Origin of the sequence: Ensifer sp. LC163 (genome assembly GCF_001695855.1) — a bacterium.
Taxonomy (GTDB): Bacteria; Pseudomonadota; Alphaproteobacteria; order Rhizobiales; family Rhizobiaceae; genus Ensifer.
In genome coordinates this window covers 225,555-281,978 of the sequence record NZ_MBSS01000045.1, presented here as the reverse complement: position 1 = coordinate 281,978, position 56,424 = coordinate 225,555, and the positions used below count along the sequence as shown (strand labels likewise).

58 protein-coding genes and 1 pseudogene (1 of these 59 cut by a window edge) are annotated in these 56,424 nt (G+C 61.6%); 44 read left to right on the top strand and 15 right to left on the bottom strand.

Annotation, left to right across the window (positions count from 1 at the left end; all coding sequences use genetic code 11):
- The first annotated feature begins 280 nt into the window (after positions 1–280).
- The 6 genes from BC360_RS26135 to BC360_RS26110 all read left to right on the top strand — a co-directional run bounded on the left by BC360_RS26135 (position 281) and on the right by BC360_RS26110 (position 5,317).
- Entirely contained in the window at positions 281–724 is a 444-nt protein-coding gene (locus BC360_RS26135) for an iron-sulfur cluster assembly scaffold protein (protein WP_065781315.1), read from the top strand.
- A 3-nt stretch (positions 725–727) separates the two neighbouring features.
- Positions 728–1,102, top strand: coding sequence for a membrane protein insertion efficiency factor YidD (yidD, locus tag BC360_RS26130; RefSeq protein ID WP_065781281.1), 375 nt, complete (start codon positions 728–730; stop codon positions 1,100–1,102).
- Entirely contained in the window at positions 1,099–1,527 is a 429-nt protein-coding gene (locus tag BC360_RS26125; protein ID WP_244512917.1) for a DUF2267 domain-containing protein, read from the top strand. Before yidD ends, BC360_RS26125 begins: the two co-directional genes overlap by 4 nt.
- Positions 1,528–1,542: 15 nt before the next feature.
- Positions 1,543–2,097 carry a DUF1697 domain-containing protein gene (locus BC360_RS26120; protein ID WP_065797400.1) on the top strand — a complete coding sequence of 185 codons (555 nt, stop codon included), beginning with the start codon at positions 1,543–1,545 and terminating at the stop codon, positions 2,095–2,097.
- Between the two features lie 215 nt (positions 2,098–2,312).
- Positions 2,313–4,295, top strand: a complete 1,983-nt coding sequence (gene thrS, locus BC360_RS26115) for a threonine--tRNA ligase (RefSeq protein ID WP_065797399.1) — start codon at positions 2,313–2,315, stop codon at positions 4,293–4,295.
- Positions 4,296–4,477: 182 nt separating this feature from the next.
- Entirely contained in the window at positions 4,478–5,317 is an 840-nt protein-coding gene (locus BC360_RS26110; protein ID WP_065797398.1) for a lysophospholipid acyltransferase family protein, read from the top strand.
- Between the two features lie 148 nt (positions 5,318–5,465).
- Here the strand turns inward: BC360_RS26110 and BC360_RS26105 are convergent, their stop codons facing one another.
- The gene (locus tag BC360_RS26105; RefSeq protein ID WP_065797397.1) at positions 5,466–6,470 is read right to left on the bottom strand and encodes a hypothetical protein; all 1,005 of its coding nucleotides are present in this window, start codon (positions 6,468–6,470) and stop codon (positions 5,466–5,468) included.
- 99 nt (positions 6,471–6,569) lie between these two features.
- On the opposite strand from BC360_RS26105, the gene BC360_RS26100 reads away from it, so the two are divergent.
- Positions 6,570–7,154, top strand: a complete 585-nt coding sequence (locus BC360_RS26100; RefSeq protein WP_065781278.1) for a nitroreductase — start codon at positions 6,570–6,572, stop codon at positions 7,152–7,154.
- Positions 7,154–7,756 (top strand): flavin reductase family protein, encoded by a 603-nt coding sequence (locus BC360_RS26095; protein ID WP_065781277.1) that lies wholly within the window; start codon positions 7,154–7,156, stop codon positions 7,754–7,756. Before BC360_RS26100 ends, BC360_RS26095 begins: the two co-directional genes overlap by 1 nt.
- Before the next feature lie 40 nt (positions 7,757–7,796).
- Here the strand turns inward: BC360_RS26095 and BC360_RS32885 are convergent, their stop codons facing one another.
- A complete protein-coding gene (locus BC360_RS32885; RefSeq protein WP_244512908.1) occupies positions 7,797–8,159 on the bottom strand; it encodes a hypothetical protein in 363 nt (120 codons plus the stop codon).
- Between the two features lie 3 nt (positions 8,160–8,162).
- Here BC360_RS32885 and BC360_RS32880 point away from each other — a divergent pair, with 3 nt between their 5' ends.
- Both BC360_RS32880 and BC360_RS26085 read left to right on the top strand, forming a co-directional pair.
- On the top strand, positions 8,163–8,564 hold the full coding sequence (locus tag BC360_RS32880; protein WP_244512906.1) for a hypothetical protein: 402 nt from the start codon (positions 8,163–8,165) through the stop codon (positions 8,562–8,564).
- Positions 8,565–8,574: 10 nt separating this feature from the next.
- A complete protein-coding gene (locus tag BC360_RS26085; protein WP_065797396.1) occupies positions 8,575–9,714 on the top strand; it encodes a DUF2336 domain-containing protein in 1,140 nt (379 codons plus the stop codon).
- A gap of 134 nt (positions 9,715–9,848) precedes the next feature.
- Here BC360_RS26085 and BC360_RS26080 read toward each other — a convergent pair whose 3' ends face one another.
- Positions 9,849–10,427, bottom strand: coding sequence for a TetR/AcrR family transcriptional regulator (locus BC360_RS26080; protein ID WP_161491396.1), 579 nt, complete (start codon positions 10,425–10,427; stop codon positions 9,849–9,851).
- Between the two features lie 103 nt (positions 10,428–10,530).
- On the opposite strand from BC360_RS26080, the gene BC360_RS26075 reads away from it, so the two are divergent.
- Complete coding sequence (locus BC360_RS26075; RefSeq protein WP_244512904.1) at positions 10,531–11,226, top strand: NAD-dependent epimerase/dehydratase family protein; 696 nt, start codon at positions 10,531–10,533, stop codon at positions 11,224–11,226.
- Positions 11,223–11,537 carry a hypothetical protein gene (locus BC360_RS32875; RefSeq protein WP_244512902.1) on the top strand — a complete coding sequence of 105 codons (315 nt, stop codon included), beginning with the start codon at positions 11,223–11,225 and terminating at the stop codon, positions 11,535–11,537. Before BC360_RS26075 ends, BC360_RS32875 begins: the two co-directional genes overlap by 4 nt.
- A gap of 5 nt (positions 11,538–11,542) precedes the next feature.
- Here the strand turns inward: BC360_RS32875 and BC360_RS26070 are convergent, their stop codons facing one another.
- Positions 11,543–11,959, bottom strand: coding sequence for a hypothetical protein (locus BC360_RS26070; protein ID WP_065781272.1), 417 nt, complete (start codon positions 11,957–11,959; stop codon positions 11,543–11,545).
- A 242-nt stretch (positions 11,960–12,201) separates the two neighbouring features.
- Between BC360_RS26070 and BC360_RS26065 the strand changes: the two genes are divergently transcribed.
- Positions 12,202–12,684, top strand: coding sequence for a GNAT family N-acetyltransferase (locus tag BC360_RS26065; RefSeq protein ID WP_065797394.1), 483 nt, complete (start codon positions 12,202–12,204; stop codon positions 12,682–12,684).
- 209 nt (positions 12,685–12,893) lie between these two features.
- Here the strand turns inward: BC360_RS26065 and parE are convergent, their stop codons facing one another.
- Positions 12,894–14,957 carry a DNA topoisomerase IV subunit B gene (parE, locus tag BC360_RS26060; protein ID WP_065797393.1) on the bottom strand — a complete coding sequence of 688 codons (2,064 nt, stop codon included), beginning with the start codon at positions 14,955–14,957 and terminating at the stop codon, positions 12,894–12,896.
- Between the two features lie 210 nt (positions 14,958–15,167).
- On the opposite strand from parE, the gene BC360_RS26055 reads away from it, so the two are divergent.
- From BC360_RS26055 to BC360_RS26030, 6 genes are all read left to right on the top strand, one after another.
- Positions 15,168–16,100: an alpha/beta hydrolase gene (locus BC360_RS26055; protein WP_065781269.1), complete on the top strand. Its 933-nt coding sequence runs from the start codon at positions 15,168–15,170 to the stop codon at positions 16,098–16,100.
- 129 nt (positions 16,101–16,229) lie between these two features.
- On the top strand, positions 16,230–17,672 hold the full coding sequence (locus tag BC360_RS26050; protein ID WP_065797392.1) for a UbiA family prenyltransferase: 1,443 nt from the start codon (positions 16,230–16,232) through the stop codon (positions 17,670–17,672).
- Positions 17,669–18,991: an FAD-binding oxidoreductase gene (locus BC360_RS26045; protein WP_065797391.1), complete on the top strand. Its 1,323-nt coding sequence runs from the start codon at positions 17,669–17,671 to the stop codon at positions 18,989–18,991. Before BC360_RS26050 ends, BC360_RS26045 begins: the two co-directional genes overlap by 4 nt.
- A 93-nt stretch (positions 18,992–19,084) precedes the next feature.
- Positions 19,085–19,525, top strand: a complete 441-nt coding sequence (locus BC360_RS26040) for an EamA family transporter (protein ID WP_065781266.1) — start codon at positions 19,085–19,087, stop codon at positions 19,523–19,525.
- Positions 19,522–20,532, top strand: coding sequence for an NAD-dependent epimerase/dehydratase family protein (locus BC360_RS26035; RefSeq protein WP_065797390.1), 1,011 nt, complete (start codon positions 19,522–19,524; stop codon positions 20,530–20,532). The genes BC360_RS26040 and BC360_RS26035 overlap by 4 nt, the downstream gene beginning before the upstream one ends.
- 11 nt (positions 20,533–20,543) lie before the next feature.
- Positions 20,544–21,998, top strand: coding sequence for an aspartate aminotransferase family protein (locus tag BC360_RS26030; RefSeq protein ID WP_413813774.1), 1,455 nt, complete (start codon positions 20,544–20,546; stop codon positions 21,996–21,998).
- A gap of 35 nt (positions 21,999–22,033) precedes the next feature.
- Here the strand turns inward: BC360_RS26030 and BC360_RS26025 are convergent, their stop codons facing one another.
- On the bottom strand, positions 22,034–22,585 hold the full coding sequence (locus BC360_RS26025; protein ID WP_244512913.1) for a YceI family protein: 552 nt from the start codon (positions 22,583–22,585) through the stop codon (positions 22,034–22,036).
- Positions 22,586–22,639: 54 nt separating this feature from the next.
- The gene (locus BC360_RS26020; RefSeq protein ID WP_065781263.1) at positions 22,640–23,254 is read right to left on the bottom strand and encodes a cytochrome b; all 615 of its coding nucleotides are present in this window, start codon (positions 23,252–23,254) and stop codon (positions 22,640–22,642) included.
- A 210-nt stretch (positions 23,255–23,464) separates the two neighbouring features.
- On the opposite strand from BC360_RS26020, the gene BC360_RS26015 reads away from it, so the two are divergent.
- From BC360_RS26015 to BC360_RS25995, 5 genes are all read left to right on the top strand, one after another.
- Positions 23,465–24,007, top strand: a complete 543-nt coding sequence (locus BC360_RS26015; protein WP_065797388.1) for a GNAT family N-acetyltransferase — start codon at positions 23,465–23,467, stop codon at positions 24,005–24,007.
- A 59-nt stretch (positions 24,008–24,066) separates the two neighbouring features.
- Entirely contained in the window at positions 24,067–25,386 is a 1,320-nt protein-coding gene (locus BC360_RS33075; protein WP_065797386.1) for a bifunctional class I SAM-dependent methyltransferase/GNAT family N-acetyltransferase, read from the top strand.
- 130 nt (positions 25,387–25,516) lie between these two features.
- On the top strand, positions 25,517–26,287 hold the full coding sequence (gene tpiA / locus BC360_RS26005; protein ID WP_065781260.1) for a triose-phosphate isomerase: 771 nt from the start codon (positions 25,517–25,519) through the stop codon (positions 26,285–26,287).
- 134 nt (positions 26,288–26,421) lie between these two features.
- Positions 26,422–26,892: a preprotein translocase subunit SecG gene (gene secG, locus BC360_RS26000; protein ID WP_065781313.1), complete on the top strand. Its 471-nt coding sequence runs from the start codon at positions 26,422–26,424 to the stop codon at positions 26,890–26,892.
- Between the two features lie 140 nt (positions 26,893–27,032).
- Positions 27,033–28,670, top strand: coding sequence for a CTP synthase (locus BC360_RS25995; RefSeq protein WP_083222735.1), 1,638 nt, complete (start codon positions 27,033–27,035; stop codon positions 28,668–28,670).
- A gap of 78 nt (positions 28,671–28,748) precedes the next feature.
- Here BC360_RS25995 and BC360_RS25990 read toward each other — a convergent pair whose 3' ends face one another.
- The 6 genes from BC360_RS25990 to BC360_RS25965 form a co-directional block, all read right to left on the bottom strand.
- A complete protein-coding gene (locus BC360_RS25990; protein ID WP_065797385.1) occupies positions 28,749–29,408 on the bottom strand; it encodes an SdpI family protein in 660 nt (219 codons plus the stop codon).
- Complete coding sequence (locus BC360_RS25985) at positions 29,405–29,674, bottom strand: metalloregulator ArsR/SmtB family transcription factor (RefSeq protein ID WP_202618545.1); 270 nt, start codon at positions 29,672–29,674, stop codon at positions 29,405–29,407. The genes BC360_RS25990 and BC360_RS25985 overlap by 4 nt, the downstream gene beginning before the upstream one ends.
- A 144-nt stretch (positions 29,675–29,818) precedes the next feature.
- The gene (locus BC360_RS25980; protein ID WP_065797383.1) at positions 29,819–30,472 is read right to left on the bottom strand and encodes a CDP-alcohol phosphatidyltransferase family protein; all 654 of its coding nucleotides are present in this window, start codon (positions 30,470–30,472) and stop codon (positions 29,819–29,821) included.
- 3 nt (positions 30,473–30,475) lie between these two features.
- Positions 30,476–30,862, bottom strand: a complete 387-nt coding sequence (locus tag BC360_RS25975) for a hypothetical protein (protein WP_065781256.1) — start codon at positions 30,860–30,862, stop codon at positions 30,476–30,478.
- Positions 30,859–31,809, bottom strand: coding sequence for a phosphatidate cytidylyltransferase (locus tag BC360_RS25970; protein WP_065797382.1), 951 nt, complete (start codon positions 31,807–31,809; stop codon positions 30,859–30,861). Before BC360_RS25970 ends, BC360_RS25975 begins: the two co-directional genes overlap by 4 nt.
- Positions 31,806–32,453 (bottom strand): lysophospholipid acyltransferase family protein, encoded by a 648-nt coding sequence (locus BC360_RS25965; RefSeq protein ID WP_413813773.1) that lies wholly within the window; start codon positions 32,451–32,453, stop codon positions 31,806–31,808. The genes BC360_RS25970 and BC360_RS25965 overlap by 4 nt, the downstream gene beginning before the upstream one ends.
- 539 nt (positions 32,454–32,992) lie before the next feature.
- Between BC360_RS25965 and BC360_RS25960 the strand changes: the two genes are divergently transcribed.
- The 15 genes and pseudogenes from BC360_RS25960 (at position 32,993) to BC360_RS25890 (ending at position 47,463) form a co-directional block, all read left to right on the top strand.
- Entirely contained in the window at positions 32,993–33,802 is an 810-nt protein-coding gene (locus BC360_RS25960) for a class I SAM-dependent methyltransferase (protein ID WP_139110202.1), read from the top strand.
- 549 nt (positions 33,803–34,351) lie between these two features.
- The gene (locus BC360_RS25955; RefSeq protein WP_065797380.1) at positions 34,352–35,242 is read left to right on the top strand and encodes a VOC family protein; all 891 of its coding nucleotides are present in this window, start codon (positions 34,352–34,354) and stop codon (positions 35,240–35,242) included.
- Complete coding sequence (kdsA, locus tag BC360_RS25950; RefSeq protein WP_065797378.1) at positions 35,242–36,084, top strand: 3-deoxy-8-phosphooctulonate synthase; 843 nt, start codon at positions 35,242–35,244, stop codon at positions 36,082–36,084. Before BC360_RS25955 ends, kdsA begins: the two co-directional genes overlap by 1 nt.
- A gap of 128 nt (positions 36,085–36,212) precedes the next feature.
- Entirely contained in the window at positions 36,213–37,487 is a 1,275-nt protein-coding gene (gene eno, locus BC360_RS25945) for a phosphopyruvate hydratase (RefSeq protein ID WP_065797376.1), read from the top strand.
- A 143-nt stretch (positions 37,488–37,630) separates the two neighbouring features.
- Positions 37,631–37,951 (top strand): FtsB family cell division protein, encoded by a 321-nt coding sequence (locus BC360_RS25940; protein WP_065781251.1) that lies wholly within the window; start codon positions 37,631–37,633, stop codon positions 37,949–37,951.
- 136 nt (positions 37,952–38,087) lie between these two features.
- Entirely contained in the window at positions 38,088–39,134 is a 1,047-nt protein-coding gene (gene pdhA, locus BC360_RS25935; RefSeq protein ID WP_065781250.1) for a pyruvate dehydrogenase (acetyl-transferring) E1 component subunit alpha, read from the top strand.
- Positions 39,135–39,151: 17 nt separating this feature from the next.
- Positions 39,152–40,531 carry a pyruvate dehydrogenase complex E1 component subunit beta gene (locus BC360_RS25930; protein WP_065797374.1) on the top strand — a complete coding sequence of 460 codons (1,380 nt, stop codon included), beginning with the start codon at positions 39,152–39,154 and terminating at the stop codon, positions 40,529–40,531.
- A 15-nt stretch (positions 40,532–40,546) separates the two neighbouring features.
- A complete protein-coding gene (locus BC360_RS25925; protein WP_065797372.1) occupies positions 40,547–41,893 on the top strand; it encodes a pyruvate dehydrogenase complex dihydrolipoamide acetyltransferase in 1,347 nt (448 codons plus the stop codon).
- A 67-nt stretch (positions 41,894–41,960) separates the two neighbouring features.
- Entirely contained in the window at positions 41,961–42,602 is a 642-nt protein-coding gene (locus tag BC360_RS25920; RefSeq protein WP_065797370.1) for an SGNH/GDSL hydrolase family protein, read from the top strand.
- A gap of 1 nt (position 42,603) precedes the next feature.
- Positions 42,604–43,185, top strand: a complete 582-nt coding sequence (locus tag BC360_RS25915; protein ID WP_065797368.1) for a GNAT family N-acetyltransferase — start codon at positions 42,604–42,606, stop codon at positions 43,183–43,185.
- A gap of 18 nt (positions 43,186–43,203) precedes the next feature.
- Positions 43,204–44,649: a dihydrolipoyl dehydrogenase gene (lpdA, locus tag BC360_RS25910; RefSeq protein WP_065797366.1), complete on the top strand. Its 1,446-nt coding sequence runs from the start codon at positions 43,204–43,206 to the stop codon at positions 44,647–44,649.
- 79 nt (positions 44,650–44,728) lie between these two features.
- The gene (locus BC360_RS25905; RefSeq protein WP_065797364.1) at positions 44,729–44,980 is read left to right on the top strand and encodes a GlsB/YeaQ/YmgE family stress response membrane protein; all 252 of its coding nucleotides are present in this window, start codon (positions 44,729–44,731) and stop codon (positions 44,978–44,980) included.
- Between the two features lie 237 nt (positions 44,981–45,217).
- The gene (gene lipA / locus BC360_RS25900; RefSeq protein WP_065781243.1) at positions 45,218–46,189 is read left to right on the top strand and encodes a lipoyl synthase; all 972 of its coding nucleotides are present in this window, start codon (positions 45,218–45,220) and stop codon (positions 46,187–46,189) included.
- Positions 46,190–46,413: 224 nt separating this feature from the next.
- A pseudogene (locus tag BC360_RS25895) lies at positions 46,414–47,004 on the top strand (AAA family ATPase).
- Positions 47,005–47,013: 9 nt separating this feature from the next.
- Positions 47,014–47,463: a type II toxin-antitoxin system RatA family toxin gene (locus tag BC360_RS25890; protein WP_065781241.1), complete on the top strand. Its 450-nt coding sequence runs from the start codon at positions 47,014–47,016 to the stop codon at positions 47,461–47,463.
- Here BC360_RS25890 and BC360_RS25885 read toward each other — a convergent pair.
- Together BC360_RS25885 and BC360_RS25880 are read right to left on the bottom strand one after the other, a co-directional pair.
- On the bottom strand, positions 47,451–47,948 hold the full coding sequence (locus BC360_RS25885; RefSeq protein ID WP_065797362.1) for a CinA family protein: 498 nt from the start codon (positions 47,946–47,948) through the stop codon (positions 47,451–47,453). The two genes, BC360_RS25890 and BC360_RS25885, sit on opposite strands and share 13 nt — an antisense overlap.
- On the bottom strand, positions 47,935–49,158 hold the full coding sequence (locus tag BC360_RS25880; RefSeq protein ID WP_139110200.1) for a bifunctional 2-C-methyl-D-erythritol 4-phosphate cytidylyltransferase/2-C-methyl-D-erythritol 2,4-cyclodiphosphate synthase: 1,224 nt from the start codon (positions 49,156–49,158) through the stop codon (positions 47,935–47,937). The genes BC360_RS25885 and BC360_RS25880 overlap by 14 nt, the downstream gene beginning before the upstream one ends.
- Before the next feature lie 149 nt (positions 49,159–49,307).
- Between BC360_RS25880 and dusB the strand changes: the two genes are divergently transcribed.
- The 5 genes from dusB to ntrX all read left to right on the top strand — a co-directional run.
- Positions 49,308–50,336, top strand: coding sequence for a tRNA dihydrouridine synthase DusB (gene dusB, locus BC360_RS25875; protein WP_065781239.1), 1,029 nt, complete (start codon positions 49,308–49,310; stop codon positions 50,334–50,336).
- On the top strand, positions 50,333–51,490 hold the full coding sequence (locus BC360_RS25870) for a two-component system sensor histidine kinase NtrB (RefSeq protein WP_065781238.1): 1,158 nt from the start codon (positions 50,333–50,335) through the stop codon (positions 51,488–51,490). Before dusB ends, BC360_RS25870 begins: the two co-directional genes overlap by 4 nt.
- The gene (gene ntrC, locus BC360_RS25865) at positions 51,487–52,941 is read left to right on the top strand and encodes a nitrogen regulation protein NR(I) (RefSeq protein WP_053247260.1); all 1,455 of its coding nucleotides are present in this window, start codon (positions 51,487–51,489) and stop codon (positions 52,939–52,941) included. Before BC360_RS25870 ends, ntrC begins: the two co-directional genes overlap by 4 nt.
- Before the next feature lie 212 nt (positions 52,942–53,153).
- The gene (locus BC360_RS25860; protein ID WP_065781237.1) at positions 53,154–55,424 is read left to right on the top strand and encodes a sensor histidine kinase NtrY-like; all 2,271 of its coding nucleotides are present in this window, start codon (positions 53,154–53,156) and stop codon (positions 55,422–55,424) included.
- Positions 55,414–56,424: the 5' portion of a two-component system response regulator NtrX gene (gene ntrX / locus BC360_RS25855; protein ID WP_025426781.1), read on the top strand. Its footprint extends 354 nt past the window's final position; the window shows 1,011 of its 1,365 coding nt (coding positions 1–1,011); the start codon lies at positions 55,414–55,416; its stop codon lies beyond the right edge, outside the window. Before BC360_RS25860 ends, ntrX begins: the two co-directional genes overlap by 11 nt.

Genomic DNA, 56,424 nt, shown 5'->3' with positions numbered 1-56,424 from the left:
CATTCGCCTAACCCTGCAGGCTTGGGTTCCGTCGGCGGGCTCCGGGGCTTTCTGGTCCTTGCTTAGCAGTGCGGTGGACCATCCGGCACGGTTTCCCAAACAACAGGCGACATTTGATCCTCTTGCGGAACTGTCGCCCCAACACGACATAGCATATAGTATGGTGCCATAGAGATGAAAGAGGCCGAGGGTACTGCGTCGTGCTTTTTTCCTGGCTACAGGAGAAAATCATGCGCCGATCACCCAAAACCGCGAAAAATCAGCCGGATCGCGTCAAATGATGGATGACATCTACAACAATCGTATTCTCGACTTCGCCGGCAACATCCCGCGCATCGGGATTCTGGAAAATGCGGATGCCGAAGCGGTGGCGCATTCGAAACTCTGCGGCTCGAAGGTTCGGATCTGGCTGAAGATGGACGGTGACGTGGTCACGGATTTTGCCCATGACGTCAAGGCGTGCGCGCTCGGGCAGGCATCGTCATCGATCATGGCGCGCCATGTGGTCGGCGCGCAGGCGGGTGAAATCCGCCAGGCGCGCGACGAGATGCTGGCGATGCTGAAGGCGGACGGCGAGGGCCCGTCGGGTCGGTTCGAGGATATGCGCTTCCTGAGGCCGGTGAAGGATTACAGGGCGCGGCACGCCTCCACGATGCTCACCTTCGATGCCGTCGTCGATGCGATCGGCCAGATCGAGGCCAAGCGAACGGTGGCGGCCGTCTGAGCCATGTGCCGGGATTCGCATTGTGAACATTTATCTGACCCTGGAAACAGACGACCGGCGCGTGGGCGCAATTGGTCCGGTCCCTTCCGCAAGACGCCGGGCCGTCTCCTGGGCATGGCGCTCGTTCGCGCCTATCAATTGACGCTTTCCAGTCTCATCGGCAATGCCTGCCGGCATCTGCCGACCTGTTCCGAATATGGCTATGAGGCCATCGCCCGCCATGGCCTGTGGGCCGGCGGCTGGATGACGCTGTTCCGCGTCGCGCGTTGCGGCCCTGGCGGCACCCACGGCTTTGATCCGGTGCCAGAACGGCTGGAACGCAGGCATCTCTGGTATGCGCCGTGGCGCTACTGGCAGCCGCGGCCGAAGGGCGGTTGAACACGATGACGATCCCCATGGAATACCGGCGGGCCTCTGTCGATTTTGATCGCTTCATCGTCGATGCCCGCGATATTTCGGGGCTTCAGACGACGAACCAGGCCTATACGATGGTTCAGGCGGTGCTGCGGGCCTTTCGCTGTCGTCTGGATGTCGAGGATGCGATCCTGTTTGCCGACGTGCTGCCGCCGGTTCTAAGAGCAATTTTCGTTGCCGAGTGGGACCTCGAAGAACCAAGGAGCCCCTTTTCGGTTAGGACGGCAATGACACGGGAAGTGCAGGAGTTTCGTGGCGATCACAATGTTTCGCCGGATACGGCGATCGCAGATGTGGCAGCCGCCTTGCGACGCAATATCGACGAAGCGAAGCTCGATCGCGTCCTGTCACGCCTGCCGGCAGGCGCTGGCGACTTCTGGCGTGGGTGAGAAGGAGCCCCTCGCGTGCAAAGCTACGTTGCGCTGCTCTATAGTATCGTGCTCGCTGAAGGACGTCGGGTCGTCATGGCTGATCTCAGAGCCATGGCCGAGCGACTTGGTCACCGGTCGCCGCGCACGCTCGTCGCGACGGGCAACCTCGTGTTCGAGGCGGACAGGACTGCGGTCCGCGATCTGGAGGCGAAGCTCGAGGCGGCCTTCGCCGAGACGTTCGGTCGCCATGTCGACATCATTGTCCGCCCTGGCGACGATTGGTTGAAACTCGCCGCAGCAAATCCGTTTCGTGACGACGGCGAGGAGGATGGCACCCGCGTCCATGTCCGCGTGATGCGCGATCCCCTCACCGGCGCCGTGCCTTCGGATTTCGAACGCTATTGCACCGCCGGCGAGCGCCTGGCGGTCGTCGATGGCCATCTCTGGGTTCATTTCACCGGTCAGGCGAGCGAATCGAAACTGCTCGGCGCCTTGACCAAAAAGCGCCTCGGCGTCGGCACGTTCCGCAACTGGAACACGGTGAAGGGCCTTGCCGCGATGCTTCGCGCCTACTGCATAATTCCTTAAATCGGAATCGATTTAAGGACAAAATTATGCAGCAACTCAAAGTGTTACAGCGACCTTTGCGCGTCTAAATAGACGCGCGGCGCTGTAGGCGCCCCTTACCTTTACTCCGCCTCGAAAAACCTCTATCAGGCCTGCGTCAAATAACCGGCTGCGCCGGTCAGTCATACCACACCATACCACCCGCATTCGTTGGCGGGACTGGATAGGAGATCATGATGTCGAATCCCGTTTCCCTTACATTTCCTGATGGCTCCGTCCGCCAATACGTCCCGGGCACGACCGGGCGTGATGTCGCCGAGTCGATTTCGAAGTCGCTGGCCAAGAAGGCTGTCGCCATTGCGCTCGATGGAGAGCTGCGCGATCTGTCCGATACCATTGCCGATGGCCGCATCGAAATCGTCACCCGCGACGACAAGCGCTCGCTGGAGCTGATCCGCCACGACGCTGCGCACGTGATGGCCGAAGCCGTGCAGGAGCTATGGCCGGGGACGCAGGTGACCATCGGTCCGGTGATCGACAACGGCTTCTATTACGACTTTGCCAAGAACGAGCCCTTTACGCCCGACGACCTGCCGGTCATCGAGAAGCGCATGAAGGAGATCATCGCTCGCAACAAGCCGTTCACCAGGGAAGTCTGGTCGCGCGATAAGGCACGCCAGGTCTTCGCCGATAAGGGTGAGGCCTACAAGGTGGAGCTGGTTGACGCGATCCCTGAAGGTCAGGATCTCAAGATCTACTACCAGGGTGACTGGTTCGACCTCTGCCGTGGACCGCACATGGTCTCGACCGGCCAGATCGGCACGGCGTTCAAGCTGATGAAGGTTGCCGGAGCCTATTGGCGCGGCGACAGCAACAACCCGATGCTGACCCGCATCTACGGCACGGCCTGGCATACGCAGGAAGAACTCGACCAGTACCTGCACATCCTTGCCGAAGCGGAAAAGCGCGACCATCGCCGCCTCGGCCGCGAGATGGATCTCTTTCATTTCCAGGAAGAGGGTCCGGGCGTCGTCTTCTGGCACGGCAAGGGCTGGCGCCTGTTCCAGACGCTGACGGCCTATATGCGCCGCCGGCTCGCCAACACCTACCAGGAGGTCAACGCGCCGCAGGTGCTCGACAAGTCGCTGTGGGAAACCTCTGGCCACTGGGGCTGGTACCGCGACAACATGTTCAAGGTGACAGTTGCCGGCGACGACACCGATGACGAGCGTGTCTTCGCGCTGAAGCCGATGAACTGCCCGGGCCATATCCAGATCTTCAAGCACGGCCTGAAGTCCTATCGCGAATTGCCGGTGCGACTGGCCGAGTTCGGCAACGTCCATCGTTATGAGCCGTCTGGCGCGCTGCACGGGCTGATGCGTGTACGCGGGTTCACCCAGGATGATGCGCACGTCTTCTGCACCGATGAGCAGATGGCGGCCGAGTGCCTGCGCATCAACGACCTGATCCTGTCGGTCTATGAGGACTTCGGCTTCAAGGAAGTCGTCGTCAAGCTGTCGACCCGTCCGGACAAGCGCGTCGGTTCCGATGAGCTCTGGGATCGCGCCGAAAGCGTCATGACCGAGGTGCTGAAGACGATCGAGGCGCAGTCCGAGGGTCGCATCAAGACCGGCATCCTGCCGGGCGAGGGCGCCTTCTACGGTCCGAAGTTCGAATATACGCTGAAGGACGCGATCGGCCGCGAATGGCAGTGCGGCACGACACAGGTCGACTTCAACCTGCCGGAGCGCTTTGGCGCATTCTATATCGACAAGGATTCCGAGAAGCGTCAGCCGGTGATGATCCACCGGGCGATCTGCGGTTCGATGGAACGCTTCCTCGGTATCCTGATCGAAAACTTCGCCGGCCATATGCCGCTGTGGATCTCGCCGTTGCAGGTCGTCGTCGCAACGATCACGTCGGAGGCCGACGACTATGGCCGCGAGGTCGCGGAGCTTCTGCGTGATGCCGGACTTACGGTCGAGACCGACTTCCGCAACGAGAAGATCAACTACAAGGTCCGTGAGCATTCGGTGACCAAGGTTCCGGTCATCGTCGTTTGCGGCAAGCGCGAGGCGGAGGAGCGTTCGGTCAACATCCGGCGCCTCGGCTCGCAGGCCCAGACGGCGATGTCGCTTGACGAGGCGATTGCTTCGCTCTCGGCTGAGGCCACGGCGCCGGATCTCAAACGCAAGGCCGAAAAGAAAGCCCGGGGTTAACACCCCGGGACCTTCGCTCCGTCAGCAAACTGTCATATTAGCGGAATATCCGGATGCTACAGCACCGCGCGTCTTATTGGACGCGCCAAGGTCGCTGTAGCGCTTTGAATCGCTGCATGTTTTGTCCTTAAATCGAGGATGATTTAGGGAAACATGCAGTAGGCCATCCATCGGAGACTTCCGTGCAGTTCAAAGAGCTGTCCTACGCAAACGAAAATGACCGGCGCCTGAAGCGCTGGTTCATCCGCTCCATGGAGGGCTTGGCGGGTCGTAACCGATACGCCAAGCTTTACGCCCGCTGGCGATCCGACATCGTCGGCAAGAGCGATCGGATCTTCGGTGAGATGCTGCAGCTCATCGATGTGCGCCTGCGGCTTCAAGGAGAATGGCCGCCACGTCACCTGCCGGACACGCCGCTGGTCATCGTCGCAAATCACCCCTTCGGCATCGGTGACGGTATTGCCGTTCTGGCACTCGCCGAACAGCTCGGCAGGCCGTTTCGGGTACTGATCAACAACGAGCTGTTGAAAGTGCCGGAGATGGCGCCCTATTCGCTGCCGGTGTCTTTCGAGGAAACGAAGGAAGCCTTGGCACTGAACATGGCCACGCGGCATGAGGCGGTGCGGCTGCTGAAGGAAGGCGTGACGATCGTGATCTTTCCGGCCGGCGGCGTGGCAACAGCACGCTCGGGCTGGGGCAGGGCCGAGGATCTGCCATGGAAGATCTTTCCGGCCAAGCTGATCCAGGCCGCGCGTGCCAGCGTCATACCGATCTATTTCGAGGGGCAGAACGGCCGTATCTTCCATCTCGCCAGCAAGGTGTCGCTGACGCTCAGGATCTCGTTGCTGATCCGCGAATTCCGAAGGCTGTCGGGCACGACGATCGCGGCGCGGATCGGGCACGTTCTCACCTGGGAAGAGCTTTGTTTGCACGCTGACCGCAAGGATCTGCTCGGTCGAATCTATGAGGCGGTCTTTTCGATGGCACCGCCGCGTCGCCGTTTCCTCAAGCGTGCCGGCTGACGCAGCGTTACAGCGCCGCGCGTCTATTTAGACGCGCAAAGGTCGCTGTAACACTTTGAGTTGCTGCATAATTTTGTCCTTAAATCGATTCCGATTTAAGGAATTATGCAGTAGCGACCTGTGGTCACGTTATGCGTACGATGTCAGGTCAATCCTGCGCTTCCGCCGCTGCTTCCGGGCTTGCGGCCGCGCCGCCATTGGTCAGGAGCACTTCGATATCGGTGTTGACGCCGGCCTTCACCGTGAAGTCGCGCTGGTAGATCTTGTTCTTGTTTCTCGCGACGGCCGTATAGTTGCCCTCGAGAAGAACGAGCGTCGGGAACGCCCCTTCCTCCTGGTCGACGATATCGCCAGCCGAAGTGAGGATCGACCAGCCGGTGTCGGCGATGGCTTCGCCGCCTGGTTCGGAGACCAGCTTCAGCGTCAGCTTCGCAGCCTTGTGCTGGATCGTCGCCTCGGTCAGCTTGCCGGCTTCCACCTGGATGTCGGCGGTGATCACCGCGTTTGTGGTGCCGTAGTTGGAACTGACATGGTAAGTGCCGGCGCCGAGGCGGATGACGGTGCTGGGTTTCACGTCGGCGGCAATCAGTGCCCGCTCGCCGTCACCCTGCGTCTCGGACGAATAGATGGAGAAGCTGAGTTCGCCTGGCGGAATGCGCACATCGCTGCCGGAGACCGCGTTCAGCGTCATGCCGCCGGCATCGAGCACCAGCACCTGCTTGTCGAGCACGCCGTCTTCCGGGATGCGGATCTTGCGCGTCGCGGCAGCGCGGCCAAATGCGACGTTGACGAAGTACTCGCCTGGCACCAGGCTGAAGCCCGTTGATCCGCCTTCGGATGTGGCCAGCAGCGGCAGCTTGCCGTCGCTTCCCGGAATAGGGCTGAACACGCGCCAGGTCAGGCCGGCCTCGACGGGCTGCCCCTTGCCGGTCAGAAGCGCCTCGAGCTTGACGTCCTTCAGCGCGCCTTCCTGTGTCGGGTCGCTGGTCAGTGGGCTGAAGCCGGTCAGCTTCGGCATCTTGCGGGTTCCGGAGATCGACGGGAAGCTCTCGAAGGCCTCGGTGGCGTCCTGCGCCAGGACGCTTCCGGCGGTGATGCTTGCGAGTGCGACCGCCAAACCGGTTCTGATGAAAATACGAGGGCAGGTGCGCATGAGAGCAGTTGACTTCCTGACTGGGTGACTCCACTTGAGACGCCGGTATGGCATTTTCGTGGCTGCCGGTCGGCGGCAAAATAGTGGAATTCACCCCATATGAAAACCGAAATAAAGCTCGTTGACTATCTCGCGTCCCGCCGATCCATTCCGGCTTTTCAGATGGGCGGCCCGGGGCCCGCCAGGGCCGAAGTCGAGGAAATGCTGACGCTCGCATCGCGCGTGCCGGACCACGGCAAACTGGCGCCCTGGCGGTTCATCGTTTACCGCGGCGAGGAGCGGGCGCGCATCAGTGCCGAGTTGAAGACGATGGCGCTCGCCAAAAAGCCCGATCTGTCGGAAGAGATGATCAAGGTCGAGGAGACGCGGTTGACGCGGGCACCCGTGGTCGTCGCCGTCGTCAGCAAGGCCGCTCCGCATTTCAAGATCCCCGAATGGGAGCAGCAGATGTCGGCCGGAGCCGTCTGCCTCAACCTGTTGATGGCCGCCAACGCGCTCGGTTATGCCTCCAACTGGCTGACCGAGTGGTACGCCTTCGACGAAGCTGCCTACCCATTGCTCGGCGTCAAACCCGGTGAGAAAATTGCCGGCTTTATCCACATCGGTACCGCGATGGTCCCGCCGACGGAGCGTCCGCGCCCGGAATTGGCCGAGATCGTCACCTGGGTCGGAGAAGACGCCTGATGTTCTACGACACCGCTGCAAACAGGCATGGCCTGCCGCATGACCCGTTCAAGGCCATTGTCTCGCCGCGGCCGATCGGCTGGATCGGCACGCGCGCCACGGACGGCTCGTTGAACATCGCTCCCTATTCCTTCTTCAACGCGATCAGCGACCGGCCGAAACTCGTGATGTTTTCGTCGAGCGGCTATAAGGATTCGGTTCGCAACATCGAAGCGACGGGTGAATTCACCGCCAGCTTTGCCAGCCGAAATCTGAGCGAGGCCGTCAACAAGACCTCGATCGCAGCCCCCCATGGCGAGAGTGAGTTTGCGATCGCCGGATTGACGCCGATCGACGGGACGCTGGTCAAGGCGCCATTCGTCGGGGAGGCCTATGCTGCGCTTGAATGCCGGCTGACTGAGATGTTTCAGCCGAAGGGGCTCGATGGCGAGCCCTCGGACAATTATGTCGTCATCGGCCAAGTCGTCGGCATTCACATTCGCGACGAAGCGATCCGCGACGGTCGTTTCGACATGGCGACGGTGCGGCCGCTTGCCCGCCTTGGCTACATGGATTACTGCGACGGCGGCGACGTCTTTCAGATGGTGCGACCGACGCGCTGAAGCGTGGCCTGTTCGGTCACGGACTGCCGGACCGATGGCGTCAGTCATCTGTTCCCAGCCATGCCGCTTGTTCCGGCGAGCGGCATACCACGGACGAAAAGCCGTTGCTGCGGCTCGCGGTGAAAGCGCGCCGGACGGCTTTTTCAGTCACAGCCGTTTGCGGCAACCCTTCGTAACAGGCAAGCCCTGCTTCGCCGGCGCGAAGAACACACGCTGCACGCCCGGTGACGATCACAGCGACCGTTTCTCCATCTTGTCGTTCTTCCGGTGGTTTGCAGCCCATTGCTGCGGCGAGTTCCGATCCGTCGAAAATAAGTCCTTCGAGACGCGGCGAGCTTCCGCCAAGGGAGTAGGGCGAAAGCGCGCTTTCGGGGACCGTGCCATATTCCGCAAGAATAGCCATCTGTTGCGCGCGACGGTCTGCGCTCGCCTCTGCGACACGCAGCATGACGTCGAGCCTCTGCACGTCAGCGCGGCTCCGACAACCGGAGAGCACGACGCCGTCAATATCGTGGCGAAGAAGCCGGACCAGTTCGTCTTCCGTCAGGCAGTCGACCGGGGCAATCCGCGCGAAGACACGGCAGGCGCTCTTTGCTGCTTCCATAACTCGAGCGAACGCATCGTTACCATAACCGAGATCGACAACGATGCCATCAACTGCCTTGAGGTCGGCCGAGGTCGGCGGCGGCGTGCCGATCCTCTGAAACAGCAGCGGCTTCCTGGTTTTGAAGCGGTTAACGGACATGGTGAACCAATCTTAAACCTTTGCCAGCTAGGCTTCGAACATCAGGTGGCTTTGGGTGTCTAGTGGGGCGTAGGTGATCATACAAGCATTTCTTCGCTGGGTGGAAACGGCGAGAACGGGCGACCGTGCCCGCGCCGCTCGCGCCCTCGGTCGCGCCTATGTCGACGCGCAGATGAACGGTATCGATCGCCGTGCTGCCGAAATGGCGATGACCTTTCTGCTCGACGATCCCTCTCCAAAGGTACGTTCGGCTCTCGCCGAAGTGCTCGCGCCATCCTCCGACATTCCCCGCGCCATCATTCTCGGTCTTGCCGAAGACCAGCCCGAAATCGCCTATATCATCATTTCCCGCTCGCCCGTTCTGACCGACGAGGATCTTGTCGATCTCGCGGCCCGGGGCTCGGCCGAGACGCGGGCGCTGATTGCGGCCCGCGCCTTCGTCTCGCGCTCGGTTTGCGCTGCCATCGCTGAAATCGGCAGCGAAGAAGAAATGCTGATCCTGCTGGAAAATAACGGTGCCCAGCTGTCGCGCCGGTCGTTGAAGCGGATCGCCGACCGTCTTGGCCATTCCGCCGCCGTTCGCGATCTTCTGCTTGACCGTGCTGACTTGCCAAGCGACGCTCGGCACACGCTTGTCGAAGAAGTAGGTGTGGCACTTGCCGCATTCGGTCTCGTCCAGATGGCGATTGGGGCGACACGGGTTGAGCGCGTTACGCGCGAGGCTTGCGATGTCGCAGCCGTCGGCATGGCCGGCACCTTGGCCGTGGAGGAACTGCCGGGTCTCGTTGTTCATCTGCGCGAAACCGGCCGTTTGACGCCGGCGTTCCTGTTGCATGCGCTTGTCACCGGCCGGGCAGAGTTTTTCTCGGCCGCGATCGTCGATCTTTCCGGCGTCACGGAAAAGCGGGTTCGCTCGATCCTTTCGGGCGGCCGTATCCATTCCATTCGCGCGCTGTTCGAGAGTGCCGGCCTTGGGCGCGACATCAGCGAAGCTTTTGCCGAGGCGGTCCTTCTTTGGCGTAAGGACGGCGCGACGAGCAGCGACGATTGCCGCGCCTCCGTTTGCGGCGCACTGCTTGCAAGTTTGCGCGGTCAAAGAACGCCTTCGCCGGCATGCAACGCAATGACCGAAATTCTCGAGCGACTGGCCTTTGCCGAGCAGCGGCAGTCGGCCCGCGACTATGCTCAGTTGGCCGCGCGCCAAGCCGCCTGAGAACAACTCACCGAAGACTACAGCACCGCGCATCAAATATGATGCGCAAAGGACCCTGTAACGCTTTAAACTTGCTGCATAATTTTATCTTTAAATCGATTCCGATTTAAGGAACTATGCAGTAGCTCCTGACCCTAGCCGGCCGAACCGGTCGCCGAGGCGACGATGCGGACCAGCGCATCGATGCGTTCCTCGATCTGATCGAGCCCATCGGATCCCTTCTTGATACCGTCGATGGCGCAGAGAATGAGCTCGGCCAGTAAGGTCGGCGTAACCGCCACTTTCCCAAGCGAAATCTCCCCAGCTTCGATTGCGTCTGCAATTGTGGCCTGCGTCAGCTGCTGTAATCTTGCTGCGGTTGCGACGTTGAGGTCTTCGGCAAGCGTATTGTTCGCCTCGAACAGTTCCTGGCCGTAGGGGCTGGATTGCACCGGCGCCATTGCCGACAGCACGAACGCCTTCAAACCTGCGGAGAGGCGGCGCTCGAATGGTGCCGTCTGAGCAAAGCCGGCTTCGGCTTCGGCAGTCGCGGTCGCATGGTGCCTCTCCATCAGCACGCGAAACAGATCATCCTTGTTCTTGAAATACAGGTAGAGCGCAGCGCGTGACATGCCGGCGGCATCGGCGACATCCTGCATGGAGGTCTTGCGATAACCAAATCGGCTGAAGACCTCGACCGCGGCATTGAGGATATGATGTCTCTTCGTGTCCATTTTTGAATCGTTGACATTCTGGATCAATATTGTCAAACTGACATTATAGATAGAAAATGTCAGTACGTCAGTTTGGCGAATTGACGAACGAGGATGCGAAAACATGAATGCCAGAACCCCTGAGCTTGTCGTCGTGACCGGTATCGGCGGCTTCGTCGGACGGCACGTCGCCGCAACGCTGCTGAGACAGGGCTATGATGTGCGCGGGACGGTGCGCACGCTGGCGCGAACGCAGGAGATCGAGCAAGCGATACGTGGGGCAGGCGGAACAGAGGCGGGGCAACTGACATTCGCTGCCGTCGATCTGCTTGGCGACAAGGGCTGGCCAGACGCGCTTTCCGGCGCTGTCTATGTGATGCACACGGCGTCGCCTTTTCCGGCGAGCGTGCCCGGTGAGGAGGCCGAACTGATCGAGCCGGCGCGAAGCGGCACGCTGCGCGTACTGAAGGCGGCCCGTGCCGCCGCCGTCCGCCGGGTCGTGCTGACGTCGTCGATCGCAGCGGCGATCTATGGCGATGGCAGTGCGCCGTTCACGGAGGAGAACTGGAGCGATCCGCAATCGCCCTTCGCCACGCCCTACTACCGCTCGAAGACCTTTGCCGAACGCGCTGCCTGGGCCTATGCGCGGGAGAGTGGGCTTGAGCTCGCCGTGATCAATCCTTCGATGATCCTTGGTCCGCTGCTCGGCGGTGAAGTCGGGACCTCCGTCGGTGTGGTTCGCGACCTGTTGCGAGGCAAATATCCGGCCATGCCGAAGTTCAGCGTGCCCATCGTCGACGTGCGCGATGTCGCAGAATGACTGTCGCCGATGCGGCCGGCGAGCGGTTCCTCATTGGTGGCGCGGCGCTGTCGCTAGCCGATATTTCTGCTGTGCTGCGGCGGCATTTCCCGGCCTATGCCGGCAAGTTGCCGAAGATCATCTTGCCGAACTGGATGGCCGCGATCGCAGCACGCTTCGATCCCGGGCTTCGTCTCGTCGTTCGGGAGCTTGGCCGCGACCAGCGTATCTCCAATGACAAGGCGCGCCGCATTCTTGGCTGGGCGCCAAGAACGGAGGAGGAGGCGATCAAGGCGAGCGCCGAGAGCCTGATAGCGGCCGGCCTCGTCTGATTGCGTCAGTCGCTGAACCGCCGCGCCACCCAGGAGTAGCCGTCCTCGATATAGTGAACCGGCTTGGTGACGAGGTTCTTCAGCTTCTCGCGGTCGGGGACGGCGCCGGAGAGAAACGCAAGCGCGCGCTTCGGCAGGCCCGGTTGCGCCTCGGTCGGCTGAGGCGGTGGCGTCTCGGGCCGCGGGAGCGGGGCGACCACCTCCGGCTGGAGATCATCGGTTGCGAGGCCGGGACCGGAACTCTCGCAGACGGCAACCACCACCGGATAGTTGGCGTTGGAGAAACGCGGCAACTGTTTCTGCGAATCCGTATCGCACTGGGCGATCGATGGCCATGCCCCGTCGACCGTTGAGATATATCGGCACTGGTTGACGTCGTGGTCACAGCCAAGAATGGTCATGACGATCAAGGCGGCTTTCATGGTCAGGGTGTATCCATCTGGATTGAGGTTGTGCAGGTGCTACGATCAACTTATGCCTGCATGATTCTTCCGGAAATAGGGCAGTGGCTTGAACGCGCAGAAACAATTTGTTTCGCGGCGTCATTCGGATTGATGGGGCAGGTCTGATCCCTGCGTCATTTGACGTATTGGTTGCCGCCGCGCCGGGCGTTAGTTTCCTTCCGGGACCACAAGCGACCCGAGTCACTGCCGAGGATGGAAAATTGCCTGAAGTCACGATCGCCGAAGAACCGCCGCGACAGCCGGAAATCCTGCGCCTTCTGGAAATGTCGGACGCCTATGCCGCCTCGCTCTATCCTGCTGAAAGCAATCACCTCGTCGATGTATCGACGCTCGAGCAGCCGGCCGTATCGTTCTTCGTCGCGCGTTTAGACGGAGCTGTCCTCGGCTGCTGCGCGCTGGTCGAGGCGGGTGATGGCACGGCGGAGATCAAGCGCATGTTCGTCGATCCCGAGGCGCGAGGGCTGAAGGTCGGGAGGCTGTTGCTGCAGGCGCTTGAAAAGCGTGCAGAGAGCCGCGGCGTCGTTGCGATCCAGCTTGAGACCGGCATCCATCAGCCGGAGGCAATAGGGCTCTACAAAACAGCTGGATACATCGACCGTCCGCCTTTCGGCAGTTACCAGCCGGACCCGTTAAGCCTGTTCATGGAGAAGGCGCTGCACGGACCTGCTGATCTCAGCCCGTAATCGGAATGGGGTCTTTGAGGACGCCTTGCAAATGAACGAAGCTGATCGTTCTGATACCACTACAGCGCCGCGCGTCTATTTAGACGCGCAAAGGTCGCTGTAACACTTCGTCCTTAAATCGATCCCGATTTAAGGAATTATGCAGTAGCGAAGTCACCTACGGTGCCCGTCTGCTCGCAAACAAATAGGCACCGCGACGTCTCAGACGATCAGATATCGAGATTGTCGGCGAATACGGCCCGTTCCTGGATAAACCGGAAGCGTGCGTCGGCCTTGGTGCCCATGAGGCTGTCGACGGCTTCGCGCGTGCCTTCGAAATCGACGTCATCGATCTCGACCTTGAGCAGCGTGCGGAACTTCGGATCCATCGTCGTTTCCTTGAGCTGCGCCGGCAGCATCTCGCCGAGACCTTTGAACCGGCCGACTTCGACCTTGCCGCGGCCGTTGAATTCGGTGCGCATCAGCTCTTCGCGATGGGCGTCGTCGCGCGCATAGAGCGTCTTCGAGCCCTGGCTCAGGCGATAGAGCGGCGGTACGGCGAGATAGAGGTGGCCGCCGCGGATGAGCTCCGGCATCTCCTGGTAGAAGAAGGTGATCAGCAGCGAGGCAATATGCGCGCCATCGACGTCGGCGTCGGTCATGACGACGATGCGTTCGTAGCGCAGGTCCTCTTCCCGGTATTTGCTGCGGGTGCCGCAGCCGAGTGCCTGGATCAGGTCGGCGATCTGCTGGTTGGCGCCCAGCTTTTCCCGGCCGGCGCTGGCAACGTTCAGGATCTTGCCGCGAAGCGGCAGGATGGCCTGGTTGGCACGGTTGCGCGCCTGCTTGGCGGAGCCGCCGGCCGAATCCCCTTCGACGATGAAGAGTTCCGCACCTTCGGCAGTGTTCTGCGAGCAGTCGGCAAGCTTGCCGGGTAGGCGCAGCTTGCGCACCGCTGACTTGCGGTTGACTTCCTTCTCCTTGCGACGGCGGACGCGCTCGTCGGCGCGTTCGATCACCCATTCGAGGAGCTTTGCCGCCTCTGCCGGGTTGTCGGCGAGATAGTGGTCGAAAGGATCGCGCAAGGCGTTTTCGACGATGCGCTGTGCTTCGACGGTCGCCAGCTTGTCCTTCGTCTGGCCGACGAATTCCGGCTCGCGGATGAAGACCGAGAGCATGCCGGCGGCTGAAATCATCACGTCATCGGTGGTGATGATGGCGGCGCGCTTGTTCTGCGTCAGTTCGGCGTAATTCTTCAGACCCTTGGTGAGCGCGATGCGGAAACCCGCCTCGTGCGTCCCGCCTTCAGGCGTCGGAATGGTGTTGCAATAGGAGTGGACCTGCTGGTCGCCGCCATACCAGGTGACGGCCCATTCGAGCGAACCGTGGCCGTTCGACTTCTCGGACTTGCCGGCAAAAATCTCGCGGGTGACCGTGAACTCCTTGCCGAGCGTCGCGGCAAGATAGTCCTTCAGGCCGCCCGGGAAGTGGAAGACGGCTCGATCCGGAATCTCGGAGCCTTCCGCCAGCAGCGACGGATCGCACGACCAGCGGATTTCGACGCCGCCGAAGAGATAGGCCTTCGAGCGCGCCATGCGGAACAGCCGTGCCGGCTCGAAGCGGGCATGCGGTCCGAAGATCTGCGGATCGGGATGAAACCGCACCCGCGTTCCGCGCCTGTTGTGGACGTCGCCCAGTTCTTCCAGCCCGCCCTGCGGCACGCCGCGCGAAAAGCGCTGGCGATAAAGCTTGCGGTTTCTGGCAACCTCAACCTCAAGGTCGTCGGACAGTGCGTTGACGACGGAGACACCGACGCCGTGCAGACCGCCGGAGGTTTCATAGGCCTTGCCGTCGAACTTGCCGCCCGCATGCAGAACGGTCATCACGACTTCGAGCGTCGACTTTCCGGGGAATTTGGGATGGTTTTCGACCGGAATGCCACGGCCGTTGTCGGTCACCGACAGATAGCCATCGGCATCGAGATTGACTTCGATGAAGTTGGCGTGGCCGGCCACCGCTTCGTCCATCGAGTTGTCGATGACTTCGGCGAAGAGATGGTGCAGCGCCTTTTCGTCGGTGCCGCCGATATACATGCCCGGACGCCGACGTACCGGCTCCAGTCCCTCCAGCACCTCGATCGCAGAAGCATCGTAGTCACCGCTGTCGCTCCCCTTGGGGGCAGGGCGCGGTTCTTCACGCGGAACCGGCGCCGCTCGCGCGACAGGTGCTGCATCTGGCGCAACGGGCTTCGGTTGTTCGGGCATTGCGGAGAAGAGGTCGTTGCTGTCGTCCATGGGGCGTCTAGATCATTCCTGTCGTGCGGAGGTGTTCAAGGCCATAGCAAGACCTCGGTCTTGTCGCCATCCCCAGTCATTCGAATCACCCGGATTCTGCCAGAGTCTTCCCGATTGTACGAACAAAAGGAGAATGGCAACGCCGGATGCCCGCAAAATAAAGCCTCTGCGTCGGCTTCCATCACCAACTGTTGCTTTGGCGCCGGGCCGATGGCAAGGCTTTGCGGCGAACCAGGGAGCCCTTCGTTGTCCGTGTCCACAGCTCATTTTTGCTTTCGCCGGCTTGCTGCCATGGTCCTGTCCACCGGCCTTCTTGCAGGCTCGGCCGCTTGCGCCGAGGCGCAGGTATTGAAGCCCTACAAGGACGATCTGTTTTCCTACGGCAAGGTGCTGGAGCAGGGCGATGGCGGTGACTACCGCGTCGTCGACTATCAGGAACTGCGCGACATCAATGAACGCGACGAAATTCCGGAGCGTCGGGTCAAGCGCGCCTTCCTCTCGCTTGGCGTCAAGAGCGAACAGGTCAACGAGACGCTCGATGTCGGCGAGCGCTCCATCGATGTGACACGCGTCGGTCGGGAGCGGGGGGCGGCGTTCAGCGTGATCTTCATTCACGGGCGAGGCGGGGACCGGCGCCTTGGCGCCAATGATTTTTCCTTCGGTGGCAATTTCAATCGCCTGAAGAACCTCGCTGTTGCCAATGGCGGTGTCTATTACGCGCCGAGCGTGCGATCCTTCGATGCCGCCGGGGCTGAGGATGTCGCAGGACTGGTCAAACTTGCCGCCGAGCGCTCAGGCGGCCGGCCGGTGGTACTGGCTTGTGCCTCCATGGGCAGCTTCATCTGCTGGGGCGTGTCGCGTGACGCAAGCGCCGTTGCTGTCCTTGGCGGCATGATGGTCATGGGCGGTGCCGCCGATCCGGATTTTACGAAGAGTGCCGCCTACAAGGCGAAGTTGCCGATGTTCTTCAGCCATGGCAGCCGGGATAGTGTCTATCCCGCCGAGAGCCAGAAGGCGCTCTACACCGCGTTGAAGGGGCAGGGCTACCCGAGCCGCTTCGTGCTTTTTGAAACCGGCTCGCACGGAACGCCGGTTCGCATGACCGACTGGCGCGACGCCCTGAACTGGATCGGCGGCCGCTAACGCACAGCGTTTGATGCTCGGCATTTGTTAACCAGACCGGCAATTTCCGGGTGCAGGCCGTCCGCTTGTTTCCACCTTTGAAAGTGATCGGCGCGATGATCTCCGGCAGATATTGCTGGGGTAAGTTTCATGGATGCGCGCACCGAAACACGGCGGGTTCCGCTGTGTGTCGACCTGGATGGCACATTGCTGGCCGCCGATACGCTGTGGGAAGGCGCTGCGATCATCCTCTTGCGCAATCCGCTCATGCTCGTGCTGATGATGCTGTGGCTGCTGCAGGGCAGGGCGCGCCTGAAGCATGAAGTCGCCTTGCGCTCCCGGCGAAAGGCGGCGGACTGGCCGTACCGCCAGACCGTCCTGGCCCGACTGGCCGCAGAGAAGGCGGACGGGCGCGACATCGTGCTCGTCACTGGTGCTGCGCCTTCCGTCGCCCGGGAGGTCGCGGCGCATGTCGGGCTCTTTTCCTCGGTCATGCATTCGTCGGAGGCGCTCAATCTGACGAGCAGCCGAAAGCGTGACGCACTGGTGAAACGGTTCGGCGAGGGCGGTTTCGATTACATGGGCAACAGCCGCGACGACATCGCGGTGTTCGAGGTGTCACGCCGTGCGATTGTCGTGGCGCCGGATTCGGCGGCGGAGAAATGGCGCCGCAACCACGATGCCGAGAAGCTCGATACCGGCAAGGTGAGCATGCTTGCTCCTTTGAAATCGATCCGCGTCCATCAATGGGCGAAGAATGTACTGATCGGCGTACCGATGATCCTCAATCATGAGGTGCTGCATCTCGATGCGCTGGTGAGTGTTATCATCGCATTCTTCGCCTTCAGCTTCCTGGCCTCCGCCGTCTACGTCATCAACGATCTCTCAGACCTTGCGAATGACCGGCGCCACGCAAAGAAGCGCAACCGGCCGCTTGCCAGCGGCCAGATGTCGGTGCCGACGGCGCTCATCCTCGTCGTCTGCCTGATGCTGGCCTCGCTTTCGCTGACGTTCGTCCTGCCGTGGAAGTTTGCAGGCGTGCTCGCCTTTTATGCCTGCGCCACGACGGCCTACACTTTTGTGCTCAAGCGCAAGCTTCTCGTCGATGTTTTCACGCTTGCGGGCCTCTACACCACACGCATCGTGGCCGGCGCGGCGGCGACCGGAACGGAACTTTCCTTCTGGCTCGTGTCTTTCGCGATCTTCTTCTTCCTCAGCCTGGCGCTGGTGAAGCGCTATGTCGAACTGCATGAATTCGAGGATAAGGACGGTGGCGCTGTTCCCGGGCGCGGCTATCTCGCGGTCGATTTCGAAATGGTCGGGCAGGCGGGTGTGGCCTCCGCCTTCACCTCTGCACTGGTGCTGGCACTTTACGTGCACAGCAAGGAACTGCAGGAAATGTACACGACGCCCTGGGCATTGTGGCCGCTCTGCCCGCTGGTGCTCTATATGCTGCTTCGGATCTGGATGCTGGCGCGCCGTGGTATGCTGCACGAGGATCCCGTCGTCTTCATCATGCGCGATTGGCGCAGCCAGTTGACCATGCTGATCGGGGCGTTACTTATCCTTTTCGGAGCGGTCGGCCCACAATGAGCACGCAAGATTACGATAGCTGGGGCCGACTCGACCGCCGGCCGCGGCAGGGCATTTCGCCTGACGACTACGAGGATCGCCTCGGCTCGATGGAGCCCGATGCCTTCCTGCCTTTCGGCAATGGTCGCAGCTACGGCGACAGCTGCCACAACGACGGCGGCCTGCTGATCGACAATCGCCGTCACGCTCGCATCCTCGCATTCGACCCGGGCACCGGCGTGATGACCTGCGAGGCAGGTGTCACGCTCCGCGACGTCCTGGTCCGCGCCATTCCGCACCGTTTCTTTCTGCCGGTGACGCCAGGTACGGCCTTTGTCACCGTGGGCGGTGCGCTTGCCAACGATGTTCACGGCAAGAACCATCATACGCGCGGCACCTTCGGCAATCATGTGTCCGGCTTTACGTTGTTGCGTTCCGATGGCGAGCGCCTGACCTGCACTTCCGTCGAGAATCCGGAGCTGTTTTCAGCCACGATCGGCGGAATGGGGCTGACCGGCCTGATCCTGACCATCAGCCTTAGGCTCAGCAAAGTGCCGTCGCCGCATGTGCAGCAGCACGCGATCCGCTTCGATAATCTCGACGAATATTTCGGACTGGTCGACCGCGTTGATGAGGAACACGAATATTCCGTCGCCTGGATCGACCAGCTTGCGACGGGACGGCGCATGGGCCGCGGCGTTCTGTTGGCCGGCGATCATGCCGATGGCTCCTGCGAGTTTCCCGACATGCCGAAGGGCATGAAGCTCTCGGTGCCGTTCTCGCCACCTTTCAACCTTCTCAATTCCGCGACGCTCAAGGCCTTCAACGAGTACTATTTCCGCAAGGAGAAACCGGGGGAAACCGTTTCAACGGTGCCGTGGACTTCCTATTTCTACCCGCTCGACGCCATCGGCGCGTGGAACAGGCTCTATGGTCCCAAAGGGCTCTATCAGCACCAAAGCGTCTATCCCTCGGAGAATGCGCGGGAAATCACCGCGACGCTGATGGAGACTGCGCGCAGTGCCGGACACGCGTCCTTCCTGACCGTCTTGAAGCGCTTCGGGAACGTCGCCTCGCGCGGTCTTCTGTCGTTTCCGCGGCCCGGTTTTACTTTGACGCTCGACTTCGCCAATCAGGGTGAACGGACAGTAAAGCTGCTGGACCGCCTCGACGCGATCGTTGTCGAGGCCGGAGGCGCGGTAAATCCTTACAAGGACGCGCGCATGAGCCCGCAAGTCTTTGAAAAGTCTTTCGCTTCCTGGCGATCCCTCGAGGCGCTCCGCGATCCGGCGTTGACGTCGAACTTCTGGCGCCGCACGGCGCTGGCTTTGCCAAAATGAGAATGCAGACAATTTTATTAAATTAAATACGCGAACTTCACTGAATATGCGTCTCTCGCGTGTAAGTACATTCCCGGGACTGGGAGTAAAACCATGAAATATATTCCATTCATTCTCTTCACTGTGCTGACCAATGCGGCCGCGCAGTTGATGCTGAAGCAGGGCATGATGTCGCTCGGGCCGATCTCTATGACGGCAGAGACCGCCATCGTCCGCCTGTTCCAGATTGTTTTCAATCCATGGGTCTTTGCCGGTCTGGTGACCTTCGTCATCTCCATGGCATCGCATCTCTACGTGCTGTCGAAGGTAGAGCTTTCCTTCGCCTATCCGTTCCTGAGTCTGGCTTATGTGGCGGTTGCGATCTTCGCCTACTTCGTCTTCCGCGAGGACCTCAATGCCTGGCGCATCGCCGGCATTGCGCTCATTTGCGCCGGAACGGTCCTGATCGCCCAGTCGGGCATGTCATCCCATAGCGACGAGAAGCCGGTCGATGCGGCTGGTGCAAGAACAGCAGACTTCGGGAGCAAGTCATGAAGCACATTATCTTTGGGGGCGATGGTTTTGTCGGCCGGCATCTGGCGCAGCGCCTTGTCCAGGATGGCGAAGAAGTCGTGGTCGCCGATATCGTCAAGTCCGACCTGTCGCACTACAATCGCGCCCGTTTCGTCCATTGCGACGTCACGCAGATGAGCGAAGTGCTGAAGGTCGGTATCGGCCCGGACGACATGATCTACAACATGGCGGCCAAGATGCTGTCGCCGTTGCAGATCCGTTCGAAGCGTTGGGATTTCTTCTGGCCGGTCAACTACTACGGTGCCGAGAACATCATGAAGGCCATGGGGGCAGCGAACGCTTCGCGCCTCGTGCAGTTCACCACCGACATGATCTACGGCCACACGGTGCAGTCGCCGCAGACCGAGGATCATCCGGCAAAGCCGCTCGGCGAATACGGGAAATCGAAGTGGGCGACCGAACAACTGGCCGTGCAATGGCGCAAGCAGGGCATGAGCATCTCGATCTTCCGCCCGCGCCTGATTATCGGCCCCGGACGCCTCGGCATTCTCGAAAAGCTGTTCAAGCTGATCGACATGAACCTGCCGGTGCCGATGATCGGGTCGGGCAAGGTGCCGTACCAGTTCATCTCGGTGTTCGATTGCGCTGAAGCGGCACGGCTTGCCTGGAAGGGCGGCGTGCCCAACGAGGCCTACAATCTCGGCTCGGACAGTCCTCCTTCCGTGCGTGAGCTTCTCGGTAACCTGATCAAGCACGCCGGCTCGAAGTCCTTCCTACTGCCGACGCCTGCCTTCGCAGTGAAACAGACGCTGGCGCTGTTCGACCTGATCAACAAGCCGATCATGGATCCGGAGCAATACCTGATTGCCGACGAACTATGCGTACGCGAGACGGGCAAGCTGAAGCATCAGCTCGGCTGGCGGCCGGAGTTCAACGATGGCGACATGCTGATTGCTGCCTATGACGAGTATCGGGCCAAGAAGTCCGGCGCCGCGATACAAGACGCCGCCGCCGTGCCGGCCGAGTGAGGGGAATGACAATGCTGGATAGACCGAACCATACAGCCGTCTCTGCACCGTCGCTCGACGCTGGCGTCGCAAAGCCAAACCTGCTCACGGTCGAGCAGGCGAAAGCCATGTCGATCGGCGACATCACCACTGCCTTCAAGGACCATCTCAACCCTGGCCAGCTCCATTTCATGAAGCTGCTCGGCTTTCACAAGGTGAAGATCGAAAGCGCCGAGGGCATGCACTACACCGACCAGAACGGCCGGAAGATCCTCGATTTCTTCGGTGGCTTCGGCTCGCTGGCCTTTGGCCACAACCACCCGCGAATCCTCGATGCGCGCCGGAAGTTCCAGGACGAAAAGCGCCACGAGATAGCCATTGCCTTTATGTCGCAATATGCGGCGGCGCTCGCCAAGAACATTGCCGCCTGCTCGCCGGGCGATCTCGACATGGTCTTCCTCGGTTCATCCGGTTCAGAGGCGATGGAGGCGGCGGTCAAGCTTGCCGAGCGCGCGGCCGGCCCGAAGCGACCGAAGGTCGTCTATGCGGAAAACTCCTTTCACGGGAAGACCAAGGGCGTACTTGCCATTACCGATGGCCAGCTCTACCGCGCCGAGTTTAGGCTTGCCGACAACACGGTGCGCGTTCCCTTCGCCGATATCCAAGCCGTCGAGAATGCCTTCAAGTCCGATCCGGAGATCGGCGTCATCGTGCTCGAGACGATCCAGGGCGGTGGCGGCATCATCCAGGCTCCAGCCGAGTACTGGCAGCAGTTGCGTGCGCTTTGCGATCGCTATGGCGTCCTGTGGGTCGCTGACGAAGTGCAGTGCGGTTACGGCCGCTCGGGTCGCTTCTACGCCTTCGAGCACTATGGCGTCGTTCCTGACGTGACTGCACTCGCCAAATCGCTCGGTGCCGGCAAGGCGGCGGTGGGCGCGATGATCGCGCGCCGCGAGGTCTATATGAAGGCCTATGGCACATCGAAGACGGCGATGATCCACGCCATGGCGACCTTTGGCGGCATGGGCGAAGCCTGCGTCACCGCGATCGAGGGTATCAATGTGCTCTATAACGAGCATCTGATCGATCGCGCGGCGGACAGCGGCGACTATCTGCTTGAACGCCTGCAGGCGCTGAAGGAGAAGTATCCGAAGATCATCAAGGACGTGCGCGGCAAGGGGCTGATGGTTGGCCTGGAGTTCCAGGACTTCAGTCAGACGTTGCCGATGGTCCTGCGTCCGGTCGTTTCCGTGCTTGATGACAAGCTGAAGGGATCGCTCTCCGGCTTCATCGGTGCCTTGCTTCTGCGCGACTACGACGTGCTGGTTGCCTTTACCGAATACAATCGCAACGTCATCCGGCTTGAACCGCCGCTGATCTGCGAGCGCGCTCACGTCGATCAGTTCATCGCTGCGCTCGACGAGCTCTTGGGCCGCGGCATTGTCCGTATCGTCAAGGACTTCGTCGGCAGCCAGATCGGCGGCTGAAGGAAGCCCAAAAATGTCTCGGAGGGCAGGAGGGCTTAACGCTTCTGCCCTTTTATGTTCATGTCGAATTCGACGACATTGGAGTAGATCGGCGTGCCGACGTCCATGCCGTAGGGCGAGCGAAAGATGCTGCCGCGGATCTTGAATGAGATCGACCGGTTGTTCCAATCCATCAGCTTTACCGAGAACCGTTCCTTTCGGGCTTTGCCGCGTGCGGTCAGCGTGCCTTCGACGGCGGCCGTGTCGGGGCCGGTCTGCGTGATGCTGGTCGAGCGGAAGGTGACCGTGCGGTAGGTCGCGCTGTCGAAGACGGCGCTCGACTTCAGGAAGTCTTCGACGCGCCTTTCTCCCGTCTCGACACTTTCCGGATAGAGCGTGAAGTCGACCGACGAGCGGGCGATGTTATTGCCATCGATGCGGAAATTGCCGGAGAACTTGCCGAAGTCGCCGACGATGCCGCCACCACCGACCTGCGCGACGGAGAAATGGACGCGTGACGCGGCGGTGATGCCGTAGCTGCCGGCGGCGTCCGAGAGTTGCGGCGCGCTGGCCGCTGTGGCACTTGGCCCGAATGTCGCAGCTAGCATGGCGCAGAGTGCCGATGCGACGGGTGATGCCTTCGATTTCTGCTTCATCATGGTTCATTTCCTCTTGGCAATGACCTGACTGCTCTTGCTCTTTTCGAGCTCGCGGCGCCGCTGCGGTCGCGTAGACAGCATGCGGACCAGAACCTCGTCGCGACGGACCAGATGGTGGTAGAGCGCAGCCATCGCGTGGAGCACGAGAAGACCCAATGTCGCGTAGGCGAGGATGGAGTGGGTCGACGCCCAGAAGCTCTCGGCCGCTTCTGTTTTCGCCATCGGCAAATGAGGGATGACGAACCAGTCGAAATAGAAGCTTGGAATGTTCAGCGTCGAGGTCGACGCGACTGCCCAACCGGCGAGGGGCACTGCGATGGTGAGGCCGATCAGGATTGCATGCGTGGCTCGGGCTGCGCGTCGTTCGAGCGGGGAAAGGCCGGCTGGCGCCTGTGGTTGCTTGTCAAGCACATGCCAGGCGGCGCGCAGCGCGGCGAGGGCGAGCACCGTAAAGCCGAAGGACTTGTGCCATTGGTAGAGCGAGAATTGCAGGCTCGGATCCAGTGGGAGTCTGCGCATGACAAAGCCGAGCGCCAGGAGGCCAAGGATCAACACAGCGATCAGCCAGTGAAGGATGATCGTCACCCAGCCGAATGCAGACTTGCTGTTTTGCAGCATGGCAAGCTCCTGCGGCGTTCGGATGAAATCCTCGATTTCGCCCTTGTCGCGCGGATAAGACCCACTGGGCCCGCCTTTTATTCTCCGACGATACCGTAAATTTGCAGGCCGATCATGTTGATGCGGCGAAAGGATATCTCATTTGCTCGACACAGGGCAGTCGACTGGCTGGCCCGAGTGGTTGCACCAACTTAATGCGGAACATTCGTCATGACCAAGAATAGCTCGACATACGAGTTGATCCCACTTGAAAACGTGGTGTTGAAGCATGCCAACGCCGGCATCGCGCTGGGGGCCGAGCATAGGTTCGCGGAATCGCTCGAGCAATGGCGGCTGGCGGCGCAACTGGCGGATGCGAACTTTGAGGGCGAAGATCTTTATTATTGGGTCAGGGGTGGTTACGGCGCCGCGCTCCACGATGTCGGTCGTCACCGCGAAAGCATCGCCGTTTCGAAACTCGTGCGGGAGTGGACGCTTTCGCTACGCCAGCCGCTCGCGGACGACGGGGTCGATTGCCCTGGCGTCTACCTCTGGCGCTTCATGATCGCTCGCCCGTTTCAGGGAAAGGGCGTCGGCAAGAAGGCGATCGAACTTGTCGTACGCGACCTCAAGGCACGCGGCATCCGCGAGCCACACACCAGCTACGGCATGGGCGAGGCGAGCCCCGAAGGTTTCTACAAGGGATTGGGCTTTGTTCCAACAGGCGACAGCCATGGCGAAGAACCGGAGGTTGTGCTCAAGTTTGCGGCCTGAAAGAGAGATCATTGGCGCCACTCGACCCGGCGTCGCCCAGAATATTTGACGAGAGAGACATGCAAAACGACCTGCACGAGGCCAATCGGCTCTTATGGAACGCGGCGACCGTCGCGCACAACAGCCACAAGGGCGATCAAGCGGCGTTCTTCCGCAACGGCGGTTCGACGCTCTATCCCGAAGAGATCGAGCTGCTCGGCGACTTGACCGGCCTCGATCTGCTGCATCTGCAATGCAACTCCGGGCAGGACAGCCTGAGCCTCGCCCGCCTCGGCGCCAAGGTGACCGGCGTCGATATTTCCGACGAGGCGATCGCCTTTGCCAAGCGGCTTTCGAGCGAAAGCGGCATTGCCACGACTTTCGAGCGCGCCGATCTTTTCCACTGGTTTGACGACGCAAGAGTGCGCGGTCTGACGTTCGATCGGGTTTTTTCTTCCTATGGCACGATTTGCTGGCTGTCCGACCTCGGCCCTTGGGCTCGAGGTATCACTTCCGTACTGAAGCCCGGCGGCCGGTTCGCCTTCGTCGAGTTCCACCCGTTTGCGATGGTTTTCGATGATAAGTGGTCGCCGCGTTACGACTACGCGCCGAGAGAGCCGGTCTGCGAAGCGGGCATTAGCGACTATGTCGCTGCGTCCGGGACGGGGTTGGCGCCGGATGGCTACGAACAGGGCGTCGTGGATTTCCGCAATCCGCACCCCTCGTTCGAGTTCAACTGGGGTATCGCTGACGTCGTCCAGGCGTTGATCGATGCCGGTCTCAGGATCGAATGCCTGAAGGAATATCCCTATGCCAACGGCTGGGCCGGCTTTGAGCGGATGCGCGATTCCGGCGGCGGGCGGATGCTGCCACCCGAAGCCATGCCGAGTATTCCCCTGATGTATGCGATCGCGGCAGAAAAACCGAAGACGATAACGGCCGCACCGGCAGGGTCACGGCGCGAAACGGTGATCCGGCCCTACCGTGCCGAGGATCGCGACCGGCTGGCGGAAATCTGGCTGTCCGCCTCGCGTATCGGACATCCCTTCCTCGGCGAGGAGCGCCTGCTCACCCAGTTGCAGATGGTTCGCGACAAGTACCTGCCGATGGCCGACAATTGGGTCGCCGAGGTCGATGGCCGCCCGGCCGGTTTCATCGGCCTGATCGGCAATTTTGTCGGCGGCCTGTTCGTCGATCCCGATATCCATGGCGCCGGCGTCGGCCGCGGGCTGATCGAGCACGCGGCGACGCGGCTCGGTCGTCTCGAGGTCAGCGTTTATGCCGACAATCCGAGTGCTGTCGAATTCTATCGCCGTCGCGGTTTCGTTGAGACCGGCCGACAGGAGACTGACGACGAGGGCTTGCCCTTTGCGGTGATCCACATGGCTCGCGCCTCCTGAGGCGAGAGACCGCCGGCAGGGCCGATCGTCCTGGTCCTGCCGGAATATTCCGCGACGGATGCTTTCCTTTGCCGGCAGCATTTGCTAGGCCGCTTTCCGGAGAAAAAGGTCCTGACCCGGAGGAAATTTCATGACGCCTGACATCCGCCCGCTCGTCGCCGGAAACTGGAAGATGAACGGAACGCGCGCCTCGCTCGATCAGATCAAGGCGATGGCCGAAGGGGTCAAGGGCGATCTGTCCGGCAAGGTCGAAACGCTGATCTGCCCACCGGCGACGCTGCTCTATGTGGCGACCGCGCTTTGCGACGACAGCCCCCTGATGATCGGCGCCCAGGATTGCCACCAGAAACAGTCCGGCGCGCATACCGGCGAAGTTTCGGCCGAGATGATTGCCGATTGCTTCGGCACGCATGTGATCGTCGGCCATTCCGAGCGCCGCACGGACCATGCAGAGCATGACGGGCTGGTGCGCGCCAAGACGGATGCCGCCCATGCTGCCGATCTGATCGCCATTGTGTGCATCGGCGAAACCGGTGACGAGCGTCAGTCGGGCCAGACGCTCGACGTGCTCAAGCGTCAGCTCGCAGAAAGCTTGCCCGACAGCGCCACGGCGGAAAACACGGTCATTGCCTACGAGCCTGTCTGGGCGATCGGTACGGGTCTGACGCCGACGGCCGCGGACGTCGAAGAGGCTCATGCGTTCATGCGCAAGGAACTGGTGTCGCGCTTTGCCGATGCCGGCGGCAAGATGCGTATTCTCTACGGTGGTTCGGTCAAGCCGTCCAATGCGCGCGAACTGATGGGCGTTGCCAATGTCGATGGAGCGCTGATCGGTGGCGCGAGCTTGAAAGCGGAGGACTTTCTCGCCATCTACCGGGCTTATGAAGATTTGACGGCCTGATTGTCCGGCACGGGCCGGACAGGGGGTTGGAATAGCGGGCAGGTTGGTATAAAGAGGCGCGAAAATTGCGCCCGGGAAAACCCGAGTCCGCGCAAGATTTGATTCGTTTGCCCAAAGGGCAGGACTGGAAGCTGATGCAGACCGTACTACTCGTCATCTATCTCATGGTCGTCGTCGCCCTGATCGGCGTCGTTCTCATTCAGCGTTCCGAAGGTGGCGGCCTCGGCATCGGCGGCGGTTCGGGCTTCATGTCCGCGCGCGGCACAGCCAATGCGCTGACCCGCACGACGGCGATCCTCGCGGCACTCTTCTTCGTTCTGGCCCTGGCGATGGGCATTCTCGCCCGTTATCAGCCGCAGGCGACCGATATCCTCGACCGTATTCCGGGCACCAGTTCGGGTGGCGGCGTCCTCGATTCGCTCGGCGGCGGCAACACCACGGCTCCGGCCGGTGGCGCAACCCAGCAGCCGGCAACAGGCAACGGCGCCACGGCGCCGGCTCCCGCCACGACAGGCGAAGCTCCGGCCGGCGGTGCCACGACAACGGAAACGCCCGCAGGCGGCGCCAACAGCAATACGGGATCGCAAGTTCCCAGCGGCCAATAAGGTCGCAATTCAGAAGAACCCGCCGGCGGATGGCACCATCCGCCGGTTTTGTTTTGTGTGAAATCTGATTCCCTTCGAAGACGGAAAAGTTCGGATAGACGAATTTTTCGGTGGCGGAATCGTTTGTTAAAAGGTATCCGGTGACTCCCATGGCGCGATATGTATTCATCACTGGCGGCGTGGTTTCCTCCCTCGGAAAAGGCATCGCTGCGGCCGCTCTTGGAGCGTTGCTGCAGGCGCGTGGCTACCGGGTGAGACTGCGCAAGCTCGACCCCTACCTCAACGTTGATCCGGGCACCATGAGCCCGACCCAGCACGGCGAGGTGTTCGTCACCGACGACGGCGCCGAGACCGATCTGGATCTCGGCCACTATGAACGCTTCACGGGGCGCTCGGCGACGAAGACCGACAACATCACCACTGGCCGGATCTACAAGAACATCATCGACAAGGAACGTCGCGGCGACTATCTCGGCGCAACCGTTCAGGTGATCCCGCACGTTACCAACGAGATCAAGAACTTCGTTACCGAAGGCAATGACGACTATGATTTCGTGCTGTGCGAGATCGGCGGCACCGTCGGCGACATCGAAGCGATGCCGTTCATGGAAGCGATCCGCCAGCTCGGCAACGACCTGCCGCGCGGGACCGCGGTCTATGTTCACCTGACGCTGATGCCCTACATTCCGGCAGCGGGCGAACTGAAGACGAAGCCGACGCAGCATTCGGTCAAGGAACTGCAGGCGCTGGGCATTCATCCCGACATTCTGCTCGTCCGCGCCGATCGCGAAATTCCGGAAGCCGAGCGTCGCAAGCTGTCGCTGTTCTGCAACGTTCGTCAGTCGGCGGTCATACAGGCGCTCGATGTTGCCTCTATCTACGACGTGCCGATCGCCTACCACAAGGAAGGCCTCGATAACGAAGTGCTTGCAGCTTTCGGCATCGAGCCGGCGCCGAAGCCGCGCATGGAAGCTTGGGAAGAAGTTGCCGATCGCATCCGCACGCCGGAAGGCGAAGTCACCATTGCGATCGTCGGCAAGTACACCGGCCTCAAGGATGCCTACAAGTCGCTGATCGAAGCGCTTTACCACGGCGGTATTGCCAACCGGGTGAAGGTCAAGCTCGAGTGGATCGAGTCGGAAGTCTTCGAAAAGGAAGACCCGGCGCCGTACCTTGAAAAGGTGCACGGCATTCTGGTTCCCGGCGGCTTCGGCGAGCGTGGCTCCGAGGGCAAGATCAATGCGGCGCGTTTTGCTCGCGAACGCAAGGTGCCGTATTTCGGCATCTGCTTCGGCATGCAGATGGCGGTCGTCGAAGCGGCGCGCAACCTTGCCGGCATCGACAAGGCATCTTCGACCGAGTTCGGCCCGACCAAGGAGCCGGTTGTCGGCCTGATGACCGAATGGGTGAAGGGCAACGAACTGCAGAAGCGCTCCGCTTCGGGTGATCTCGGCGGCACCATGCGCCTTGGCGCCTATCGTGCGTCGCTGAAGGCCGATACGAAGATTGCCGACATCTATGGCACGTCCGATATTTCGGAGCGTCATCGCCACCGCTACGAGGTCAACGTCGACTACAAGCCGCAGCTCGAATCCTGCGGGCTCGTCTTCTCCGGCATGTCGCCGGACGGCATCCTGCCTGAGACCGTCGAGTACCCGGACCATCCGTGGTTCATCGGCGTGCAGTATCACCCTGAGCTGAAATCGCGCCCGCTTGACCCGCACCCGCTGTTTGCGAGCTTCGTCGAAGCGGCACTCGAACAGTCGCGCCTCGTTTGATCCGTTAGCGCAGCTCTGAAAATTGCGGCCGGTCCCTCGAGACCGGCCGCTTTCGTTTTGGCTTCATATGCCGCGCCGTCACCGAGGTGACGGCTGCCCTTGCCGGCGTGAGAGGATGTAGCTGTAAAGGCTGCCGACGACGAATGGCAGCACGAACGCTGCGATCGCTATTGCTGCAAGCCATGGCCCGGCGGTCAGTGCCAATGCCGCCAGCATCAGCATGATGCCGGATATCAGCATGAGCCTACCGGTTAGGCGATGCGTTGCCGCCCAGTTGGCCGAGTCTGCGAGTGTCCACGGCAGGCGGAGGCCAGCGAAACCGTTCGGTTGCGACTTCGGCATCACATTGCCGATGACGACTGAAAGCAGACCCATGGCGAACGCGATGACGCGGACCATCGACACGTCGATCCCGAGGCCGATCAACACGATGACGGTCTGGATTGCCGTAAAGAGTGCAAGAACGCCGGTCGACGCGGCGGCGGCGACATGGTGGCCGGCCTGTCGTCCGGGTGCGAAGCGGTCGGCGAAAGCCACCAGCGCCAGAACGACCGTTGCACTGATTGGCGCCATCAGTAGCGCACGGTCGCGCGGCCAGAACCCATCCGGCTTACCGTCGACGCCCCAATGGATCGGAAGTTCGCTTCCGGGTAGGATCATGAGGTAGCCGGCGAGCGTCGTCGCGACGAGCGCGGCCGCCAAGGGCAACACCAGGGGAGAGCGCAGCACAGATGTCATGGCCTTTGATCCTTCTTGCCCAGAAGCCCGCCTAGGGCTTCTTCCAGGATGGACATATTGAGATGATAGATCAGGCTCGTGCCACGGCGCTCGACTGCAACCAGCTCGGCGTCGCGCAACTTGTTGAAATGCACCGAAAGCGTCGGCTTGGTCAGATCGAAATGGCCGGCGAGCTCACCCGCACTCTTCGGGCCGCTTTTCAGCAGCGTCAGAATTTGTCGCCGCACCGGGTGTGAAAGCGCTTCGAAGACGGTGTTGATCCGCATAGCCCATGATCCGTTGTCGTTCAGTAGTTAGATAATTATCTAATTAGAGTCAACACGAATGAGAAGGCCCGTTGAACGCCAAGACGCTTGGGGTGACGGTGGTCAATGGATTCGGTTTGAAGGATGCGGTCCGCCGCGAAGTCGCTATTTGCCTGTGGCTTTGGCCTTCAGCCAGGCGGTCTGCCGCCGTGCGCGACGCAGTGCCGTGAAGGCTGCGCCGAGCGAGACGACGACAAGTGCGACGAGGATCACTTCGCCATCGCCGAGCCACAGCCCTTCGAAAGCCGAGACGACTGCGGCCAACGTGATCGCCGCCATTCGATGCTGCTTTGCCATCGGGCCCGAAAAGTCGCTCGGCGCGCCATTGGCGCGTCCGAGTTCGCGCACATAAGCGGTGAGCACGGCGAAGGCGCCGGCAGCAAAGCCGAGCGCGGGCAGGCCGATGCCACAACCGGCGCCGACGAGAATGAAGAGGTCGGCGATCCGGTCGGGAAATTCGTTCCAGAACGGGCCGTCCGGCCCTCCCTTGCCGCCTTCGACGGCGACCATGCCGTCGAAAAGATTGCAGAGCAGACGCATCTGGCAGAACAGGGCAGCCGCGATGAAAAGCAGGGCGCGAAGTCCGTCCTGGGCCTCGCTGGTTAGCCAGAAGGCAAGGCCCGCAAGGGCCGCGGCCGCCACACTCGCCTGCGATATCTGATTGGGTGTGATCGCCATTGAGGCGAGGCGTCGGGCGATTGCCTGCGCCCAGTGGGTGTTGCGGCTGGCCAAGGGCCTGCGGTCGCCGGTTTCTTTCATTGTTCAAGTTCCCCTGCGACTGATCGAAAAGTTGTAGAGTACCGCATAGCTGGTCGATACCAGCAGCGGTACGGCAATCGTCTTGAGAATTTCCGGTGTTCCGGTTGCCGCATGGACGGCGACGAGAATGGTGATTGAGGCAAGGCAGGCGAGGAATGGTGGCATCCAAAGCCGCAAGACCCCGCGGAAACGAAGAGACAGCGCCTCGATCGTCGATTTCAGGCATAGCGTCAGCGCGGCTGAAAGCGCGCCCTGCACCAAGCCGGCTATCAACGGTCGCGGCATTGCATGATGCCTGTTGGCAAACAATGCCCATCCGCCCATCGCCAGAAACGCAAAAAGCACATGGACGATGCTGCTGCGGGCAAGGGCGCGCAGACGGCTGCTCATGTCAGCGACCACCAATATCGCGTCAGATGAAAGAAGATCGGTGCCGAGAACACGACCGAATCAAGCCGGTCGATCAAACCGCCATGTCCTTCGATCAGGTGACCCCAGTCCTTGACCCCGCGGTCCCGCTTGATCGCCGACATTACCAGCCCGCCGAAGAAGCCCATCATCGTGATGATGAACGACATCAGCCCAGCTTGAAGCGGCGTAAATGGCGTGATCCACCAGAGCGAGGCGCCGAGCAGAGTTGCGCTGGCAACCCCGCCGGCAAAACCCTCCACCGTCTTCGACGGCGAGAGTTTCGGGGCGATCTTCGTGCGTCCGAAGAGCTTGCCCCAGATATACTGCAGCACGTCGCTCGATTGCACGACGATCACCAGGAAGGCGATCAGCAGCACATTGCGTCCCTCGTAGTCGGGTATCTGCAGGGTCAGCAGTGCCGGCACATGCGAGGCACAAAAGACGCAGATCATCAGCGCCCATTGGACTTCGGAGATCCGCAGCAGGAAGTTTTGCGTGTCGCCGCGCAGGACGGCGATGATCGGCATGAGCAGGAAGGCATAAACAGGAATGAAGATCGCATAGATGCCGTATTCCTCCGCCCAAAGCAGATAGTAGTTGATCGGCAGGGCCAGGAAGAAGGCGGCGGCAATCGCCCAATGATCGGCGCGGCGGGTGTTGATGAGCGTGATGAATTCGCGAAGCGCTGCAAAAGAGCAGAAGGCGAAGAGCAGCAGCACCCCGACCCGTCCGGCAATGAAGGCAATGGCGATCAGGAAGACCATTGCCCACCAGGCCTTGATACGGGCATTCAGGTTCTCGATCGCGCCATTGGAGCCATCGGGCGAGAGCTTGCGCTGCAGAACATAACCGACCGACGAGGCGAACAGGAGGATACCGCCGACGCCGAGCAAAAGGGTGACCATGTCGGAAGTCGTCGTGCTCATGCGTCGTTGTCCGTCTGTGCCGGGGCGAGGGAAAGCAGCGCGCCTTGCGCCCTGGTGATGAAGTCTTCCTTGCTCTCGTCTGGTTCAACCCTCAGCGGTTCGCCGAAGTTGATCGTGCAGATCAACGGGATCGGAACAAACTCGCCCTTCGGCATCACGCGGTTGAGATTGTTGATCCAGACCGGGACGAGGGCGACGTCCGGCCGCTTGCGCGCAAGGTGATAGAGGCCGCTCTTGAACGGCAGCAGCTTGGCCTCGGTCTGGTTGCGTGTACCTTCGGGAAAGACGATCAGTGACGCGCCTTCGTCAAGTGCCGTTGCCATCTGTTCGACGGGGTCGCTGGTGCGGGCGGCGGGGTCGCGTTCTATCAGAACGGCATCGAAGACGTCGCGGCCGATGAAGGATGTCAGCTTCGACTTCAGCCAATACTCGGCGCTGGCGACGGGACGGGCACGTTCGCGCAGCCAGGGCGGCAGCACAGCCCAGATCAGGATGAAATCGCCATGGCTGGAGTGATTGGCGAAATAGATGCTCTGTTTCGGCGGCAGGCCGGTTTCGTGCCAGATTGCGCGGGCAGCTGTCAGCGCACGCGCAAACATCATGATGGCGACCGAAGCGAGCTTGGCAAGCAAATCGCGAATCATTCCGCCTCGATCCCATCTTGAAGGTATCCCGGTGTCGAGGGATGCGTTGCCCCTCGTGCCCGCATGCGTCCCACGCCCTGCAATGAAATGATCAAATGTCGCCCCTCAAACCTGCAACCGGTCGTAACCTCAGGCTGCATCGACCGACTTTACGCGATTGCCTCCGCTTCACAAGCGGCCGAAGTCGCTCCTGGGATGATGACGTGCGAGCGGCTCAATTTCTTCGATCTCCGTAGTTTTTTGAGTGCTCTGGAAAACGATGCGACGTCGCACCGCAGCCTTCGACCGCAGAGTGGTTCCATTCGACGTTGACCTCCTGCAACTCCGCCGCTAGTTTTCGAGCTCAACAAGAGGAGCGTCGTCCAATGCGCCAGTAATGCCCGGTGAAAACCGAATTCGCCTCAACTTCGCTCGCGAAGGGGATGGACAATGGCATTGCTCGATCCGCAACAGACGGACAGACGCCGAGGCATTTTTGCCTCCGATCTCTATTCTCCATCGTGAGCGGTCATATTTGGACGTGTTTCCAGGGACCGATTATGCAGAATATATCCTCCAATCTCGATCCCATCGATCACAACCGACAGGCCTGGGACAGGCAGGCGAGCCAGCAATGCGAATGGTCTCAGCCGGTCACGCCGGAATTGATCGCCGCCGCCCGTAACGGACAATGGCAGGCGCGGCTGACGCCCGGTGACCTGCCTCAGGGATGGTTGCCTGACATCCGCGGCAAGAAGATCCTGTGCCTGGCTTCGGCCGGCGGCCAGCAGGCTCCCATTCTGGCAGCGGCCGGTGCCGAGGTCACCGTCTTCGATATCTCCGAACGGCAACTCGATCAGGACCGGCTGGTGGCGGTGCGCGAAGGCCTGCTGCTGAAAGTCGTCCAGGGCGACATGCGCGATCTCTCGCTCTTTGCCGATGGCACCTTCGACATCGTCTTCCATCCGATATCGAACCTCTACGTCCCCGATATTCAGCCGGTCTGGCGCGAATGCCACCGGGTTCTGAAGACGGGCGGTCGGCTGCTTGCAAGCTTCTACAATCCAGTGGTGTTCGTCGGTGACCGCGACCCGAGCTATGCCGAACAGGGCCTCATCCGCCCCGTTTATCAGCTTCCCTTTGTCGAGGCCGAACATCTCGCTGCCGACTCGGTGCGGTCCAAGATCGACAGGGGCGAAGCCCTGGTGTTCGGGCACAGCCTGGCTGAACAGATCGATGGTCAACTGCGGGCCGGCTTCGTGCTGGCTGGCTTCCACGAAGACTGGCAGCCTGTGCCACGCTTCGTGATCGACAGGTTTGTGCCGACCTTTATCGCGACCTGCGCCATCAAAAGCGATCTTGGTCTTTGACGCGGATGGCCCGATCTCGCTGTTCGGGCCGCAAACGCAGGCGGAAAGAGAACAACCGCAGCGGCCGACGCGACGCTGCGGTTGCGGTCCCCAGCCCTCCTCGTGGCGCCGTGTTACGTCGTGTTACTGTTACGTACTTCCCAAACCACCGATTTCATCCCTTTCTGTTCTCCAACTAAAGAAAGGGTCGATACGTATGCGCTTCATCGCTTTGTTGTTTGTGCCTTTGACGATCGCCGTATTGGGGCTTTCGGGCTGTGCCACTACTCCCTCGAGCAATACGACCTACGCACAGCCCCAAACGTCCGCCCCCGGTCTCGGGGCCTCGAATACGGCCAACGCCACGGCGGCTCCGGGATTCTACTGACGCTCAGGCAGTTCGGTACCTGCTGGCAAGCATAAATCTGCAGCGGGCGGTGCCCGCCACGGACGGCTCCTGTTTGCGGCGGGTGTTTGTGGCCGGGCGGCCAATCGGCGCCATAGCCGCCAGCCGGCTTGCATTCGCCGGCCAAAAGTTGCAAACAGCGGCGAACCATCAGGGAACACGCCATGAGCCTCTCCAAGCGCACCACCCGCCCGCTCGATCACCTCGTGCTGCCGGTGGATACGCTCGAACAGGCACGGCGTCGCCTCAATGATCTCGGCTTCACCGTGGCCGAGGATGCCCGCCACCCCTTCGGTACCGAAAACGCCTGCGTTTTCTTCTCCGACAACACCTATCTCGAGCCGCTTGCCGTCGCTTCGCGCGAGGAATGCGAGGCGGCAGCCTTGGCCGGCAACGCCTTCGTTGCCCGCGACCAGGCATTCCGTTTCCGCCAGGGGCCGGAGGGCCTCTCGGCGATCGTGCTCGGTACCGAGGACGCTGCTGCCGATCACATGCGGTTTCGCGCCCGTGGCATTTCCGGCGGCGACATGCTGGAGTTCTCCCGGCCGATGCGGCTACCCGATGGTCGGGAGGGTCTCGGATCCTTCCGGCTGGCCTTTGCCGCCGACCTGCGCTCGCCGGATTTCTTCCTGTTTAGCTGTCAGCGCGTGCGTGCACTTCCGACCGACCGGGATGCGCTCGAACGGCACGAAAACGGCGTGCTCGGCATTTCCGAGGTGGTGCTTTCGGAGACGAACCCGACCGATTTCCAATACCTGCTGCAGGAGGCGGTCGATGAGCGCGAAGTCGCGGCTCACTCCTTCGGCATGGACATCGAGACGACGAACGCCAAGATCTCGGTTCTGAGTGCTGCCGGTATTGAAGCCTTCTTCGGCCGCTCGGTTCGCGACGCCGAGCGCGGCTTGCGCGGCCGGGCCGTAATCTTCCGTGTCGCCGACCTCGAAGTGACGCGCGCGCTCTTTGCGCGCAACGATATCGAATTTTCAGAAATGGGCGGACGCCTCATTGTCCCCGAAATGGCGGGGCAAGGGGTGATCTTCGCGTTTGGAGCTTGATGATGGAAACGAATGCCAGAGTAGTCGTCGGTGAAGGTGCCAGCCAAGTCGCCTTCTCGCAGAAGGAGCGCCTGTCGCTGATCGCCGGCCCCTGTCAGATGGAAAGCCGCGAGCACGCCTTCATGATGGCGGGAAAGCTTGCCGAACTGTGCAAGTCGCTTGATATCGGCCTCGTCTACAAGTCGTCCTTCGACAAGGCCAACCGCACGTCGCTTTCGGGCAAGCGCGGCATTGGCCTCGAGACCGCCATGGAGATCTTTGCCGATCTCAAGAAGGAGTTCGGCTTCCCGGTCCTGACCGATGTCCACACCGAGGAGCAATGCGCAGTCGTCGCCGAGACCGTCGACATCCTGCAGATCCCGGCCTTCCTGTCGCGCCAGACCGACCTTCTGGTGGCCGCTGCCAAGACCGGCCGCACCATCAACGTCAAGAAGGGCCAGTTCCTGGCGCCTTGGGACATGAAGAACGTGCTTGCCAAATTCACCGAGAGCGGCAACCCGAACGTGCTTCTGTGCGAGCGCGGCGCGTCCTTCGGCTACAACACGCTGGTTTCAGACATGCGCTCGTTGCCGATCATGGCCTCGCTCGGCGCGCCTGTCGTCTTCGACGCCACCCACTCGGTACAGCAGCCGGGCGGGCAGGGCGGTTCCACCGGCGGTCAGCGCGAATTCGTTGAAACGCTGTCGCGTGCAGCCGTTGCCGTCGGCATCGCCGGCCTGTTCGTCGAAACCCACGAGGATCCGGACAACGCGCCCTCCGATGGCCCCAACATGGTGCATCTGAAGGACATGCCGCGGCTGCTCGAAAAGCTGCTGGCCTTTGATGCCGTCGCCAAGGGCTGAGACAGCCTCGTGAAATTTTCATGAACCCGGTGGCGCGGTTGTTTTTGCATCTTGCGCGCCATTGAAATTCCCGGGCCTTCGCTTATGACGGGCCCGACCCACCACCGTCCTCAAGCAGGGAAGAGATCATGACTGCAATCATCGACATCATCGGCCGAGAAATTCTGGACAGCCGCGGCAACCCGACCGTCGAGGTCGACGTCCATCTGGAAGACGGAAGCTTCGGCCGCGCAGCCGTGCCGTCGGGTGCCTCGACCGGTGCGCATGAGGCAGTCGAGCTGCGCGATGGTGGAACGCGTTACCTCGGCAAGGGTGTCGAGCGCGCCGTCGATGCCGTCAACGGCGAGATCTTCGAGGCGATCGGTGGCCTCGACGCGGAAAACCAGATCCAGATCGACAAGACGATGATCGAGCTGGATGGCACGGCCAACAAGTCGCGCCTTGGCGCCAACGCCATCCTCGGTGTGTCGCTGGCCGTCGCCAAGGCTGCTGCCGAAGCTTCCGGCCTGCCGCTCTACCGTTACGTCGGCGGCCCGAACGCGCACGTGCTTCCGGTTCCGATGATGAACATCATCAACGGCGGCGCCCATGCCGACAACCCGATCGACTTCCAGGAGTTCATGATCGTTCCGGTCGGTGCCGAGACGATGCGTGATGCGGTCCGCATGGGTTCGGAAGTGTTCCACACCCTGAAGAAGCAGCTTGCAGCCGACGGCCACAACACCAATGTCGGCGACGAAGGCGGCTTTGCGCCGGGTCTGGCCTCCGCTCCGGCAGCGCTCGACTTCATCATGAAGTCGATTGAAAAGGCTGGCTACAAGCCGGGCGAAGACATGTTCATCGCGCTCGACTGCGCCGCCACCGAATTCTTCAAGGACGGCAAGTACGTGCTCGAAGGCGAGGGCCGCACGCTGGAGCCGGGCGCAATGGCCGAATACCTGGCGGAACTCGCCGCCAAGTACCCGATCTTCTCGATCGAAGACGGCATGGCGGAAGACGACTGGGACGGCTGGAAGGCCGTGACCGACCTCATCGGCAACAAGTGCCAGCTCGTCGGCGACGATCTGTTCGTCACCAACTCCGCGCGCCTGCGCGACGGCATCAAGATGGGTGTTGCCAACTCGATCCTCGTCAAGGTCAACCAGATCGGCTCGCTGTCGGAAACGCTCGACGCCGTCGAGACCGCGCACAAGGCACGCTACACCGCCGTCATGTCCCACCGCTCGGGCGAGACCGAGGATGCGACGATCGCCGACCTCGCGGTTGCCACAAACTGCGGCCAGATCAAGACCGGCTCGCTGGCCCGTTCCGACCGGCTCGCAAAGTACAACCAGCTGATCCGTATCGAAGAGCAGCTCGGTCTGCAGGCCAAGTACGCCGGCCGTTCGATCCTGCGCGGCTGATAGCCTCGATCGATTGCTGAAAATTAAACCCGCTCACGGCCGCCGTGAGCGGGTTTTGCTTTATCCGGCCATTCATGGTCAACGGTCGGTTAATCAATGCCCGCTAGTCTCATCTCTGTATTGCGTATCAGGGTACGGACGGGATGTGGACACGGCATCATAAGAAACGGAAACTAGGTCGGTTGGTGGTGCCGCTGATCGCGGTCGCCTTTCTCTCCTATTTCGGCTATCATTCCATTCACGGCGGCTACGGCTTGAAGGCGACGGAACAATTCGATCGCCAGATCGTTGAGCGGCAGGCACGGCTGGACGAGCTCACCAGGCAGCGTACGACCCTCGAAAGAGAGGTCCAGCTGATGAGCGACGGTTCGCTGGAGCGTGACATGCTGGATGAGAAAGCACGCCTCGCGCTCAACATGTCGCGCAGCGACGAAATCGTTATTTTCCACCGCATGACGAATTAACCGAAATTCGGTTAATTGACATTTAGCTTTTAAATTCAATAGCTTGTGCGGAATGCGAGCCATGCAAATATGGCATTGCTGTGGCGCTTTTCTTTCCCTATGGTAACCGTCAAAGGCTAACCATTGGGAGGAATGAATGGCTCCGCGAAAAAACGCGTCCGTCTCCAGCCGTAAGACCGCAGCAAAGCCGGCCAAGAAGGACTTGAGCGGCGGCACCATCGCCGAATTCACCAAGGAAGACGAACTGAAAGCCTACCGCGAAATGCTGCTCATCCGGCGTTTCGAGGAAAAGGCCGGCCAGCTCTACGGCATGGGCTTCATCGGCGGCTTCTGTCACCTCTACATCGGCCAGGAAGCTGTCGTCGTCGGCATGCAGATGGCCCTGAAAGAGGGCGATCAGGTCATCACTGCCTACCGTGACCATGGCCACATGCTGGCCTGCGGCATGAGCGCCCGTGGCGTCATGGCCGAACTCACCGGTCGTCGCAGCGGTCTTTCCAAGGGGAAGGGCGGCTCGATGCATATGTTCTCCAAGGAAAAGCACTTCTACGGCGGTCACGGCATCGTCGGCGCACAGGTGTCGCTCGGCACCGGCCTTGCCTTCGCCAACCGCTATCGCGGCAATGACAACGTCAGCGTCGCCTATTTCGGTGACGGCGCGGCCAATCAGGGTCAGGTCTACGAAAGCTTCAACATGGCGCAGCTGTGGAAGCTTCCGGTGATCTACGTGATCGAGAACAACCGCTATGCCATGGGCACCTCGGTCACCCGCGCCTCGGCGCAGACCGATTTTTCCAAGCGCGGTGTTTCCTTCGGTATCCCCGGCTTCCAGGTTGATGCCATGGACGTTCGCGCCGTCAAGGCGGCTGGCGACGAGGCTGTCGAGTATTGCCGTTCGGGCAAGGGCCCGATCATCTTGGAAATGCAGACCTACCGCTATCGCGGCCATTCCATGTCCGACCCGGCGAAATACCGCTCGAAGGACGAAGTGCAGAAGATGCGGTCGGAACACGACCCGATCGAGCAGGTGAAGGCGCGTCTGGCCGAAAAGGGTTGGGCGAGCGAGGACGAGCTGAAGCAGATCGACAAGGACGTCCGCGACATCGTCGCCGACAGCGCCGACTTTGCCCAGGCTGATCCGGAGCCGGATGCATCCGAGCTCTACACCGATATCCTGCTTTGATCCGGGGAGGTTCAAACATGCCAGTAGAAATTCTCATGCCCGCCCTTTCCCCGACGATGGAGGAAGGCACGCTCTCGAAATGGCTAAAGAACGAAGGCGACAAGGTCTCCTCCGGCGACGTCATCGCCGAGATTGAGACTGACAAGGCCACCATGGAAGTGGAAGCCGTCGACGAGGGCACGATCGGCAAGCTGCTGATCGCCGCCGGCACCGAAGGCGTCAAGGTCAACACGCCGATCGCGGTCCTGCTGCAGGACGGCGAAGGCGCTGGCGATATCGCCGCACCGAAGACTGAAGCACCGAAGGCTGCCGCCGCAAGCGAAGCACCGGCCGCCGCGGCGTCCGCACCGGCACCGGTTGCCGCCCAGCCGAAGGTCGAAGTTGCCGCCGATCCGGCGATCCCGGCCGGTACCGAAATGGTGACGATGACCGTGCGCGAAGCTCTGCGCGACGCCATGGCTGAAGAAATGCGCGCCAGCGACGACGTTTTCGTCATGGGCGAGGAAGTCGCCGAATACCAGGGCGCCTACAAGATCACGCAGGGGCTGCTGCAGGAATTCGGCGCCCGTCGCGTCATCGACACGCCGATCACCGAACATGGCTTTGCCGGCGTCGGCGTTGGCGCTGCCATGACCGGCCTGCGCCCGATCGTCGAGTTCATGACCTTCAACTTCGCCATGCAGGCGATTGACCAGATCATCAACTCCGCCGCCAAGACGCTCTACATGTCCGGCGGCCAGATGGGCGCGCCGATCGTGTTCCGTGGCCCGAGCGGTGCTGCGGCCCGCGTCGCGGCCCAGCACTCGCAGTGCTATGCCGCCTGGTACAGCCACATTCCGGGTCTCAAGGTCGTCATGCCGTACACGGCTGCCGACGCCAAGGGCCTGCTGAAGGCCGCGATCCGTGACCCGAACCCGGTCATCTTCCTCGAAAACGAAATCCTCTACGGTCACTCCTTCGAAGTGCCGAAGCTTGATGATTTCGTGCTGCCGATCGGCAAGGCGCGTATCCACAAGGTCGGCAAGGACGCGACCATCGTTTCCTTCGGCATCGGCATGACCTACGCGGTCAAGGCGGTGGCGGAACTGGAAGCGCAGGGCATCGACGTCGAGCTGATCGACCTTCGCACCATCCGTCCGATGGACCTGCCGACGGTGATCGAATCCGTCAAGAAGACCGGCCGTCTGGTCACCGTCGAAGAAGGCTATCCGCAGTCTTCCGTCGGCACCGAGATCGCGACCCGCGTCATGCAGCAGGCCTTCGACTATCTCGACGCCCCGATCCTGACGATCGCCGGCAAGGATGTGCCGATGCCTTACGCCGCGAACCTCGAGAAGCTCGCGCTTCCGAACGTCGCAGAGGTCGTCGATGCGGTGAAAGCCGTTTGCTACAAATAAGGGGAGGGCCCTTCGATGCCTATCAACATCACAATGCCTGCCCTCTCTCCGACGATGGAAGAAGGCAATCTGGCCAAGTGGCTGGTCAAGGAAGGCGATAAGGTCAAGTCCGGCGATGTGATCGCCGAGATCGAAACCGACAAGGCGACGATGGAGGTCGAGGCCGTCGATGAAGGCACCGTCGCCAAGATCGTCGTTCCTGCCGGCACCGAAGGCGTCAAGGTCAATGCGCTGATCGCAGTTCTCGCAGCCGACGGCGAAGATGTTGCCGCGGCCGCCAAGGGCGGCAATGGCGCAGCGGCGCCGGCTCCGGCCGAGAAAAAGGCAGAGCCGGCCCCCGCATCGGCACCAGTCAGCGCTCCGGTTCCTGTCGCAGCTCAGCCGGTGGCGGCAGCTTCGCAGGCGGCCAAGACGGAATCCGGTGCCCGCGTCTTCTCGTCGCCGCTCGCACGTCGTCTGGCCAAGGATGCCGGCATCGATCTTTCGGCAATCGCCGGCTCCGGCCCGCATGGCCGCGTGATCAAGAAGGACGTCGAGTCCGCTGTTGCCGGTGGCGGCGCCAAGCCGGCCGCTGCACCCGCCGCAGGTGTCGCGGCTCCGGCTGCCGCGCCGCTTGCCAAGGGCATGTCGGAAGACGCCGTTCTCAAGCTGTTCGAGCCCGGCTCCTACGAGCTCGTGCCGCATGACGGCATGCGCAAGACGATCGCCAAGCGGCTCGTCGAATCCAAGCAGACGATCCCGCACTTCTACGTCTCGGTCGATTGCGAACTCGACGCGCTCCTGGCGCTCAGGGCACAGCTCAACGCTGCATCTCCCGAAAAAGACGGCAAGCCGGTCTATAAGCTCTCGGTCAACGACATGGTGATCAAGGCGCTGGCGCTGGCGCTGCGCGACGTTCCGGATGCAAACGTGTCCTGGACCGACAGCAACATGGTCAAGCACAAGCATGCCGACGTCGGTGTGGCCGTGTCCATTCCGGGCGGCCTGATCACCCCGATCGTTCGTCAGGCGGAGCTGAAGAGCCTGTCAGCCATCTCCAACGAGATGAAGGACCTCGGCAAGCGCGCCAAGGACCGCAAGCTGAAGCCCGAGGAATATCAGGGCGGCACCACGGCGGTCTCCAACATGGGCATGATGGGCGTCAAGGACTTCGCCGCCGTCGTCAACCCGCCGCATGCCACGATTCTTGCGGTCGGTGCGGGCGAGGAACGCGTCGTCGTCAAGAACAAGCAGATGGTCATCGCCAATGTGATGACGGTCACGCTCTCGACCGACCACCGTTGCGTCGATGGCGCGCTCGGCGCCGAGCTGCTCGGAGCCTTCAAGCGCTACATCGAAAACCCGATGGGCATGCTGGTCTGATGTGGACCGGGACCGGCCTCTGGGCCGGTCCTCTCCTTGATCGCAATGCCGAAGGCGGGCCCGGACGATGAAAACAGTTCTCTGCTACGGTGACAGTCTGACATGGGGCTATGACGCGTCCGGCCCGGGCCGTCATGCGCTCGAAGACCGCTGGCCGAGCGTACTGCAAAAGGCGCTCGGGCCCGATGTTCACGTTGTCGCCGAAGGGTTGAACGGACGCACGACCGCCTATGACGATCATCTCGCCGATTGCGACCGCAATGGTGGACGGATGCTGCCGAGCGTCCTGCACAGTCATGCGCCTCTCGATCTGATGGTCATTCTGCTCGGCTCCAACGACATGAAGCCGATCATTCACGGCACGGCTTTCGGTGCGGTCAAGGGCATCGAGCGCCTGGTCAATCTGGTGCGCCGTCACGATTGGCCGGTTGAAACGGCGGAAGGTCCCGAAATCCTCATCGTTTCGCCACCGCAGCTTTGCGAGACCGCAAACAGCGCATTCGCGGCGATGTTCGCTGACGGCATCGAGCAATCCGCGATGCTCGCGCCGCTCTATCGCGATCTGGCTGACGAACTGGATTGCGGGTTCTTCGATGCCGGATCGGTTGCGAGGACAACGCCGCTCGATGGCGTGCATCTGGACGCGGAAAACACCCGTGCGATCGGCCGGGGCCTCGAGCCGGTCGTCCGGATGATGCTCGGTATCTGAGATGGCCGACGACGTCACCATCAGACCGGCGGAACGAAATGAGGCGGCGGAACTCGCTGTTCTCGTCGACATCGCCTCGCACGGCTTTGCCGCCTGGCTCTGGTATGGCGCGGTTCTCGGTGGCGCGACCGATACGGCTTTCGAGCGCGGGCGCAACAAGCTGCGCGAGGGTGTTGGGCCAGGCAACTGGCGAGATGCGGTCGTGGCCGACCTCGAGGATGAAATCGCAGGCCTGTCGATTGGTTACGGCATCGACGCTTCGGTGACGGAAATCGAAGCGAAACATGCCGTGCTCGAACCCTTGCTGGCACTGCAGCGGCAGGTGGTTGGCCACTGGTTCATCGATAGCCTCGGCGTCTATCGCCATCGGCGGGGCCGCGGCATCGGACGCAGACTGCTTGCACATGAAATTGCACGTGCCGGCACGGCGCCGGTGAGCCTGATCACCGAAAGCCACAATGACAGGGCGCAGGCACTCTACAGGGAAAACGGCTTCGAGGAGGCGGCTCGGGCCGAGGCCGTGCCGCTCTTCGAAGGCAGCAGAAAACACGACTGGGTGCTCTTCACCCGCAAGGTCGCTTGAGACAAAGGCAGGAAACACATGGCTGAGAATTACGACGTCATCGTCATCGGTTCGGGTCCGGGGGGCTATATCGCCGCCATTCGTGCGGCACAGTTGGGCCTCAAGACCGCGGTCGTCGAGCGTGAGCATCTGGCTGGCATCTGCTCCAACTGGGGCTGCATTCCGACCAAGGCGCTGCTGCGCTCGGCCGAGGTGCTGCACTACGCCCAGCATCCGGGCAGCTACGGCATCAAGATCGAAGGCGCGGTGACGCCGGACCTGAAGGCGATCGTTGCCCGCTCGCGCGGCATTGCCGAGCGCATGAACGGCGGCGTCGGCTTTCTCATGAAGAAGAACAAGGTCGACGTCATCTGGGGCGAAGCCAAGCTGACCAAGCCCGGCGAAATCGTCGTCGGCAAGATGACGAAGGCGATCGTGCAGCCCCAGGCGCCGCTGCCGAAGAACACCAAGGGCGAGGGCACCTACACTGCCAAGCACATCATCATTGCCACCGGAGCCCGTCCGCGGGCACTGCCTGGCATCGAGCCGGACGGCAAGCTGATCTGGACCTATTTCGAGGCGATGAAGCCTGAGGAAATGCCGAAGTCGCTGCTGGTCATGGGCTCGGGCGCCATCGGCATCGAGTTTGCCTCGTTCTACCGCACCATGGGTGTTGACGTGACGGTGGTCGAGGTCATGCCGACCGTGATGCCGGTCGAAGACGCCGAGATCTCCGGCATTGCCAAGAAGCAGTTCGAGAAACAGGGCATGAAGATCCACCTCGATGCCAAGGTGACGAAGGTCGACAAGGCTGCCAACTCGATCACCGCCCATGTCGAGATGAAGGACGCCAAGGTCGAAAAAATCACCGCTGACCGGATGATCTCCGCCGTCGGCGTTCAGGGCAACATCGAGAACCTCGGCCTCGAAACGCTGGGTATCAAGACCGACCGCGGCTGCATTGTCATCGACGGCTACGGCAGGACCAACGTTCCCGGCGTCTATGCGATCGGCGACGTTGCCGGTCCGCCGATGCTTGCCCACAAGGCCGAGCACGAGGCCGTTATCTGCGTCGAGAAGATCGCCGGCCTGCCGAATGTCCACCCGATGGACAACTTGAAGATCCCGGGCTGCACCTACTGCCACCCGCAGGTCGCCTCGGTCGGCCTCACCGAAGCCAAGGCAAAGGCCGAGGGCCGTGAAATTCGCGTCGGCCGCTTCCCCTTCGTCGCCAACGGCAAGGCGATCGCGCTTGGTGAAGACCAGGGCTTGGTCAAGACGATCTTCGACAGGAAGACCGGCGAACTGCTGGGCGCACACATGGTCGGCGCTGAGGTGACCGAGCTCATCCAGGGCTTCGTCGTCGCGATGAACCTGGAGACGACCGAAGAAGACCTGATGCACACGATCTTCCCGCATCCGACGATCTCGGAGACGATGAAGGAGAGTGTTCTTGATGCTTATGGGCGTGCGCTGAACGCCTGATGGGACTGGCTTCCGCCGGAACTTTTGGCTCGATCCGGCATTGAGGACGCGACCTTGTCCTCAATGCACGGAGATCACCATGAGTTTGAACGGCGTCGGCATCCTGGCTGCGATCATCATCGGCGGACTGGCCGGATGGCTCGCGGAGAGGTTCATGAACAGCGACATGGGTCTGTTCATGAACATAGCGCTCGGCATCATCGGAGCGGTGGTGTTGAACTTCATTCTGGCAGCCTTCGGCATGGCTTTTGCCGGCTGGCTCGCCTATCTGGTCATCGGCTTCATCGGCGCCTGCCTGCTGATAGCCATTGGCCGCGCTGTCAAACGATAGCCTGCGACACTTCGAACGCTACTGCATAATTCCTTAAATCGGAATCGATTTAAGGACAAAATTATGCAGCGACTCAAAGTGTTACAGCGACCTTTGCGCGTCTAAATAGACGCGCGGCGCTGTAGCGGTCGGGCTGTCCGACAAAAGGTGGCCTGACATTTCCTGTCGAGCCATCTATATAGATCGAAAATGGGTCTGTCGGCACGATGCCGCAGCCGCCGCGACGAGGAAGACAGTATGGTAACGGTGTTCGATGCCGCTTCTGACCGGGCGCAACGCGTCCGCCATCCGGAAAAGGCCCACAAGCCCGACACCGAAATGCTGCGCAAGCCGGAATGGATCCGCGTCAAGGCGCCGATGTCGAAGGGTTATCAGGAGACGCGCGAACTGGTGCGTTCGCACAAGCTCGTGACGGTCTGTGAAGAAGCCGGTTGCCCGAACATCGGCGAATGCTGGGACAAGAAACACGCCACCTTCATGATCATGGGCGAAATCTGTACCCGCGCCTGCGCCTTCTGCAATGTCGCAACCGGCAAGCCGAATGCGCTCGACATGGCGGAACCCGAGAACGTCGCCAAGGCCGTCAAGCAGATGGGCCTCTCCCACGTCGTCATTACCTCCGTCGACCGTGACGACTTGGCCGACGGTGGCGCCGAACATTTCGAGAAGGTGATCTGGGCGATCCGCGCCGCGTCGCCGCTGACCACCATCGAAATCCTGACGCCTGACTTCCTGAAGAAGCCCGGCGCCCTGGAGCGCGTCGTCGCCGCCAAGCCTGATGTGTTCAACCACAACATGGAAACCGTGCCGGGCAACTATCTCACCGTCCGTCCAGGCGCCCGATACTTCCACTCCATCCGCTTGCTTCAGCGCGTCAAGGAACTCGATCCGACGATGTTCACCAAATCCGGCATTATGGTCGGTCTCGGCGAAGAGCGTAACGAAGTGCTGCAGCTGATGGACGACCTGCGCACCGCCGACGTCGATTTCATGACCATCGGCCAATACCTGCAACCGACGCGCAAGCACCATAAGGTCGAGAAGTTCGTCACACCCGAGGAATTCAAGTCCTACGAAACGGTCGCCTATACCAAGGGCTTCCTCATGGTCGCCTCGAGCCCGCTCACCCGCTCGTCGCATCACGCCGGCGACGATTTCGCCCGCCTGCGTGCGGCGCGCGAAAAGAAGCTGCTGGCTGCTGCTCAGTAGTGTCAAGGCATTTCGAAACAACAAGAACTCCGGCCCCAGCGCCGGAGTTTTCGTTTGAATGTCACTCATCGCGCGCGAAGCGCATTGCCTCTCGCGTACGCGCAAAACTTGCAAATTTTTGGTCGATCGCGTAACGGCTGTTTGATTGGTGGTGAGAGCCAGCTTTTTTGACGCCTTTCGACGAGGCGAACCAAGCGCATGGATCGTTTGTGGAGAGTTTCTCGATGGACCGGCCAATAGCGTCAGGAACGGTGAACTACATCGACGATGCCATCGCTGCTGATCATATCCGCAGTGCCAGGCGCATGCTCGTGGTCGGATGCTCCGGTGGCGGAAAATCGACGCTTTCGCAAAAACTCTCCAGGCATCTCGATCTCGCTTATATTTCGATCGATCGCGATATTTTGTGGTTGCCCGGTTGGGTACAGCGCGACCGGGCGGAGCAACGGCAGCGCATCGTCGAGAGGATCGCCGGCGATCGTTGGATCATGGATGGAACCAACCCTTCAACCTTCGATGTCCGCGTGCCGCGAAGTGATATCGTCATCTGGGTGCGCATGCCGCGGCTTCTCTGCATCTGGGGTGTCGTCACCCGCTGGCTGAAATTCCCCGGGCGCACCCGCCCTGAGATGGCGCCGGGCTGCATCGAGAAGGTCGACTGGTAGTTCCTCGAATTCATCTGGACCTTCGAGGACAGGTTCTCGCCGCGTATCGTCGCCGGCCTTGCCCAACACGGGCCGAATGTGCCGGTTCTGCAGTTGAAATCGCGGCGCCAGATGCAGAGGCTCCTTGATCTTCTCGGCGTGCCCGCTTAACTCCCCTCTATGCCGCACTTTGAAACGAACCATGTCGTCAAGCACACGGCCGACCAGATGTTCGATCTTGTCGCCGACGTCGAACACTATCCGGAGTTCCTGCCGCTCTGCGAGGCGCTGACCGTGCGCTCACGCAAGGAGAGGGATGGCAAGATCTTGCTGTTGGCCGACATGACCGTCGGCTACAAGGCGATCCGCGAGACCTTCACGACGCAGGTCCTGCTGAACAAGGCCGAACGCATGATCGAGGTGAAGTACATCGACGGTCCGTTCAAATATCTCGACAATCGCTGGCGCTTCGAACCCTCCGGCGAGGGGCAGTCGATCGTGCATTTCTACATCGACTATGAGTTCAAGAGCCGCATTCTCGGGGCACTGATGGGCTCGATGTTCGACCGCGCTTTCCGCATGTTCTCCGACGCGTTCGAGAAGCGCGCAGACAAGATTTACGCGGTCTGAGCGACCTCTGTCAGCATCTCCAGCGCCGTTCGGATGGTTGCCAGCCGCACGGCATCGCGACCGATATCGCCATAGCGCATCTCGCGGTGGAGGGCAGTGCCGTTACGCCCCGTTGCCGACAGATGCACCAGGCCGACAGGTTTTTCCGGCGACCCGCCGCCCGGGCCGGCAATGCCGGTCACCGCGACGGCGAAGTCAGCCTCGGAGCGTGCAACCGCCCCACGCGCCATTTCGACGGCCGTCTGCCTTGAAACAGCGCCGTGGGCGGCGAGCGTTGCCGGATCGACGCCGAGCATCTGGATCTTGGCGTCGTTGGAGTAGGTGACGAAACCGCGATCGACGACGGCGGATGATCCGGAAATTTCCGTCAGTGCACCGGCAATCAGTCCGCCCGTGCAGGATTCGGCAGTTGCCACCTTGAGGCCGCGCGCGGTGAAATCGGCAATGATCTTGCTGGCCGTCGCTTGAATGTCATTCGGCCACATCGTGTGCGCCCCCTGATGTGTAGACAACGGTCGCTGTCGCGATCGCGGCGATACCCTCGTCGCGGCCGACGAAACCGAGCCGCTCGTTCGTCGTCGCCTTGACCGAACAGCGGTCGAGATCGATGCCGAGCATGTCGGCAAGGTTCTCCCGCATCGCCTGGCGATGCGGCCCGACCTTTGGGGCTTCGGCAATCAGCGAGATATCGGCATTGGTGATCGTGCCGCCGCGCTGGCGCACGATGCTTGCGGCGTGTTCGAGGAAGATGCGCGAGGGTGCACCCTTCCACTGCGGGTCGGACGGTGGGAAGTGGTCGCCGATGTCGCCGGCGCCGCAGGTGGCAAGCAGCGCATCGGTGAGCGCGTGCAGGGCGACGTCGGCATCGGAATGGCCGGAGAGCTTCTTGGTATGCGGGATCAACACACCGCAAAGCGTCACGCCATCACCCTCGACCAGCTGGTGCACGTCATAGCCATTACCGGTGCGAACGTCCGGAATCAGATGTCGCTTGAGTTTCTCGTCGGCCATGGTGATGTCCCTTTTCAGTGTGAGCTTGACGTTGTCGACCGTGCCTTCGACGAGCATCACCGGGATACCTGCCCATTCGGCGATCGAGGCGTCGTCGGTAAAATCCGTTCGTCCGCTTGTCGCGGCGGCTCTGTGGGCGTCGAGGATGGCCTTGAGATCGAAGGTCTGTGGTGTCTGCGCCGCATGGAGATGATTGCGCGAGACGGTTTCGGTCACCATGCCGGCGGCGTCGGCGCGCTTGAGCGTATCGGATACGGCAATCGCCGGCAGCACGGCGCGTGCCCCCTTTGCCAGAGCGTCAGCGCAGCGCGACAACAGGGCATGATCGGCAAAGGGGCGCACGGCGTCATGGATCATGACGTAGCGTGAGCCCGCTGCCGCTACGGCTTCCAGGCCTGCGAGAACCGATTGCTGCCGCGTCGCGCCGCCGTGAACCACGATCAACTCGCGTGCCGGCGATCGCCTGCGTGCGGCCGCCAGCAGATCCTCGTCATCGGGGTGGATGACGACCACGATCGGGCCGGCCCCCGGCCATGTCGCGAAAGTGTCAAGCGTATGGGCGATAACGGGCCTGTCGCCGATGGTGCGGTACTGCTTCGGACCTTCGGCCGAATGTCCGGCGCGTTCGCCGCGCCCCGCTGCAACGATTACGACGCCGCAGGAAAGCTGTTCTTCAGACTGCATCTTCTGTATGTGGTCCCGGATTTCGCCAATCTTCGCCGTGATGTACCGCGAAGGTCCGTGCTTTGCCAGCTGAACAGGGAAATTTGCCCGACGCTTCGAAATCGCTTGGCAAGCCAAAGAACAATGTCTAAAAATAGTGCAAGAACAACATGTGCCTGAAAGATATGCATTTGCCAGCTCCGGCCCTGTCATCGCCGCTTCGGATCGGGAATGTCGAAATCCGCAACCGGGTGGCGCTCGCCCCGATGTCTGGCGTCACGGACCTGCCGTTCCGCACCTTGGCCTGGCGCTTCGGTGCAGGGTTCGTCGTGACGGAGATGGTGGCGAGCCGCGAGCTTGTCGGCAACGCCTCGGAATCGTGGGCGAGGCTGAAGAACTCCGGCATCAAGCCGCACATCGTGCAGCTTGCCGGCCGCGAAGCGCATTGGATGGGCGAGGCGGCAAAAATCGCTGCTGCAAATGGTGCCGACATCATCGATATCAATATGGGCTGCCCGGCAAAGAAGGTGACGGGCGGCTATTCCGGCTCGGCGCTGATGCGCGATCCCGATCATGCCTTGTCGCTGGTCGAGGCGACGGTGAAGGCCGTGGATGTGCCGGTCACTCTGAAGACGCGGCTTGGCTGGGACGAAAACTCGATCAACGCCCCGCTGATCGCAAGGCGGGCACAGGAGGCCGGCGTCCAGGCGATCACCGTGCACGGCCGCACCCGTATGCAGTTCTACACCGGTAGAGCCGATTGGGACGCGATCCGCGCCGTGCGTGAGGTTGTTTCCGTGCCGCTGGTTGCCAATGGCGACGTCGCTACGGTAGCGGATGCGGAAGAGATACTAAGGCGCTCCGGGGCCGACGCCGTCATGGCCGGCCGGTCGTCTCAAGGCCGCCCCTGGCATGTCGGTGTTCTCGCCGGCGCGGCGGCACATCCCGACCAGGCGGAGATCGCCGACATTTTCGTGGAGCACTATCAGATGATGCTCGAATTCTACGGTGCCGACACGGGCCTGAGGCATGCGCGCAAGCATGTCGGCTGGTATCTCGACCGTTTCGCCCCCGATCTTGCTGGCGCAGAGAAGGGGGCGATCCTGACGTCGACTGATTCCAAATCCGTCGCCGCGCGCGCGTCCGACGCCATTCGCAGTTCGCATGTGACCTTCTCGAGCGAAGGGATCGCCGCATGACCGAGAAGCCCAATAGTCCGGAAGCCTTGGCTGCTGCCAACGGCCTGTCGATGGCGGTGCTCAACGCGATCCAGAATCCGGTGATCCTTGTCGATCAAAATGGTCTCGTCGCCTTTGCCAACTGGGAAGCCGAGTCCTTTTTCGGCGCCAGCGCCAACCACCTGGCCCGCCACGACATCAGCGCCTTCATTCCGTTCGGCAGTCCGCTTTTGACACTGATCGAGCAGGTGCGTGAGCGCAAAGCCCCGGTCAACGAGTATCGCGTCGATCTCAGCTCGCCGCGGCTGGGGGCCGACAAGCTGGTCGATCTCTATGTGGCGCCGGTGCTTTCGGAGCCCGGCTCCGTCGTGGTCGTCTTTCAGGAGCGGTCGATGGCCGACAAGATCGACCGCCAGCTGACGCATCGGGCGGCTGCGCGTTCGGTCACTGGTCTCGCTTCGATGCTGGCGCATGAGATCAAGAACCCGCTTTCCGGCATTCGAGGTGCCGCGCAATTGCTGGAGACCTCCGTCAATGACGAAGATCGGGCGCTGACCCGGCTGATCTGCGACGAGACCGACCGGATCGTCTCGCTGGTCGATCGGATGGAAGTATTCTCCGACGAGAGACCCGTCGACCGTGTGCCGCTCAATATTCACTCGGTGCTCGACCATGTGAAGGCAATCGCCAAGGCGGGCTTTGCGCGCCGGATCAAGGTGACGGAGAACTACGACCCGTCGCTTCCCTCGGTCTTTGCCAACCGCGACCAGCTCGTGCAGGTGTTTCTCAATCTCATCAAGAACGCCGCCGAGGCGATCGGCGACCGGTCGGAAGGCGAGATCATGCTGACGACCGCCTACAGGCCCGGCATCCGCCTTTCGGTCGCAGGCACCCGCGAGAAGATCTCGCTGCCGCTCGAATTCTGCGTGCACGACAACGGCCCGGGCGTTCCCTCTGACCTGCTGCCGCACCTGTTCGATCCGTTCATCACGACCAAGACCAACGGTTCGGGTCTCGGGCTGGCACTCGTCGCCAAGATCATCGGCGGGCATGGTGGCATCGTCGAATGCGACAGCCAGCAGAATCGCACGACTTTCCGCGTCCTGATGCCGGCCTCCAAGGGGCAGGCGGCGGACGAAGACGACATGCCTATGACAAAAGGAAACATTGCATGACGGGTGCCACGATCCTCGTCGCGGATGACGACGCAGCCATTCGCACCGTGCTCAATCAGGCGCTGAGCCGCGCCGGCTACGACGTTCGCATCACGTCGAACGCCGCGACGCTCTGGCGCTGGATCTCCGCCGGCGATGGTGACCTGGTTGTCACCGACGTGGTCATGCCCGACGAGAATGCCTTCGACCTGCTGCCGCGCATCAAGAAGGCGCGCCCCGATCTGCCGGTGCTTGTCATGAGCGCGCAGAACACTTTCATGACGGCAATCAAGGCTTCCGAAAAAGGCGCCTATGACTATCTGCCAAAGCCCTTCGATCTGACGGAGCTGATCGGCATTATCGGCCGGGCGCTGGCCGAACCGAAGCGCCGCCCGTCCAAGATCGACGACGATTCGCAGGATGGCATGCCGCTCGTCGGCCGCTCGGCAGCGATGCAGGAAATCTACCGGGTTCTCGCCCGCCTGATGCAGACCGATCTCACGCTGATGATCACTGGCGAATCCGGTACGGGCAAGGAGCTGGTCGCGCGCGCGCTGCACGACTACGGCAAGCGCCGCAACGGCCCCTTCGTTGCGATCAACATGGCGGCCATTCCGCGTGATCTGATCGAATCGGAACTGTTCGGCCACGAAAAGGGGGCCTTCACCGGCGCTCAGACCCGCTCGACCGGCCGTTTCGAGCAGGCCGAAGGCGGCACGCTCTTCCTCGACGAAATCGGCGACATGCCGATGGATGCACAGACGCGGCTGCTGCGTGTGCTGCAGCAGGGCGAGTATACGACGGTCGGCGGCCGCACGCCGATCCGCTCCGACGTGCGCATCGTCGCGGCAACCAACAAGGACCTGAAACAGTCGATCAACCAGGGTTTGTTCCGCGAGGATCTGTATTACCGGCTGAATGTGGTGCCGCTGCGCCTGCCGCCGCTGCGCGATCGTGCGGAAGACATTCCCGATCTCGTGCGCCACTTCGTTCAGCAGGCGGAAAAAGAGGGGCTGGACGTCAAGCGTTTCGATCAGGAGGCGCTCGAGCTGATGAAGGCGCATCCGTGGCCGGGCAACGTGCGCGAGCTTGAAAACCTCGTGCGTCGACTGACCGCGCTTTACCCGCAGGACGTCATCACGCGGGAAATCATCGAGAACGAGCTGCGCTCGGAGATCCCCGACAGCCCCATTGAAAAGACGCAAGCGCGCAGCGGTTCGCTGTCGATCTCGCAGGCGGTCGAGGAGAATATGCGGCAATATTTTGCCAGCTTCGGCGATGCGCTTCCTCCGACCGGTCTTTACGAGCGTGTGCTCGCCGAGATGGAATATCCGCTCATCCTTGCCGCGTTGACGGCGACGCGCGGAAACCAGATCAAGGCCGCCGATCTGCTCGGCCTCAACCGCAACACACTGCGCAAGAAGATCCGCGAACTGGGCGTGTCGGTCTATCGCAGCTCGCGCACGGCTTGACTTGGCCATACCCACCGTTGCATTTTCGCCACAATGCGTTGCTTGAACGTGTTATGACCGCCGAATCGAGCGGTGTTGCGCTGCCTTGCCCGGCCCTAAGGCCTGTGGCCCATGCGCAACAGCTCCGACGGACGGTCCGGTCAACACCTTGACCCGGAATGTGAGTGAGAATTGCCGGTGTCGACAGGCGCCGGTTGGGGGAATGTTTTTACATGGTGGATGCGATGGCCTTGCCGCTGGGCACAGATGACGGAGTCGCGGCGCAGGACCGCCGCGCGTCCTTTGCCCTGCCGGGGCTCATGCTGGCGATCGGCGCGCTGGTCTGCGCAACCCTGTCTCTGCTCGTTCTGCTTGGACTGACGCCGATCCGTCTGGAGCGCAACGTCTTCATCGCCTGCGCCGCGATCAACGGCCTGTTCGTGGTCGGGTTGATCTATCTCATCGTTCGCGAGATTCTCAGATTGCTGCGCGCACGCCGCAAGGGCCGCGCCGCCGCGCGGCTTCATGTGCGCATCGTGGCTCTGTTTTCGATCGTCGCCATCACGCCCGCCATTCTGGTCGCGATCTTCGCCAGCATAACGTTGGATGTCGGCCTTGACCGCTGGTTCTCACTGCGTACCCAGGCGATCGTTCGATCGTCTATCAGTGTCGCCCAGGCCTATGTGCTGGAAAATGCCAGCTATCTGCAGGGCCAGACCGTGTCGATGGCCAATGACCTCGAGCGCAATCGGCAGCTCTACAGCCTCGACCGGACCGGCTTTACCGAACTGATGACTCGACAGGCGAGAGGGCGCGGCATGCTTGGCGCTTTCCTCGTCCGGGCGGATGGCAGTGCCATTCTCCAGGCCAACATCTCGACGGAAAAGCCCTTGCCGGCCATCCCGCCGGACGCGCTGAAAAGCTCGGTTTCCGGTCAACCGACATTGATCCCGCCGGGTATTACCAACCTTGTGGGGGCCGTGATCCCACTTGACGATATTCCCGGCACCTATCTGTACACCGTCCGCAACGTCGATCCTGAAGTGATGCGTTCGCTGCGGCTGATGGAAGAAAACACCGCCGAGTACAAGACGCTGGAGGCTGGGCGTGCCTTCACGCAGATTGCCTTCGGGGTTCTCTATATCGGCTTTGCGCTGATCGTGCTGCTGGCGGCGATCTGGACGGCGATCGCGGTCGCCGACCGTATCGTTCGGCCGATCCGGCAGCTGATCGGTGCGGCCGACAGCGTTGCCTCCGGCAATCTCGACGTGGTTGTGCCGGTGCGTGCCGTCGATGGTGACGTCGGCAATCTGTCACGCACGTTCAACAAGATGGTCTCCGAGATCCGTACCCAGCAGGAGCAGATTCTGGAGGCCAAGGACGAGGTCGACCACCGGCGGCGGTTCATCGAGGCGGTGCTTTCGGGTGTCACGGCAGCCGTCATCGGCGTCGGCCACGACCGGCAGATCACCATTGCCAACTCTTCCTCGGAGGAGTTTCTGAAAAAGACCGCGCCGGACCTGCTCGGCGCCGATCTGCGCGCGGTCGCACCTGAGATCGAGGAGGTGCTGGTCGAGGCGGAAAGCCGCTACCGCAACAACTTCCGCAAGCAGATCAATATCATGCGCGGCGGAACCGAGCGCACGCTTAACGTCCAGGTGACACGCGAGGAGGGCGGCGAGGCAAACGAGTCCTACGTCATCACCATCGACGACATCACCGACCTCGTGATTGCGCAGCGGTCGACCGCCTGGGCCGATGTCGCGCGCCGTATCGCACACGAAATCAAGAACCCACTGACGCCGATCCAGCTCTCTGCCGAACGTCTGAAGCGTCGCTACGGCAAGCAGATCGATCAGGAGGACAGGATCGTCTTCGATCAATGCACCGACACGATCGTAAGGCAGGTCGAGGATATCGGTCGGATGGTCGACGAGTTCTCCGCCTTTGCCCGCATGCCGAAGCCGACGAAGGAGAAGGCGGATCTGCGCGCCATTCTGAAGGACGCCGTGTTCCTGCGCGAAATGGGCAACAACCACATCAGCTTCATTCGCGATTTCGGCGACGAGGCGCTCGAAGGCATGTTCGATGGCCGCATGCTCGGCCAGGCGTTCGGCAACATAGTGAAGAATGCGGTCGAGTCGATCGAAGCGGTGCCGACGGAGGCTGTCCGGGGCGAGCCGAAAGTACTCGTGCGCGCCCAGCGGGATGGAGCTGCCGGCCGGTTTGTCGTCGATGTCATCGACAACGGCAAGGGCCTTCCGACCGAGAACCGGCACAGAATTTTAGAACCGTATATGACGATGCGCGAAAAGGGCACGGGCCTTGGCCTCGCGATCGTCAAGAAGATCATTGAGGACCATGGCGGACAACTGGAATTGCACGACGCACCGGCCGATTTCGATGGCGGCGTCGGAGCAATGATCCGCGTGATCCTGCCGCCTGCCGGAGAAGCCGGGGGCGAAGACACTTTGAAGGGTAAGGGTACGAGCGATGGCCGCTGACATTCTGGTTGTGGACGATGAGGAAGACATCCGCGAGATCGTTTCCGGCATCCTGTCCGACGAAGGGCACGAGACCCGCACCGCATTCGACAGCGACAGTGCGCTTGCGGCGATCAGCGACCGCGTGCCGCGACTCGTTTTTCTCGATATCTGGATGCAGGGCAGCCGCCTCGACGGCCTCGCCCTGCTTGACGAGATCAAGGGACGCCATCCCGATCTGCCTGTCGTGATGATTTCCGGACACGGCAACATCGAAACGGCCGTCAACGCCATCAAGCGCGGCGCCTATGATTTCATCGAGAAGCCGTTCAAGGCCGACCGCCTGATCCTGATCGCCGAGCGTGCACTCGAGAACTCCAAGCTGAAGCGAGAAGTCTCGGAGTTGAAGAAGAAATCGGGTGATCCGGTCGAACTGATCGGGACCTCGGTTGCCGTTTCGCAGCTCCGGCAAACCGTCGAAAAGGTGGCGCCGACCAACAGCCGCATCATGATCCAGGGACCGTCCGGTTCCGGCAAGGAGCTGGTGGCCCGGATGATCCACCGCAAGTCGACCCGCTCGACCGGCCCGTTCGTGGCGCTGAATGCCGCAGCGATCACACCCGATCGCATGGAGATTGCGCTCTTCGGAACCGAGGGCACGCCGGGGCAACCGCGTCGTACGGGCGCACTCGAAGAGGCGCATGGCGGCATCCTCTATCTCGATGAAGTCGGTGAAATGCCGCGCGAAACGCAGAACAAGATCCTACGTGTTCTTGTCGATCAGCAGTTCGAGCGGGTCGGTGGTACCAAGCGCGTCAAGGTCGATGTTCGCATCATCTCCTCGACGGCCTACAACCTCGAAAACATGATCTCAGAAGGGCTCTTTCGCGAAGATCTCTTCCACCGGCTCGCGGTCATCCCCGTGCGGGTGCCGGCGCTGGCCGAGCGCCGCGAGGATATCCCGTTTCTTGTCGACATGTTCATGCGTCAGGTCAGCGAACAGGCGGGCATCCGGCCGCGC

Coding starts and splice junctions, on each gene's coding strand:
- BC360_RS26105 (WP_065797397.1), bottom strand. CDS start 6,470: ATGCGCACCTGCCCTCGTATTTTCATCAGAACCGGTTTGGCGGTCGCA.
- BC360_RS33075 (WP_065797386.1), top strand. CDS start 24,067: ATGCAAAACGACCTGCACGAGGCCAATCGGCTCTTATGGAACGCGGCG.
- BC360_RS25920 (WP_065797370.1), top strand. CDS start 41,961: ATGAAAACAGTTCTCTGCTACGGTGACAGTCTGACATGGGGCTATGAC.
- BC360_RS26020 (WP_065781263.1), bottom strand. CDS start 23,254: ATGCTGCAAAACAGCAAGTCTGCATTCGGCTGGGTGACGATCATCCTT.
- BC360_RS25890 (WP_065781241.1), top strand. CDS start 47,014: ATGCCGCACTTTGAAACGAACCATGTCGTCAAGCACACGGCCGACCAG.
- BC360_RS26080 (WP_161491396.1), bottom strand. CDS start 10,427: ATGGACACGAAGAGACATCATATCCTCAATGCCGCGGTCGAGGTCTTC.
- BC360_RS32885 (WP_244512908.1), bottom strand. CDS start 8,159: ATGGCTATTCTTGCGGAATATGGCACGGTCCCCGAAAGCGCGCTTTCG.
- BC360_RS25990 (WP_065797385.1), bottom strand. CDS start 29,408: ATGACATCTGTGCTGCGCTCTCCCCTGGTGTTGCCCTTGGCGGCCGCG.
- BC360_RS25885 (WP_065797362.1), bottom strand. CDS start 47,948: ATGTGGCCGAATGACATTCAAGCGACGGCCAGCAAGATCATTGCCGAT.
- BC360_RS26050 (WP_065797392.1), top strand. CDS start 16,230: ATGGATGCGCGCACCGAAACACGGCGGGTTCCGCTGTGTGTCGACCTG.
- thrS (WP_065797399.1), top strand. CDS start 2,313: ATGTCGAATCCCGTTTCCCTTACATTTCCTGATGGCTCCGTCCGCCAA.
- secG (WP_065781313.1), top strand. CDS start 26,422: ATGCAGACCGTACTACTCGTCATCTATCTCATGGTCGTCGTCGCCCTG.
- BC360_RS32875 (WP_244512902.1), top strand. CDS start 11,223: ATGACTGTCGCCGATGCGGCCGGCGAGCGGTTCCTCATTGGTGGCGCG.
- BC360_RS25870 (WP_065781238.1), top strand. CDS start 50,333: ATGACCGAGAAGCCCAATAGTCCGGAAGCCTTGGCTGCTGCCAACGGC.
- BC360_RS26030 (WP_413813774.1), top strand. CDS start 20,544: ATGCTGGATAGACCGAACCATACAGCCGTCTCTGCACCGTCGCTCGAC.
- BC360_RS25860 (WP_065781237.1), top strand. CDS start 53,154: ATGGTGGATGCGATGGCCTTGCCGCTGGGCACAGATGACGGAGTCGCG.
- pdhA (WP_065781250.1), top strand. CDS start 38,088: ATGGCTCCGCGAAAAAACGCGTCCGTCTCCAGCCGTAAGACCGCAGCA.
- BC360_RS26075 (WP_244512904.1), top strand. CDS start 10,531: ATGAATGCCAGAACCCCTGAGCTTGTCGTCGTGACCGGTATCGGCGGC.
- BC360_RS26035 (WP_065797390.1), top strand. CDS start 19,522: ATGAAGCACATTATCTTTGGGGGCGATGGTTTTGTCGGCCGGCATCTG.
- BC360_RS26040 (WP_065781266.1), top strand. CDS start 19,085: ATGAAATATATTCCATTCATTCTCTTCACTGTGCTGACCAATGCGGCC.
- BC360_RS25940 (WP_065781251.1), top strand. CDS start 37,631: ATGTGGACACGGCATCATAAGAAACGGAAACTAGGTCGGTTGGTGGTG.
- BC360_RS26025 (WP_244512913.1), bottom strand. CDS start 22,585: ATGCTAGCTGCGACATTCGGGCCAAGTGCCACAGCGGCCAGCGCGCCG.
- BC360_RS26095 (WP_065781277.1), top strand. CDS start 7,154: ATGTTCTACGACACCGCTGCAAACAGGCATGGCCTGCCGCATGACCCG.
- BC360_RS26100 (WP_065781278.1), top strand. CDS start 6,570: ATGAAAACCGAAATAAAGCTCGTTGACTATCTCGCGTCCCGCCGATCC.
- lpdA (WP_065797366.1), top strand. CDS start 43,204: ATGGCTGAGAATTACGACGTCATCGTCATCGGTTCGGGTCCGGGGGGC.
- BC360_RS25880 (WP_139110200.1), bottom strand. CDS start 49,158: ATGCAGTCTGAAGAACAGCTTTCCTGCGGCGTCGTAATCGTTGCAGCG.
- parE (WP_065797393.1), bottom strand. CDS start 14,957: ATGGACGACAGCAACGACCTCTTCTCCGCAATGCCCGAACAACCGAAG.
- BC360_RS26015 (WP_065797388.1), top strand. CDS start 23,465: ATGACCAAGAATAGCTCGACATACGAGTTGATCCCACTTGAAAACGTG.
- BC360_RS25985 (WP_202618545.1), bottom strand. CDS start 29,674: ATGCGGATCAACACCGTCTTCGAAGCGCTTTCACACCCGGTGCGGCGA.
- BC360_RS25905 (WP_065797364.1), top strand. CDS start 44,729: ATGAGTTTGAACGGCGTCGGCATCCTGGCTGCGATCATCATCGGCGGA.
- eno (WP_065797376.1), top strand. CDS start 36,213: ATGACTGCAATCATCGACATCATCGGCCGAGAAATTCTGGACAGCCGC.
- BC360_RS26070 (WP_065781272.1), bottom strand. CDS start 11,959: ATGAAAGCCGCCTTGATCGTCATGACCATTCTTGGCTGTGACCACGAC.
- dusB (WP_065781239.1), top strand. CDS start 49,308: ATGTGCCTGAAAGATATGCATTTGCCAGCTCCGGCCCTGTCATCGCCG.
- BC360_RS25980 (WP_065797383.1), bottom strand. CDS start 30,472: ATGAAAGAAACCGGCGACCGCAGGCCCTTGGCCAGCCGCAACACCCAC.
- BC360_RS25965 (WP_413813773.1), bottom strand. CDS start 32,453: ATGATTCGCGATTTGCTTGCCAAGCTCGCTTCGGTCGCCATCATGATG.
- BC360_RS25915 (WP_065797368.1), top strand. CDS start 42,604: ATGGCCGACGACGTCACCATCAGACCGGCGGAACGAAATGAGGCGGCG.
- ntrC (WP_053247260.1), top strand. CDS start 51,487: ATGACGGGTGCCACGATCCTCGTCGCGGATGACGACGCAGCCATTCGC.
- lipA (WP_065781243.1), top strand. CDS start 45,218: ATGGTAACGGTGTTCGATGCCGCTTCTGACCGGGCGCAACGCGTCCGC.
- BC360_RS25970 (WP_065797382.1), bottom strand. CDS start 31,809: ATGAGCACGACGACTTCCGACATGGTCACCCTTTTGCTCGGCGTCGGC.
- BC360_RS26055 (WP_065781269.1), top strand. CDS start 15,168: ATGGCAAGGCTTTGCGGCGAACCAGGGAGCCCTTCGTTGTCCGTGTCC.
- BC360_RS25960 (WP_139110202.1), top strand. CDS start 32,993: ATGCAGAATATATCCTCCAATCTCGATCCCATCGATCACAACCGACAG.
- BC360_RS26045 (WP_065797391.1), top strand. CDS start 17,669: ATGAGCACGCAAGATTACGATAGCTGGGGCCGACTCGACCGCCGGCCG.
- tpiA (WP_065781260.1), top strand. CDS start 25,517: ATGACGCCTGACATCCGCCCGCTCGTCGCCGGAAACTGGAAGATGAAC.
- BC360_RS25925 (WP_065797372.1), top strand. CDS start 40,547: ATGCCTATCAACATCACAATGCCTGCCCTCTCTCCGACGATGGAAGAA.
- BC360_RS25955 (WP_065797380.1), top strand. CDS start 34,352: ATGAGCCTCTCCAAGCGCACCACCCGCCCGCTCGATCACCTCGTGCTG.
- BC360_RS25975 (WP_065781256.1), bottom strand. CDS start 30,862: ATGAGCAGCCGTCTGCGCGCCCTTGCCCGCAGCAGCATCGTCCATGTG.
- yidD (WP_065781281.1), top strand. CDS start 728: ATGTGCCGGGATTCGCATTGTGAACATTTATCTGACCCTGGAAACAGA.
- kdsA (WP_065797378.1), top strand. CDS start 35,242: ATGATGGAAACGAATGCCAGAGTAGTCGTCGGTGAAGGTGCCAGCCAA.
- BC360_RS25930 (WP_065797374.1), top strand. CDS start 39,152: ATGCCAGTAGAAATTCTCATGCCCGCCCTTTCCCCGACGATGGAGGAA.
- BC360_RS26135 (WP_065781315.1), top strand. CDS start 281: ATGGATGACATCTACAACAATCGTATTCTCGACTTCGCCGGCAACATC.